The 45,821-nt window shown below is 72.2% G+C and carries 39 protein-coding genes and 1 pseudogene; 22 read left to right on the top strand and 18 right to left on the bottom strand.

Annotated elements, in window-relative coordinates; translation table 11 throughout:
* The 4 genes and pseudogenes from IF20_RS38695 to dusB all read right to left on the bottom strand — a co-directional run.
* The coding region (locus IF20_RS38695) for an alcohol dehydrogenase catalytic domain-containing protein (RefSeq protein WP_199896696.1) at positions 1-165 on the bottom strand (165 nt) is incomplete at its 3' end.
* A gap of 118 nt (positions 166-283) precedes the next feature.
* Positions 284-1,192: a LysR family transcriptional regulator gene (locus IF20_RS35500; RefSeq protein WP_052869577.1), complete on the bottom strand. Its 909-nt coding sequence runs from the start codon at positions 1,190-1,192 to the stop codon at positions 284-286.
* Positions 1,193-1,468: 276 nt separating this feature from the next.
* A pseudogene (locus IF20_RS35505) lies at positions 1,469-1,765 on the bottom strand (UTRA domain-containing protein); the annotation flags it as partial.
* 185 nt (positions 1,766-1,950) lie between these two features.
* The gene (dusB, locus tag IF20_RS35510; RefSeq protein ID WP_052869578.1) at positions 1,951-3,090 is read right to left on the bottom strand and encodes a tRNA dihydrouridine synthase DusB; all 1,140 of its coding nucleotides are present in this window, start codon (positions 3,088-3,090) and stop codon (positions 1,951-1,953) included.
* Positions 3,091-3,260: 170 nt separating this feature from the next.
* Here dusB and IF20_RS35515 point away from each other — a divergent pair, with 170 nt between their 5' ends.
* Positions 3,261-4,727, top strand: coding sequence for an MFS transporter (locus tag IF20_RS35515; RefSeq protein ID WP_052869579.1), 1,467 nt, complete (start codon positions 3,261-3,263; stop codon positions 4,725-4,727).
* Positions 4,728-4,847: 120 nt separating this feature from the next.
* Here the strand turns inward: IF20_RS35515 and IF20_RS35520 are convergent, their stop codons facing one another.
* Positions 4,848-5,753, bottom strand: coding sequence for a helix-turn-helix transcriptional regulator (locus IF20_RS35520; RefSeq protein ID WP_052869580.1), 906 nt, complete (start codon positions 5,751-5,753; stop codon positions 4,848-4,850).
* Between the two features lie 100 nt (positions 5,754-5,853).
* Between IF20_RS35520 and IF20_RS35525 the strand changes: the two genes are divergently transcribed.
* The 7 genes from IF20_RS35525 to IF20_RS39635 all read left to right on the top strand — a co-directional run bounded on the left by IF20_RS35525 (position 5,854) and on the right by IF20_RS39635 (position 19,693).
* The gene (locus IF20_RS35525) at positions 5,854-7,332 is read left to right on the top strand and encodes an MFS transporter (protein ID WP_052869581.1); all 1,479 of its coding nucleotides are present in this window, start codon (positions 5,854-5,856) and stop codon (positions 7,330-7,332) included.
* 105 nt (positions 7,333-7,437) lie between these two features.
* Positions 7,438-8,442 (top strand): aldo/keto reductase, encoded by a 1,005-nt coding sequence (locus IF20_RS35530; RefSeq protein WP_052869582.1) that lies wholly within the window; start codon positions 7,438-7,440, stop codon positions 8,440-8,442.
* An 87-nt stretch (positions 8,443-8,529) separates the two neighbouring features.
* Complete coding sequence (locus tag IF20_RS35535) at positions 8,530-9,159, top strand: TetR family transcriptional regulator (RefSeq protein ID WP_052869583.1); 630 nt, start codon at positions 8,530-8,532, stop codon at positions 9,157-9,159.
* A gap of 300 nt (positions 9,160-9,459) precedes the next feature.
* Positions 9,460-10,071 carry an EF-hand domain-containing protein gene (locus IF20_RS35540; RefSeq protein WP_052869584.1) on the top strand — a complete coding sequence of 204 codons (612 nt, stop codon included), beginning with the start codon at positions 9,460-9,462 and terminating at the stop codon, positions 10,069-10,071.
* Positions 10,072-10,187: 116 nt separating this feature from the next.
* Positions 10,188-15,635, top strand: coding sequence for a type I polyketide synthase (locus IF20_RS35545; RefSeq protein WP_052869585.1), 5,448 nt, complete (start codon positions 10,188-10,190; stop codon positions 15,633-15,635).
* A 15-nt stretch (positions 15,636-15,650) separates the two neighbouring features.
* A complete protein-coding gene (locus IF20_RS35550) occupies positions 15,651-17,048 on the top strand; it encodes a hypothetical protein (protein WP_052869586.1) in 1,398 nt (465 codons plus the stop codon).
* Positions 17,045-19,693 (top strand): cytochrome P450, encoded by a 2,649-nt coding sequence (locus IF20_RS39635; RefSeq protein WP_199896910.1) that lies wholly within the window; start codon positions 17,045-17,047, stop codon positions 19,691-19,693. Before IF20_RS35550 ends, IF20_RS39635 begins: the two co-directional genes overlap by 4 nt.
* Before the next feature lie 137 nt (positions 19,694-19,830).
* Here IF20_RS39635 and IF20_RS35560 read toward each other — a convergent pair whose 3' ends face one another.
* Positions 19,831-21,213, bottom strand: coding sequence for a glycine--tRNA ligase (locus IF20_RS35560; RefSeq protein ID WP_052869587.1), 1,383 nt, complete (start codon positions 21,211-21,213; stop codon positions 19,831-19,833).
* A 201-nt stretch (positions 21,214-21,414) separates the two neighbouring features.
* Between IF20_RS35560 and IF20_RS35565 the strand changes: the two genes are divergently transcribed.
* The 4 genes from IF20_RS35565 to IF20_RS35580 all read left to right on the top strand — a co-directional run bounded on the left by IF20_RS35565 (position 21,415) and on the right by IF20_RS35580 (position 24,660).
* Positions 21,415-22,398, top strand: coding sequence for a metal ABC transporter substrate-binding protein (locus IF20_RS35565; RefSeq protein WP_052869588.1), 984 nt, complete (start codon positions 21,415-21,417; stop codon positions 22,396-22,398).
* Positions 22,399-22,439: 41 nt separating this feature from the next.
* Positions 22,440-23,234 carry a metal ABC transporter ATP-binding protein gene (locus IF20_RS35570; RefSeq protein ID WP_052869589.1) on the top strand — a complete coding sequence of 265 codons (795 nt, stop codon included), beginning with the start codon at positions 22,440-22,442 and terminating at the stop codon, positions 23,232-23,234.
* Position 23,235: 1 nt separating this feature from the next.
* On the top strand, positions 23,236-24,135 hold the full coding sequence (locus IF20_RS35575; protein ID WP_052869590.1) for a metal ABC transporter permease: 900 nt from the start codon (positions 23,236-23,238) through the stop codon (positions 24,133-24,135).
* Positions 24,136-24,234: 99 nt separating this feature from the next.
* Positions 24,235-24,660, top strand: coding sequence for a Fur family transcriptional regulator (locus IF20_RS35580; RefSeq protein ID WP_110944864.1), 426 nt, complete (start codon positions 24,235-24,237; stop codon positions 24,658-24,660).
* A 67-nt stretch (positions 24,661-24,727) separates the two neighbouring features.
* Here the strand turns inward: IF20_RS35580 and IF20_RS35585 are convergent, their stop codons facing one another.
* On the bottom strand, positions 24,728-25,570 hold the full coding sequence (locus tag IF20_RS35585; protein WP_052869592.1) for an isoprenyl transferase: 843 nt from the start codon (positions 25,568-25,570) through the stop codon (positions 24,728-24,730).
* A gap of 64 nt (positions 25,571-25,634) precedes the next feature.
* Positions 25,635-26,384 carry a DNA repair protein RecO gene (recO, locus tag IF20_RS35590; RefSeq protein WP_052869593.1) on the bottom strand — a complete coding sequence of 250 codons (750 nt, stop codon included), beginning with the start codon at positions 26,382-26,384 and terminating at the stop codon, positions 25,635-25,637.
* Between the two features lie 83 nt (positions 26,385-26,467).
* Between recO and IF20_RS35595 the strand changes: the two genes are divergently transcribed.
* Positions 26,468-26,725, top strand: a complete 258-nt coding sequence (locus IF20_RS35595; protein WP_052869594.1) for a type II toxin-antitoxin system VapB family antitoxin — start codon at positions 26,468-26,470, stop codon at positions 26,723-26,725.
* A complete protein-coding gene (locus tag IF20_RS35600) occupies positions 26,726-27,139 on the top strand; it encodes a PIN domain nuclease (RefSeq protein ID WP_052869595.1) in 414 nt (137 codons plus the stop codon).
* 20 nt (positions 27,140-27,159) lie between these two features.
* Here IF20_RS35600 and IF20_RS35605 read toward each other — a convergent pair whose 3' ends face one another.
* Positions 27,160-27,378, bottom strand: coding sequence for a hypothetical protein (locus IF20_RS35605; RefSeq protein ID WP_052869596.1), 219 nt, complete (start codon positions 27,376-27,378; stop codon positions 27,160-27,162).
* 359 nt (positions 27,379-27,737) lie between these two features.
* Here IF20_RS35605 and IF20_RS35615 point away from each other — a divergent pair, with 359 nt between their 5' ends.
* A complete protein-coding gene (locus IF20_RS35615) occupies positions 27,738-28,592 on the top strand; it encodes a helix-turn-helix domain-containing protein (protein WP_234426979.1) in 855 nt (284 codons plus the stop codon).
* Positions 28,574-28,768 carry a DUF397 domain-containing protein gene (locus tag IF20_RS35620; RefSeq protein WP_052869598.1) on the top strand — a complete coding sequence of 65 codons (195 nt, stop codon included), beginning with the start codon at positions 28,574-28,576 and terminating at the stop codon, positions 28,766-28,768. The genes IF20_RS35615 and IF20_RS35620 overlap by 19 nt, the downstream gene beginning before the upstream one ends.
* Before the next feature lie 3 nt (positions 28,769-28,771).
* Here the strand turns inward: IF20_RS35620 and IF20_RS35625 are convergent, their stop codons facing one another.
* Complete coding sequence (locus tag IF20_RS35625; RefSeq protein ID WP_052869599.1) at positions 28,772-29,461, bottom strand: TerB family tellurite resistance protein; 690 nt, start codon at positions 29,459-29,461, stop codon at positions 28,772-28,774.
* 261 nt (positions 29,462-29,722) lie between these two features.
* Positions 29,723-31,489 (bottom strand): 2-isopropylmalate synthase, encoded by a 1,767-nt coding sequence (leuA, locus tag IF20_RS35630; RefSeq protein WP_052869600.1) that lies wholly within the window; start codon positions 31,487-31,489, stop codon positions 29,723-29,725.
* Between the two features lie 300 nt (positions 31,490-31,789).
* Between leuA and IF20_RS35635 the strand changes: the two genes are divergently transcribed.
* The 4 genes from IF20_RS35635 to IF20_RS35650 all read left to right on the top strand — a co-directional run bounded on the left by IF20_RS35635 (position 31,790) and on the right by IF20_RS35650 (position 35,926).
* Entirely contained in the window at positions 31,790-32,875 is a 1,086-nt protein-coding gene (locus IF20_RS35635; protein ID WP_110944865.1) for a M4 family metallopeptidase, read from the top strand.
* A gap of 53 nt (positions 32,876-32,928) precedes the next feature.
* The gene (locus IF20_RS35640) at positions 32,929-33,195 is read left to right on the top strand and encodes a protealysin inhibitor emfourin (RefSeq protein ID WP_052869601.1); all 267 of its coding nucleotides are present in this window, start codon (positions 32,929-32,931) and stop codon (positions 33,193-33,195) included.
* Between the two features lie 98 nt (positions 33,196-33,293).
* Positions 33,294-34,667 carry a GH1 family beta-glucosidase gene (locus IF20_RS35645; RefSeq protein ID WP_052869602.1) on the top strand — a complete coding sequence of 458 codons (1,374 nt, stop codon included), beginning with the start codon at positions 33,294-33,296 and terminating at the stop codon, positions 34,665-34,667.
* Positions 34,664-35,926, top strand: a complete 1,263-nt coding sequence (locus tag IF20_RS35650) for an MFS transporter (protein ID WP_052869603.1) — start codon at positions 34,664-34,666, stop codon at positions 35,924-35,926. The genes IF20_RS35645 and IF20_RS35650 overlap by 4 nt, the downstream gene beginning before the upstream one ends.
* Before the next feature lie 84 nt (positions 35,927-36,010).
* On the opposite strand, the gene era is transcribed toward IF20_RS35650, so the two are convergent.
* The 3 genes from era to IF20_RS35665 all read right to left on the bottom strand — a co-directional run bounded on the left by era (position 36,011) and on the right by IF20_RS35665 (position 38,311).
* A complete protein-coding gene (gene era / locus IF20_RS35655) occupies positions 36,011-36,949 on the bottom strand; it encodes a GTPase Era (RefSeq protein ID WP_052869611.1) in 939 nt (312 codons plus the stop codon).
* 119 nt (positions 36,950-37,068) lie between these two features.
* Positions 37,069-37,425 (bottom strand): cytidine deaminase, encoded by a 357-nt coding sequence (locus tag IF20_RS35660; protein ID WP_052869604.1) that lies wholly within the window; start codon positions 37,423-37,425, stop codon positions 37,069-37,071.
* Positions 37,426-37,435: 10 nt separating this feature from the next.
* Positions 37,436-38,311, bottom strand: coding sequence for a helix-turn-helix transcriptional regulator (locus IF20_RS35665; RefSeq protein ID WP_234426980.1), 876 nt, complete (start codon positions 38,309-38,311; stop codon positions 37,436-37,438).
* Between the two features lie 89 nt (positions 38,312-38,400).
* On the opposite strand from IF20_RS35665, the gene IF20_RS35670 reads away from it, so the two are divergent.
* Complete coding sequence (locus tag IF20_RS35670; protein WP_052869605.1) at positions 38,401-39,855, top strand: MFS transporter; 1,455 nt, start codon at positions 38,401-38,403, stop codon at positions 39,853-39,855.
* 32 nt (positions 39,856-39,887) lie between these two features.
* Here IF20_RS35670 and IF20_RS35675 read toward each other — a convergent pair whose 3' ends face one another.
* The 4 genes from IF20_RS35675 to IF20_RS35690 all read right to left on the bottom strand — a co-directional run bounded on the left by IF20_RS35675 (position 39,888) and on the right by IF20_RS35690 (position 44,176).
* On the bottom strand, positions 39,888-41,285 hold the full coding sequence (locus IF20_RS35675) for a hemolysin family protein (RefSeq protein ID WP_234426981.1): 1,398 nt from the start codon (positions 41,283-41,285) through the stop codon (positions 39,888-39,890).
* 4 nt (positions 41,286-41,289) lie between these two features.
* The gene (gene ybeY / locus IF20_RS35680) at positions 41,290-41,787 is read right to left on the bottom strand and encodes an rRNA maturation RNase YbeY (RefSeq protein ID WP_052869606.1); all 498 of its coding nucleotides are present in this window, start codon (positions 41,785-41,787) and stop codon (positions 41,290-41,292) included.
* A gap of 11 nt (positions 41,788-41,798) precedes the next feature.
* Positions 41,799-42,806: a PhoH family protein gene (locus tag IF20_RS35685; RefSeq protein ID WP_052869607.1), complete on the bottom strand. Its 1,008-nt coding sequence runs from the start codon at positions 42,804-42,806 to the stop codon at positions 41,799-41,801.
* Positions 42,807-43,003: 197 nt separating this feature from the next.
* The gene (locus tag IF20_RS35690) at positions 43,004-44,176 is read right to left on the bottom strand and encodes a carbohydrate kinase family protein (RefSeq protein WP_052869608.1); all 1,173 of its coding nucleotides are present in this window, start codon (positions 44,174-44,176) and stop codon (positions 43,004-43,006) included.
* Positions 44,177-44,401: 225 nt separating this feature from the next.
* Between IF20_RS35690 and IF20_RS35695 the strand changes: the two genes are divergently transcribed.
* The gene (locus IF20_RS35695) at positions 44,402-45,730 is read left to right on the top strand and encodes a family 4 glycosyl hydrolase (RefSeq protein ID WP_052869612.1); all 1,329 of its coding nucleotides are present in this window, start codon (positions 44,402-44,404) and stop codon (positions 45,728-45,730) included.
* The last annotated feature ends 91 nt before the right edge of the window (positions 45,731-45,821 follow it).

Here is a 45,821-nt window from a genome sequence, read left to right on the forward strand (position 1 = left end):
ATCACTGATACCACCCTGCTTGTAATGCAGGTCCGTATGACACACCCCGCACGCCTGCACCCGCACCACGGCCTCACCCGGACCCGGATCCGGCACCACAATCGTCTCCACCCGCACCGGCTCACCCTTCCCCGATGCGATGACTCCGCGTACTTCCTGCGCCATGGGAGCAGCCTTTCGCCATGTCGGTTCGCGGGGCGGTGCCCTGTCCTGCCCGCCCCCGCGTCCACCCTGGCGTTCCGGCCCTATGGCGTCCAACATCCAATGCTGATCGGATTCATCACTACTTGTGCTCAATCGCGGTCAGGCTCTCCAGGAGGGCCTGGGCCGCCGGTGAGAGGCGTCCGCTGCGGGGTACGGCGATGCCCACGCTCCACACCGTGTCGGCGGCGAGCGGCACGGCGGCGAGGCCGCGTGCCTGGTCCTTGTGGGTCACCGGGCGGGGCACCACCGCGACGCCCAGACCCCGTGCGACCAGGTCGAGGAGCGTGTAGACGTCGTTGACCTCCATGGCCACCGTGCGGCGCGTGCCCGAGGCGGCGAACAGCGCGTCGGCGGCCCGCCGTGCGCCCCAGTCGCGATGCAGGTCGACGAAGACCTCGCCGGCCAGCGCCTGCGCGGAGAGCGGCTCGCCGCCGTACGTGGTGAGCGGTTCACCGCTGAAGACGAGCGGGTGGTCCGGGCGGCAGAGCAGCATCATCGGCTCGGCCGCCAACGGGCGGATGCGCACGCCCTCTTCGTGCCCTTCGTAGACGACGAACGCCAGGTCCAGGGTGCCGCGGCGGACCTCCTCCAGCAGATGCGCGGACCCGGACTGGACCATGTGGACCTCGACGCCGGGATGACGTCCGCGCAGGTCGGCCAGGAGCGATACCGGGTCGACGATGCCCATGCACTGCTCGGTGCCGACCGCGAGCGTGCCGGTGAACAGGCCGCGTACGGCGGCGACCGCCTCCCGGGCCGCCGCCGCGCCCGCCAGCGTGCGGCGCGCCTCGACCAGGAACGCCCGTCCGGCGGCGGTGAGTTGCACGCGGCGGGTGGTGCGGGTGAAGAGGTCGGCACCCAGCTCCCGTTCCAGCGCCCGCACCGAAGCGGACAGGCCGGACTGGGCGATGTGCAGCCGTTCCGCGGCGCGCGTGAAGTGCTGCTCCTCGGAGACGGCGACGAAGTGTTCCAGGTGCCTGAGTTCCACGATTAAGCACTTTAAATGCTGGGACCGGCCTGCGATACGGGTCGGACGCACCTTCCGCGCGAGGCCGCACGAGACGTGCTCGCGGGAGCGTACGGCACGTCCGCCTGGTGACGGAACACCCCGCTCACCCTCTTGCGCCGCACCCCCACCCGAGGATCGAGTTCGAGCCCGAACGAACCGCTGCCGCACTCGTTCCGACCCGCCCCGAAAGCTCACCCGACCGCCTTCGACAGCGCCATCGTCCACGACACGCGCTGACCGGCGCCCCGACGCCCGTCACTCCGGCGTGAACTCGTACCGCAGCTCGTAGAGATGGCTGGCCTTGACCATGACGGTGACCTCGATGGGGAGGTCACCGTCGCTGTACACGGTGCGCAACGTACGGAGGACCGGCAGATCGCCCGGGAGCCGCAGGAGCGTGTACTGCTCCTGCGTGGGCACGCGAGCGGAGACGCTGTCGACACTGAGACGCGGCGGGAACCCCGCCTCGGCAAGCAGCGCAGGTGTACCACCCTTGATCTTGCGACGCTCCGTCATGGCCGTGCCGCGCGCGATACCGAGCGGGTAGTACGACACGCCTTCGAGAAGCCGCCGTGCCCGAACAGCCCCGGAAGCCCGTCTCCCGCCGCCGGCTGCTCGACGCGGCCGGCGGCCGACACGCTCGCCGGCGGAATCGCAGCGCCGGGCTCAGCCCCTGCCGCGTCGGCAGCAGGTATCGCTGCGGCGAAAGCAGCCACGGCCCCGGGTCTCAGCAGCCCTCAGCCACCCGACGTGTCCAGTTCCGCGTCCGCGCCGACGCCGGCGCAGTCGTACGGGTCGTCCAGCCAGCCGTCCGGGAGGACGACCCGGTCGCGGCCGGAGGTGCGGCCGCGCGGGCCGTCGGCGCCGGCCGGCCAGGGCTGGTCGAGGTCCAGCGCGGAGAGGTGGTCGGCCAGCTCGGCGAGCGAGGAGGAGACGGCGAGCTTGCGGCGCATCTCGGAGCCGACCGAGAAGCCCTTGGTGTACCAGGCCACGTGCTTGCGGAAGTCGATCACGCCGCGCGCCTCGTCGCCCAGCCACTCGCCGAGGAGGGTGGCGTGCCGGACCATGACGTCGGCGACCTCCTTCATGGTCGGCCGCGCGTAGTCCTCCTCGCGGCCCTCGAAGGCGGCCACCAGGTCGCCGAAGAGCCAGGGGCGGCCCAGGCAGCCGCGGCCCACGACGACGCCGTCGCAGCCGGTCGCGCGCATCATCCGCTTGGCGTCGTCGGCGGACCAGATGTCGCCGTTGCCGAGCACGGGGATCTCACTGATCGCGCCGACGTGCTCCTTCAGGCGGGCGATGGTGTCCCAGTCGGCGGTGCCGCTGTAGTGCTGGGCCGCGGTGCGGCCGTGCAGCGCGACGGCCGTGATGCCCTCCTCGACCGCGATCCGCCCGGCATCGAGGTAGGTGAGGTGGTCGTCGTCGATGCCCTTGCGCATCTTGATCGTGACCGGCAGCGAGCCGGCGTTGCCGACCGCCGCGCGCAGGATCGAGCGCAGCAGGTTGCGCTTGTACGGGAGGGCCGAGCCGCCGCCCTTGCGGGTCACCTTCGGGACGGGGCAGCCGAAGTTCAGGTCGATGTGGTCGGCCAGGTCCTCTTCCGCGATCATGCGGACGGCCTTGCCGACGGTGTCGGGGTCGACGCCGTACAGCTGGATCGAGCGCGGCTTCTCGGTCGCGTCGAAGTGGATCAGCTGCATGGTCTTCTCGTTGCGCTCGACCAGCGCCCGCGTGGTGATCATCTCGCTGACGAAGAGGCCCTTGCCGCCCGAGAACTCCCGGCACAGGGTCCGGAAGGGCGCGTTGGTGATCCCGGCCATCGGCGCGAGGACCACCGGGGGCTGCACAGTGTGCGGGCCGATCTGCAGCGACGACATACGGAGTGGGTTCCTTCGACGGGTACGGATGCGACGTACGGGGGCGGGTGCGGCCTCCCATTGTCCCGCACGTGGCGGGTGCGCCGTACGGGCGCTCCCCGGTGCCGGGCGCGGGCCGTGCCGCCGGGCTCCCGGGAGCCCGTCCCGGCTACTCGTTGTAACGTTCAAGTATGCCCGAGCTCACCCACCGGCGACGGATGCTGGTGCTGGCGATCTGCTGCATGAGCCTGCTGATCGTCAGCCTGGACAACACCGTCCTGAACGTCGCCCTGCCCTCCCTCCGCCAGGACCTGCACGCCTCCGTGTCCGGCATGCAGTGGACGATCGACGCCTACACCCTCGTCCTCGCGTCGCTGCTGATGCTGGCCGGTTCGACCGCCGACCGGCTCGGCCGCCGCCGGGTCTTCCAGGCCGGACTGATCGTCTTCACCCTGGGGTCGCTGCTGTGCAGCCTGGCGCCGAGCCTGCCGTGGCTGGTGGCGTTCCGGATGGTGCAGGCGGTGGGCGGCTCGATGCTCAACCCCGTGGCGATGTCGATCATCACCAACACCTTCACCGAGCCGCGCGAGCGGGCCCGCGCGATCGGCGTGTGGGGCGGCGTGGTCGGGCTCAGCATGGCCGCGGGGCCGGTGGTCGGCGGGCTGCTGGTGGAGGCCGTGGACTGGCGGGCGATCTTCTGGATCAACGTCCCCATCGGGCTGCTCGCGCTCTTCCTGACCATGCGCTACGTCCCGCACTCCCGGGCGCCCCACCCGCGCCGCCCCGACCCCGTGGGCCAGCTGCTGGTCATCCTGCTGCTCGGCTCCCTGACGTACGCGATCATCGAGGCGCCCGAGTCGGGCTGGGGCTCGCCGCTGATCATGAGCTGCACCGCGCTGGCCGTGCTGTCCCTCGTCGGGCTGATCGGCTACGAGCGGCGGCGCACCGAACCGCTGATCGAGCTGCGCTTCTTCCGCAGCGCGCCGTTCAGCGGCGCGACCGTGATCGCCGTGAGCGCGTTCGCGGCGCTCGGCGGCTTCCTCTTCGTCAACACCCTCTACCTCCAGGACGTCCGCGGCCTCTCGGCACTGCACGCGGGCCTGTACATGCTGCCGATGGCGGCGATGACGCTGGTCTTCGCGCCGCTGTCGGGGCGGCTGGTGGGCGCCCGCGGGCCGCGCCTGCCGCTGCTGCTGGCCGGTACGGGCATGGTGGTCAGCGGCGTCCTCTTCGCGGGCTTCGAGGCGGAGGGCAGCACGCCCCTGCTCTTCACCGGTTACGTGCTCTTCGGCATCGGCTTCGGCCTGGTCAACGCGCCGATCACGAACACCGCGGTGTCCGGGATGCCGCGTGCGCAGGCCGGAGTCGCGGCGGCGGTCGCCTCCACCAGCCGCCAGGTGGGCCAGTCGCTGGGCGTGGCCGTGATCGGGGCCGTGCTGGCGAGCGGCGGCGCCGCTGCCGCCGCCTCCGAGGGGTTCGCCGAGGCGAGCCGGCCGGCCTGGTGGGTGATCACCGGCTGCGGCGTGGCCGTGCTCCTCGTCGGCGCCCTCACCAGCGGCCGGTGGGCCCGCGAGACGGCCCGCCGCGCCGCCCGGCAGCTCGAAGGCGACCCGGCCCCGGCGGACGGCGCGCCCACCGGCAGCCGCCAGGGCGGCTGACCCGGCTGGTCCGGTTCCCCTGCCTCCCCGGCTGACCCGACTGATCCGGCTGATTCGGCTGATCCGGCTAGTCCGGGCCCCCTGCCTCCCCGGCTGACCCGGCTCAGCCGGGAAGGCCGCTCAGCCGGGAAGGCCGTTCGCCCGGTTCCGGGCGGCCTCCGCCGCCACCGCCAGTTCCTGGAGCCGCTCCAGCCGCTCCCGCGAGGTCTCGTCCTGCGGGGCGTACACCGTCACCCGGAAGCCCTCCCGGTCGCCGAGGTAGAGCGGGGTGTTGGTCACCCGCACCACGCCCACCTGCGCGTTGTGGAAGGTCTTGGTCTTCGCTCGGGCGCACAGCACCTCGTGCCGGTCCCAGATCTCCCGGAACTCCGGCGACGCCCGCTGCAACCGCTTGAGCAGCGCCTTCCACGCCGGCTCCGCGACGTGCTCGGCCATCGCGGCGCGGAAGCGCGCGGTCATCTGCCCCAGCGTCTTCTCCAGGTCGGGGACGGCCGCCCGCCACTCCGGGTGCATGAAGGTGAGCCACAGGCAGTTGCGGTCCTGCGGCTCCAGCGCGTCGAGGTCGGTCAGCAGCCGCCCGTACGTGCGGTTGTACGCGAGGATGTCGTAGCGGCGGTTCTGCACGCAGGCCGCGAACGGCTCCAGCTGCTCCAGCACCTGCCGCAGCTCCGGCGAGACCACCGCGCACTCGCCGCCGGGTGCCGGGTCGGCGGTGCCGGCCAGCGCGAAGAGGTGCGCGCGTTCGCTGGCGTCCATCAGCAGCGCCCGCGCGACCGCGTCCAGCACCTGCGCCGAGACGTGGATGTCCCGGGCCTGTTCGAGCCAGGTGTACCAGGTGACGCCGACCGCGGCGAGCTGCGCGACCTCCTCGCGGCGCAGCCCCGGGGTGCGCCGGCGCGCGCCGCGCGGCAGGCCGACCCGCTCGGGCGGGATGCGCTCGCGGCGGCTGCGCAGGAACGCGGCCAGTTCGTCGCGGCGGACGTCGGCGGCGCTGCGGGCGGGCGCGGGGGCTGCGGTGACGCTCATGGTTCCAGCGTGGCGCACGGCGGAGCCGGTTGCCAGGTAGTGCTGGTACCAGGATGACCACACTCTGGTACCCGGCTGAGCGCTGCCGGATCGTCGCAGTGTGAGCACCACGACGACACCCGAACCGACCACTCCGGGCCTGCCGGCGCCGGATCCGACGACACCGGCGGCGGCCGCGGCGGAGCAGGCGGCGCCGGCCGCCCGGCTGACCGCGCTCGGCCTGGCCACCCTGCTGCTGGGCGCCGCGCTGCCCATGACCGACTTCTTCATCGTGAACGTCGCCCTGCCGTCCATCGGCCGGGATTTGCGGGCCGGACCCGCGGTCCTGGAGATGGTCGCGGCGGCGTACGCCATGGCGTACGCGGTGCTGCTCGTCCTCGGCGGGCGGCTCGGCGACACCTACGGCCGGCGGCGGCTGTTCCTGTGGGGCGCGGCGGCCTTCGGCGTGACCTCGCTGGCCTGCGGGCTGGCGCCGGACGCCTGGTCGCTGGTGGCGGCGCGCGCGGCGCAGGGCGCGGCGTCCGCGGTGATGCTCCCGCAGGTGCTGGCCACCATCCACGCCACCACCTCCGGCGGGCGGCGCGGCCGGGCGCTCGGCCTGTACGGCGCGACGGGCGGCGTCGCCGGGGTGGCCGGGCAGCTGCTCGGCGGCCTGCTGGTCTCCGCCGACCTGCTGGGTACCGGCTGGCGCGCGATCTTCCTGGTGAACGTGCCGGTGGTGGCGGCGATCCTGCTGCTGGGCCGGTTCTCGGTGCCGGACAGCCGGGCGGTGCGGCCGGCCCGCAGCGACCGGGCCGGTACGGCGCTGTTCGCGCTCGCACTGGTCGCGCTGCTGCTGCCGCTGACCGAGGGCCGGGCGGCCGGCGGTCCGCTGTGGTCGTGGCTGCTGCTGGCCGCCGCACCCGTGCTGGCCTGGGCGTTCTACGTGGTCGAGCGGCGGGCCGAGCGCGGTGGCGGGGCGCCGCTGCTGCCGCCGTCGCTGCTGCGTGAGCCGGGGCTGCGGCGCGGGCTCGCGGTGGCGGTCCCGCTGTTCGCCGGGTTCGGCGGCTTCATGTTCGTGATCGCGGTCGCGCTCCAGCAGGGGCTGGGGCTGTCGCCCGTGCCGGCGGGCGCCGCGGTGGTGCCGATGAGCGTGACGTACCTGGTCACGTCCGTCTGGGGGCCGCGCCTCGCGCCGCGGCTGGGCAGCCGGGTGCTGACGGCCGGCGCGGTGGCGCACGCGGTGGGGCTGGCCCTGCTCGCGGCGACCGTGCTCGCCGGCTGGCCGGACCTGAACCCCGTCTCGCTGGCTCCCACGATGGCCGTCATCGGCGCCGGGCAGGGCTTCCAGCTCCCGACGTACTTCCGGGTGATGCTGGCGGCCGTGCCGCCGGAGCGGGCGGGCGCGGGCAGCGGTCTCTCGGTCACCGCGCAGCAGACCTGCCTGGCGCTCGGCGTCGCGACGATCGGCTCGGTGTTCCTGGGCCTCGTCCCGTCGGCCGGCGTGCGGAACGCGCTGCTCGTCGCGCTCGCCGTCCAGTTCGTGGGCCTGCTGGCCATGACGGGCCTGTCCTTGCGGCTGCCCCGGGCCCTGTCCTGAAGCCGACCGCCGCCCGGGCCGCCGTCCGGGCCACCGTGCGGCCGTATCCGACACGGACAAATGACAAGTATTGAAATCTGTCAGCTGTCATGCGACCGTGGATACATGCAGACGCGTACTCTCGGCACCACCGGCCCCCAGACCTCCGCCCTCGGCCTCGGCTGCATGGGCATGTCCGCGCTCTACGGAGACGCCGACCGCACCGAGTCCCTCGCCACCGTCCACGCGGCGCTGGACGCCGGGATCACCCTCCTGGACACCGGCGACTTCTACGGCATGGGCCACAACGAACTGCTCCTCAACGAAGCGCTGCGCACCGCCCCGCCGGCCGCCCGCGAAAACGCCCTGATCAGCGTCAAGTTCGGCGCCCTGCGGACGGTCGAGGGCGCGTTCAACGGCTACGACGGCCGGCCGGCCGCCGTGAAGAACTTCGCCGCGTACTCCCTCCAGCGCCTCGGCACCGACCACATCGACGTCTACCGCATCGCCCGCCTGGACCCGGACGTACCGATCGAGGAGACCGTCGGCGCCATCGCCGAGCTGATCGAGGCGGGGCACGTCCGCCACGTCGGCCTGTCCGAGGTCGGCGCGGAGACGCTGCGCCGGGCGGCGGCCGTGGCCCCCGTCTCCGACCTCCAGATCGAGTACTCCCTCATCTCGCGCGACATCGAGGAGGAGATCCTGCCCACGGCGCGCGAGCTGGGCATCGGGATCACCGCGTACGGCGTCCTCTCCCGCGGCCTGATCAGCGGGCACTTCAGCCGGGACCGCCGGCTCGCCGCGAACGACTTCCGCGGCCTGAGCCCGCGCTTCCAGGGCGCCAACCTCGACCACAACCTCGGCCTGGTCGAGGCGTTGCGCGGCATCGCCGACCGGAAGGGCGTCTCGGTCGCGCAGATCGCCATCGCCTGGGTGCTCGGCCGCGGCGAGGACATCGTCCCGCTGATCGGCGCCCGCACCCGCGAGCGGCTGACCGAGGCGCTCGGCGCGCTGGACGTCACACTGGACGCCGACGACCTGGCCGCCATCGAGCAGGCGGTACCGGCCGGCGCCGCGGCCGGCGACCGCTACCCGGCGAACCAGATGGCGCATCTGGACAGCGAGCGCTGACCCCGGCCGGCGGCGCGCGGGGCGTCGGATACCGTCCGTACGACGGCCCCGCCCGCCGCCCGACGACCAGGAAGGCCCGACCGCCCCATGCCGCCCGAGCCGCTGACCCGCGAACGCATCCTCCAGGCCACCGAGGAGGTGCTGCGCCGGCACGGCCAGGCCAAGGCCACGGTGGTCGACGTGGCGCGGATGCTGGGCGTCAGCCACGGCAGCGTCTACCGGCACTTCCCCACGAAGGCGGCGCTGCGCGAGGCGGTCACCGGGCGCTGGCTGGACCGTACGACCGGCGCGCTCTCCGACATCGCGCAGGACCCGGCCGCCCCGGCCGCCGAGCGGCTGACGCGGTGGCTGGACGCGCTCTTCGCGGCGAAGCGGCGGAAGGCGGGCGAGGACCCCGAGCTGTTCGCGACGTACCTGGTCCTGACCTCCGAGGCCGCCGAGGTGGTGGACGCGCACATCGCCGTACTGGTCGGACAGCTCACCCGGATCGTCGCGGACGGAATGGCGGCGGGCACGTTCACGCCCGGCGAGGACGCCGCGACCACCGCGCGCGCCGTCTTCGACGCCACCACCCGCTTTCACGACCCGTGCCACGCCGGGGAATGGCAGCACCCGGAAATCGAAGGGCAGTTCGCGGTGGTACGTGAACTCGTCCTTCGCGGGTTGTGCGCCCCGGCGCGGAATGCCGCGCCCTGGCCGAATGCGGCGGCGGAATAGTTCAATCGGTCAAGCAGGCCAGAGATTCACGCATCGCGTTCACCGCTGGCCGGACCGGCGGAACACTCCGTACCGCCACCACGCACGCCACGCGTTCGAATTCGCATTCCGCCTTTCCCGTTCCGCACCCACTGCACTTCTTGTTAATGGCTGCGCGGACCACTTAACTTGATCCCGCCGCAGCCCGATTCCGGCACTCGGCCGGGAAATCATCCGCGCCCATGATGCATCGACCGGACTTCGTGCTGCCGGCGCACGTTTCATGCCCCCAACTCCAACTTCGAGAAAAGGTGGTGTGCGATGCCGACTCCGCAGGACGTCCCCGCGAAGGATTTCCTCAACCGAAAGATCGACGTGTGCTTCAAGCACGGCGACCAGGACGGCGACGGCGTGATGACGGTGCGCGACATCTACGCGCTCGCCGTCCGGATCGTCGCCGAACTGGGCGAACCGCTCGACTCGCCGAAGTCGCAGGCGCTGCTCGCGGCGTTCGAGGGCTTCTGGCAGGACGTGAAGCAGGCCATGGACATCGACCGCGACGGCGTCATCACCCCGCTGGAGTGGCGTACCGCCCTGACCGAGTTCGCGCAGGAGCCCAAGAAGTTCGAGGGCGACTTCAACCCGCTGGCCAAGGCGCTGTTCGACCTGTGCGACAAGGACGGCAACGGCAAGGTCACCCAGCGGGAGTTCGCGCGGTTCCAGAAGGCTTTCGGGACCACGTCGGAGAACAGCGAGCGGGCGTTCCGCGAGCTCGACCGCAACGGCAACGGCTACCTCTCGGTCGACGAACTCACCGAGGCGTGGCGCGAGTACTACACGAGCGCCGACCCGAACGCCCGTGGCAACTGGCTCTACGGTGACATCTTCCAGCAGTCCATCTGGGAAGACGGCAAGGCGGCAGTGAAGGCCTGATCCGGCCGCGTGCAGGCCTGATCCAGCCGGAAAGACCCCTGGCGCGGGGATTTCCCTCCCCGCCCGGGGGTCTTTTCACCCGCGGTTTTCCTTTCGACCGGACAGGGAGACTCCTCGTGGCCACGTCCCTCGAACCCATCGCCGTCATCGGAACGGGCTGCCGTTTCGCCGCCGGCATCGACTCACCCGAAGCACTGTGGGAATTCCTCAACGAGCGGCGGGACGCGGTACGGGAAATCCCGCCGGAGCGCTGGTCGCCGTACAAGGGGAACGGAAGCGACGCGGCCGTGGTCAGAAACACGACGGCCCGCGGCGCCTACCTGGCCGACATCGCCGGCTTCGACGCGGAATTCTTCGGGATATCCCCGCGCGAGGCACAGCTGATGGACCCGCAACAGCGGCTGTGCCTGGAGGTGGCGTGGGAAGCCCTGGAACGCGCCGGCCTGCCGCCGCACACCCTGGCCGGCACCGACACCGGCGTCTTCATCGGCATCGGCAGCGACGACTACGGGCGCCGCCTGCTGGAGGACCTGCCGGGCATCGAGGCATGGACCGGCATCGGCGCCGCCCTGTGCGGCACCCCCAACCGGCTCTCGCACGCGCTCGACCTGCGCGGCCCGAGCATCGCCGTCGACACCGCCTGCTCGTCCTCGCTGGTCGCGGTCCACCAGGCGTGCCAGGCGCTGCGGACGGACGGGATCCCGCTCGCGCTGGCCGGCGGCGTCAGCCTGATCGCCGCCCCCGGACTCGCCGTCGTCCTGGACGCCGCGGGCGCGGTGGCCAAGGACGGCCGCTCGAAGGCGTTCGACGCCGCCGCCGACGGTTACGGGCGCGGCGAGGGGTGCGCCGTACTCGTCCTGAAACGGCTGGCCGACGCGGAGCGGGACGGCGACCACGTGCACGCGGTGATCGTGGGCAGCGCCGTGCACCAGGACGGCCGCACCGAAGGCATCATGGCCCCGAGCCGCGCCGCCCAGGAGCACCTGCTCCGTACCGCGTACCGCGTCGCCGGGATCGCCCCCGTCACCGTCGACTACGTGGAGGCGCACGGGACGGGCACCCCGGTCGGCGACCCGGCCGAGGCGGGGGCGCTCGCCGCGGTGCTCGGCGCGGGGCGGCCACCGCACCGCCGCTGCCTGATCGGCTCGCTCAAGCCCCACATCGGCCACCTGGAGGCCGCGGCGGGGGCGGCCGGCCTCCTGAAGGCCGTGCTCGCCGTCGAACGCGGCAAGATCCCGCCGACGTTGACGACGGACGGCCCCAACCCGGCCATCCCCTGGGCGGACTCGGGCCTGACGCTCGTCACCGGGCCGACCGTCTGGCCCGCCACCGGCGACCGCCCTCGCCGCGCGGGCGTGGCCAGTTACGGCTACGGCGGCACCATCGCGCACGCCGTGCTCCAGTCGGCCCCACGCCGCACGGCCCCATCGGAGGGCACCCGGGAAGCGGCCTTCTCGGGCAGCCGTCAGAAAACCGCCTTACCGGGCAGCCGCCGGGAAGGGACCCACGGCACGGCGGACGCCGTACTGCGCCCGCTGTCCCCGCTCTTCCCGCTGTCCGGCGCCACCGAAGCCGGCCTGCGGGCCACCGCCGGCCGGCTCGCCACGTGGCTGGACGCCCACCCGGACCCCGCCGGCCTCGCCGCTGTCGGCCGGACGCTCGCCCACCACCGGACCCACCTGCCCGTACGCGCCGTCGTCCGGGCCACGAGCCCCGGCACACTGGCCACCCACCTGCGCGCGCTGGCCGAAGGGCGTACCGACCACGAGACCGTGACGGGCCGCGCCACGCGCCCGGCCGCCGACCCCGCCGACCCGGTGTGGGTCTTCTCCGGGCACGGCGCGCAGTGGTCCGGCATGGGCCGCGGCCTGCTCGCGGACGAGCCCGCGTTCGCCGCCGCGCTGGACCGGCTGGACCCGGTGTTCCGCGAGGAGGCCGGATACTCCCCCCGCGACCTGCTGCTGGCCGGTGACGTCTCCGCCGCCGACCGGGTCCAGACGCTGACGTACGCCGTCCAGACCGGCCTCGCCGCCGTCTGGCGGTCCTACGGGGTACGGCCCGCCGCGGTCATCGGCCACTCGGTCGGCGAGTTCGCCGCCGCGGTCGCCGCGGGCGCGCTCACCGAGGCGGACGGCGCCCGCCTGGTCTGCCGCCGCTCGCTGCTGCTGCGGCCGCTCGCCGGTACGGGCGCGATGGCGCTGACCGGCCTGGGCTTCGAGGAGGCGGCGGCGCGCCTCGCCGGCCATCCCCTGCTGGCCGCCGCGGTACAGGCCGCGCCGGGCTCGACCGTGGTGTCCGGCGAGGCCGCCGCGGTGCGCCGGGTCACCGCACGCTGGGCGGCAGAAGGCGTCCCCGTTCGCCCGGTCGCCTCCGACCTGCCCTTCCACAGCCCGCTCATGGGCCCGCTGCGCGCCGAACTCGTCACGGCGCTCAAGGACATCGAGCCGGCGCCCGGCACCGCCGTGCCGCTCTACACCACCGCGCTGCCCGACCCGCGCGACCGCGCCCCGCGCGACGCCGAGTACTGGGCGGCCAACCTGTGCGGCCCGGTCCGGTTCGCCCAGGCGGTGGCGGCCGCCGTGGCGGACGGGCACCGCGCCTTCCTGGAGCTGTCCGCGCACCCGATCGTGACCCACTCCATCGAGGAGACCCTCGCGGACGCGGGCGTACGCGACACCTGCGTCGCCCACTCCGTGCGCCGCCGGTCCCACGAGCGGGCCACCGTGCGGGAGAACCTCGCCGCGCTGCACTGCCACGGCGTACGCCTCGACTGGTCCGCGCTGCACCGGCCCGCAGGACCGCGCGCCGAACTGCCCACCTACGCGTGGCAGCACCGCCGCCACTGGGCGGACCCGTCCCCCGCGCGTGCCGCGTCGGGCGCGGGCCACGACCCGGCCTCGCACACCCTCCTGGGCGACCGGCTGACCGTGGACGGCACGTCCCGCGCGCACGTCTGGCGCACCCGCCTGGATCACGCGAACCGGCCCTACCCCGGCGGCCACGCCGTGGCCGGCACCGAGATCGTCCCGGCGGCGGTGCTCCTGCACACCCTGCTGTCGGCGGCGGTGCTCACCGACGCGCGGCCCGCGCTGCGGGACGTGGCCCTGCGGGTGCCGGTCTCCACCGGCGTCACCCGGGACGTCCAGGTCGTCTGCCAGGACGGGGCGCTGCGCCTCTCCTCCCGTACCGCCGACCGCACGACCGACATCACCGCCACGACCGCCACGACCGACACCACCGCCACGACCGGCACCACCGCCACAAGTGCGGCGCGTCCCGAGGACGGCTGGCTCACCCACACCACGGCGTTCGTCGCCGCCCAGGAACCGGGCGGACATCCGGCCGAGGTAGCGGATGCGCAGGACGCGACGCCCGGCGCGGCCGGCGAGCCCTGCGACCCCGAGTTCGTCGTGACCACCCTCGCCGCCCTCGGCGTGGCATCCATGGGATTCCCCTGGCGTATACGTGAACTCCGGCGCGCGGAAGGGGCGTTGACGGCCTCCGTGGCAGTCGGGGCGGAGGGCGCGGACTCCTGGGCGCCCGTGCTGGACGCCGCGCTGTCCGCGGCCTCGCTCTGCTTCCCGGGGCCGCCCACCCTGCGCATGCCCGCCCGTATCGGCTCCGCCGTCCTCCTCGCCGGACGCGCGGCCCCGCCCGCGGAGACGCTGATCCACATCCGTCGCGACCCGGCGGCGGGCGACAGCGTGGACGTGGACATCGCCGACGCGGACGGCGTCCCGGCCGCGCGCCTGCGGGGCGTGCGCTTCGGCAGCCCCGAGCCCGACCCCGGCACCGCCGGCAGCCCCGCCGCGCTCCTCCACGACGTGGTGTGGCGCCCGTACGCGCCGGACGCGGCACGGGAGACCCCGCTGCGCCGCGTCGTCCTCGTCGGCGGCGACCGGGCCCTGGCGGCGGCCCTCGCCCCGCACCTCGACCGCGCGGACATCAGCCTGACCACCGTTCACGCCGCCGACCTCGCCTCCTCGAAGGGCGGCTCCCTGCGGCGCGGCCTCTCGCCCGCCGACGCGGTGGTCGTGGCCCCCTCGCCGCTGCCCCCGCCCGCCACCGTCGCCGAGGCCGCGGCACACCACACCGCCTCAGCGGTCCGGGTGGCCCGGCTCCTGAGCACGGCAGGCGCGGGCCGGCCGCCGGCACTGTGGTGGCTCACCCGCGGCGTCGGCCGCGCGCACACCGCCGCCGGACTGGCCCAGGCGCCCCTGTGGGGGCTGGGCCCGGTCGTCGCCGGCGAGCACCCGGAACTGGGCAGCACCACCGTCGACCTGCCCGGGGAACCGGCCGCAGCCGACCTCGCCGCCCTGACCCGCCTGTTGCGGTCCGCCTGCGACGAGGACGTCATCGCCGTCAGCGGCGGCGTGCCGACCACCGCGCGGCTGGCGCCCTCGACCGGGCTGCGGCCGGGTTCGGGACCCGTGTGCCGGGCCGACGGCACCTACCTGGTGACCGGCGGGCTCGGCGCGCTCGGCCTGCACGTGGCCCAGTGGCTCGCCGACCGCGGGGCGCGCCGCCTCGTCCTCACCGGCCGCAGCCCGCTGCCGCCCCGCACGGCCTGGGACGCGCCGCACGACCCCGCGACGGCCCGCCGCATCGAGACCCTCCGCGCCCTGGAGGCCGCCGGGGTCACCGTGCGCGCCCTCGCCGCCGACATCGCCGACCACGACCGCATCGCGCGCCTGCTGGCGCCCGACGCGCTGGGCCTGCCGCCCGTACGCGGCGTGGTGCACGCGGCGGGCGTCGCGGACAACGCGCTCCTGCGGGACCTGGACGAGGAGACGGTCCGGGCGGTGCTGCGCCCGAAGGTGGACGGCGCCCTCGTGCTGGACCGGCTGTTCCCGCCCGGCAGCGTGGACTTCTTCGTGCTGTTCTCCTCGGCCGGGCAGCTGCTGCGCATGCCGGGCCAGGCCGCGTACGCCGCCGCCAACGCCTTCCTCGACGCGCTGGCCCGGCACCGCAGGGCCGGCGGGCACCAGGACACGCTGGCGCCGGCCTGGACGAGCTGGCGCGGCCTGGGCCTCTCGACGTCCGCCGCCACCATCGACGCCGAACTGCGCGCCCGCGGCACGGCGGACATCACCGCCGCCCAGGCCCTGCGCGCCTGGGACAGTGCGGGGTCCCCGGCGGACGGCCGACGCGCCGTCCTCCGCGTCCTGCCCACCACCCCCGGCAGCCAACGGCCGCCCCTGTTACGTGAGTTGACGCCCGACGCGACGTCCGTCGAAGCACCGGAGGGGGCCGGTGCCTGGCGGGAGCTGACCGGGGCGACGCTCCGGGACCACCTGCTGACGGAGGTGCGGCAGGCCGCAGCGGAGACCCTGCGTACCGAACCCGAGGCGGTGGACCCGCATCGGCCGCTCGCGGAAGCGGGCCTGGACTCGCTGCTCTCGGTCACCCTCCGCGGCGCCCTCCAGGAGCGGCTGGGTGTCGCCCTCCCCGCGGCCCTCCTGTGGAACCGGCCCACCGTCACCGAGATCGCCGGCCACCTCGCCGAGCTGTCCGCACGCCCCCAGGGCCCCGCAGCGCCCTCCACCGGCACCAGCAAGCAGTGAGCGAAGGAGCACGTCATGCCCACCGACGCAGACATCCACAGCTTCGCGAGCGACCCCCTCACCTACTTCTCGTCCACACGGCTCGCCATGCACACGCTTCCGCCGCGGGAGCTGGCGCAGCTCCAGCTCGCGGCCCTGCACATGCGCTTCGCCCAGCTGCGCGACCGGCTCCCGGTGGTGCGGACGATGGCGGACGAGCAGGACGTGCGCGCGATACGGGAACTCGACGACGCGGCACCCCTGCTGTTCCCGCACACCGTCTACAAGTCCTATCCGCCGTCCCTCCTCACGGACTGCCGCTTCGACCAACTCACCACCTGGCTCTCCCGGTTGACGACGGTGGACCTGTCGGGCGTGGACGCCGCCGGCTGCGACTCCATCGACGGCTGGCTGGAGCTGCTGGACACCCACACCGCGCTGCGCCCCGCGCACTCCACCGGCACCTCGGGCACGATGTCCTTCGCGCCGCACTCCTACGACGACTTCGACAAGCTCTACGAGATCATGCGGCTGGACGTCTTCCCCGACCCCGCGCAGCGCGACGAGGCCATCGACTTCGTCTACCCGTACTTCCGCACCGGGCGCAGCGGCATCGCCCGGCACGGCGCCGCCATCATGGAGCGCATCGCCCGCGATCCGGACCGCGTCCACACCCTGCATCCGGGCCTGGCCAGCGCGGACGTGATGTTCCTCGCGGGGCGGCTGCGGGCGGCCGCGGCCCGCGGCGAGCGGGACCGGGTGGTGATCCCGGAGTCGATGCGCAAGCGCCGCGAGGAGTTCGAGGAGGCGCAGCGCGCGGCACGCACCGGCATGGGTGCCTTCGTCGAGCGGCTCGCGGACCGGCTGCGCGGCCGGCGGATCGTCAGCCTGGGCACCTGGGACGTCAACTACCGCATGGCGGCGGCCGGGTTGGAGCGCGGCATCGAGGGGCTGTTCGCGCCGGACTCGGTGTACTGCTGGGGCGGCGGCTCCAAGGACGGTTCGATGCCGGACGACTGGGAGGCCGCGGCCCGGCGTTTCGCCGGCGTGCCACGGCTGCACCACGTGTACGCGATGGCCGAGGTGACGGCCCTCAACCTCTTCTGCCCGCACGGCCGTTACCACATCGAGCCGTGGACGGTGCTGTACGTGCTGGACGCCGACACCGGACAGCCGCTGCCGCGCAACGGCGTACGCACGGGCCGGGCCGCGTTCTTCGACCTGCTCGCGGACTCCCACTGGGGCGGCTTCGTCTCCGGGGACCAGGTCACCGTCGACTGGTCCCCGTGCGCCTGCGGCCGCACCTCCCCGGGGCTCCATCAGTCCATCACCCGCTTCAGCGAGCGGCAGGGCGGCGACGACAAGATCACCTGTGCGGCGAGCGACGAGGCCCTGGGCGAGGCCCTGGAGTTCCTCAACGAGGAGCTGGCATGACCACCACATCCCCCGGGCGGTCCGCCGCCACCACGCTGACCGTACCGGCCTTCCTCCGCGGCGAGACCGTCGACGCCCACCTGCTGCCCTTCGCGGGACGCGGCCAGGACGCCGGCTTCCTCGCACCCGACCCGTTCACGGTCCTGGGCCGGCTGCCGCTGGGCGACCCGGACCGGATGCGCGACCTGTACGCGCTGACCACCGAGGACGTCATCGACTGCCTCGCCGCGCTCGGCCCCCGGCTGGCCCTGTCCGAGAACGCGCTCCTCCAAGAAGCGCTCGCGCACGCCGCCGACTGGTCCGATCTGACCCCGGACGTGCTGCGCGGCTGCTACGAGCGGCTGCCGGAGTTCTTCGCCGCCGACGCCGTCCGCGAGATCGCCGAACGGGCCGTCGGCACCGCGGCGCTGGACGGCTGGGCGCAGGTCCGCACGACGGACGGCTGGCGCGCCTCGGTACGGGCCATGGGCTCCCGCGCCGTCCACATCATCGCGGGCAACAGCCCGGAGATCGCCGCGCTCACGATCATCCGCAACGCCGTCACCCGCGGCGACGCGATCATCAAGAGCCCGTCCAACGACCCGCTCACCGCGCTCGCCATCGCCCGCACCCTGGCCGAAACGGCGCCGGACCACCCGCTCACCCGACACCTGGCCGTGGCGTACTGGAAGGGCGGCGACGAACGGATCGAGCGGGCCCTGTACCGGCCCGAGAACGTCGAGAAGATCGTCGCATGGGGCGGCTTCGCCTCCGTACGCCACGTGACCCGCTACATCCAGCCGGGCCTGGAACTCCTCTCGCTCGACCCGAAGCTCAGCGCGACCGTCATCGGCCCGGAGGCGTTCGCGAGCCCCGACGCCATGGCCCGCACGGCCCGCCTCGCCGCCGTCGACGTCGGCGCGCTCAACCAGCTCGGCTGCTTCAACGCCCGGGTGATCTACGCGGTGACCGGCCGTGACGAGGCGGGCCTGCGGCGCGCCGGCGAGTGGGCCGAGCTGCTGCACCAGGAGGTCCAGCGGCTGCCCGGACACCTCAGCAGCCGCGCCAAACGCTTCGACCCCGACCTGCGCGCCGGGCTGCTCGCGCTGCGCGCCGCACCCGACTGGTACCGGGTGATCGGCGGCCGCGCTGACGAGGGCGCGGTGATCGTCTCGCGGACCGGCGATCCGGTGGCCTTCCACACCTCGCTCTCCGGCCGGGTCGCCAACGTCGTCCCGGTCGACGCCCCCGAGGACGCGGTGCGGGCCATGACGTCCGCCACCCAGACCGTCGGCGTCTACCCCGACTCCCTCAAGGAGCGGCTGCGCGACCTCGTACCGCTCCACGGCGTCCAGCGCCTGGTCTCCCTCGGGCACGCCACCCGCTTCCGCCCGGAACTCCCCCAGGACGCGATGGAGCCGCTGCGCCGGATGGTCAAGTGGATCGTGGACGAGACGTACGACGAACCGGCGCACGGCGCGCCCTCGGCGTGCCCCGTCGCCCGCCTCACCGCCGCCTTCGACCACCACGATCCGGAGTTCACGCCCGAGGTCGCGCGCCAGGTGCACCAGGCGTTACGGGAGCAGGGGCGCGTCGCCCGCACCGAGGCGTACGGCGGCGCGTGGGTGCTCTCCCGCTACGCGGACGTGCTGCGGGCGCTGACGGAGGACAGCACGTTCAGCTCCGGCTCGGGGATCTTCTTCCCGCGCGCGGAGGGGACGCCGCGCTTCGCGCCGCTGGAGTACGACCCGCCGGAGCACACCTTCTTCCGCGCGCTCATGCGGCCCGCCTTCGTACGCGCCCAGGTCACACGGCTGGCGCCCCGGGTCCGCGAGGTGGTGTCGGGCCTCGTCGCACCACTCGTCTCCCGGGGCGGCGGCGACCTGGTCCGGGAGCTGTGCACCCCGCTCCCCCTCGTCGTCCTCGGCCTCGCGGTCGGCTTCACGGAGGAGGCGCAGCGGCGCCTGCGCGACCTGACCCGCAACATGTGGGCCCGGATGCCGAAGGACGGCTCGGCGGCGGGGTTCTGGCCGCAGATGGAGGAGCTGCTGCAGGAGGAGATCCGGCGGGCGCGGGAGCGGGACGGCGGGGACTTCCTCGCCCGGCTGGTACGGGCGGAGCGGGCCGGCCGCCCACTCACCGACGCCGAGCTGCGCGTCATGCTCGTCGGCTTCGCCGTCGGCGGCCACCAGACGACCCTGAACGCGCTGGCCCACCTGCTGTGGACGCTGGCCCGCGACCGGGAGCTGCAGCTCCGGCTGCGGCACCGGCCCGAGCTGATGCCCGCGGCGGCGGAGGAGGCGCTGCGGCTGTGGACCCCGGCGGATCACAGCACGCGCGTGACGACCAGGGAGGTGGAGATCGGCGGCGTGACGATCCCGGCCGGGGACCGGGTCATCCTGCTGACCGGCGCCGCGAACCGCGATCCCGCGGTCTTCCCGGCCCCGGAGGAGTTCCGCCTCGACCGGCCGCCGAACCTGCACCTGACCTTCGGCCGCGGCATCCACTTCTGCGTAGGCGCTCCGCTGGCCCGGCTCGAATTCCGCCTCGTCCTGGAGGAACTGGCCCGCCACGCGCCGTACGCCCTGACGGCCGACCCCACCCGCTTCTACGAAAACGGCCGCCACCTGGCCCTTGACGGGCTGGAGGTCCGCTTCGGCTCATGAGGGGCGCGGGGAACTGCGCGAGCAACCACCGCGGTGCCGCACTCCGCCACTGCGCGGAGCGCGCACACGCCGCCGGCCGGCCCCGCACCCGCGGGAACCGGCCGGCAGTCGGAAATCAGCGCGCGCAGCGCGCAGGGTCAGCAGCCGAGGAGTCGGCCACCCAGGTAGGACTGGATCTGGTCCAGAGACACCCGCTCCTGCTTCATCGTGTCGCGCTCACGCACCGTCACCGCGTTGTCGTCGAGCGTGTCGAAGTCGACCGTGACGCAGAACGGCGTGCCGATCTCGTCCTGGCGGCGGTAGCGGCGCCCGATCGCGCCCGCGTCGTCGAACTCGATGTTCCAGTTCTTGCGCAGGTCCGCCGCGAGGCCCTTGGCCTTCGGGGACAGCTGCGGGTTCCGGGACAGCGGGAGGACGGCGACCTTCACCGGCGACAGGCGCGGGTCGAGGCGCATGACCGTGCGCTTCTCCATCTTCCCCTTGGCGTTGGGCGCCTCGTCCTCGAAGTACGCGTCGAGCATGAAGGCGAGCATCGCCCGGCCGACACCGGCCGCGGGCTCGATGACGAACGGGGTGTAGCGCTCGCCGGCCTCCTGGTCGAAGTAGGACAGGTCCTGGCCGGACGCCTTGGAGTGCGAGGCGAGGTCGTAGTCCGTACGGTTCGCGACGCCCTCCAGCTCGCCCCACTCCGAGCCGCCGAACTGGAAGCGGTACTCGATGTCAGCGGTGCGCTTGGAGTAGTGGGAGAGCTTCTCCTTGGGGTGCTCGTACCACCGGATGTTCTCCTCGCGCAGGCCCAGGTCGCGGTACCAGTTCCAGCGCTGCTCCATCCAGTACTCGTGCCACGTCTCGTCCTCGCCCGGCTTGACGAAGAACTCCATCTCCATCTGCTCGAACTCGCGGGTACGGAAGATGAAGTTGCCCGGCGTGATCTCGTTCCGGAACGACTTGCCCATCTGGGCGATGCCGAACGGGGGCTTCTTGCGGGAGGTCTGCTGCACCTGGGCGAAGTTGGTGAAGATGCCCTGGGCGGTCTCGGGGCGGAGGTACGCCACCGCGCCGGAGTCCTGGGTGGGGCCGAGGTGCGTGGAGAGCAGGCCGGAGAACTGCTTGGGCTCGGTGAAGCTGCCCTTGTTGCCGCAGTGCGGGCAGTTGACGTCGGCGAGACCGTTCTCGGGCAGCCGCCCGTGCTTGGCCTCGTAGGCCTCTTCGAGGTGGTCGGCGCGGAACCGCTTGTGGCAGGAGGTGCACTCGGTCAGCGGGTCCGTGAAGGTCGCGACGTGCCCGGACGCCACCCAGACCTCCGGGGCCAGGATGACCGACGAGTCGAGACCGACCACGTCGTCGCGGGAGGTGACCATGTTGCGCCACCACTGACGCTTGATGTTCTCCTTGAGCTCCACACCGAGCGGACCGTAGTCCCAGGCGGCGCGCTGGCCGCCGTAGATCTCACTGCACGGGTATACGAAGCCACGGCGCTTGCTCAGGCTGACGATGGTGTCGATCTTGTCGGCGGCCACGGTGCTCTCTTCATTGCGACGACGAACGATTGATAGGAGCGGCGCCCTGGCGCCTCCTTGGCGGTGGTGGTCGGGAGACGTCCGGGCGAATAGCTCAGGGTACCGGCGGCCATGCCCCCCGGATCAAATCGGTTCCCGCCGCTGTCCCCCTCTCACCTGGTTTGTTGACAATCGTTTCCAGCCTAGTTGAAAATGACTGTCATGAACGTACGCCGTCGAATATCCGCCGTGGCCCTCGCCGGCTCCGCCGTGCTGGGCCTCCTCGCCGTCTCCGCCTGCTCCACCTCCGGTGCCGCGGGCAAGGAGGACGGCAAGCTCGCCGTGACGGCGTCCTTCTACCCGATGCAGTTCCTCGCCGAGAAGATCGGCGGCGAGCACGTCTCCGTCACCAGCCTGACCTCCCCCGGCACCGAGCCGCACGACCTGGAGCTCAGCCCGAAGCAGACGGCGCAGCTCGGCGAGTCCGACGCCATCGTCTACCTCAAGGGCGTCCAGCCGGCCGTGGACGAGGCCGTCAAGCAGTCCGGGGTGAAGCACACCGCCGATGCCGCCTCCTTCACCACCCTGGAGAGCCACGGCGCCGAGGTCGGCGGCCACGACCACGGTGACGAGCACGGCCACGAAGAGAGCCACGCGGGCCACGACCACGGCGACGAGTCCGGTCTCGACCCGCACATCTGGCTGGACCCCGTGAAGTACGCCGAGGCCGCCAAGGGCGTGGGCAAGACCCTCGCCGCGGCCGACCCGAAGCACGAGGCGGACTACGAGAAGAACACCGCGGCCCTGGTGAAGCAGCTGGACAAGCTGAACCAGGACTACAAGGACGGGCTGAAGAACCGGAAGTCCGACACCTTCATCACCACCCACGCCGCCTTCGGCTACCTCGCCGAGCGCTACGGCCTCACCGAGGAGGCCATCAGCGGCCTGGACCCGGAGGCCACCGACGTCAGCGGCAGCCGCGTGAAGGACCTCCAGGCGCTGGCCAGGAAGCACGACGTGCACACCGTCTTCTTCGAGACACTGACCAGCCCCGACATGGCCAAGACGCTGGCCAAGGACGTGCACGCCAAGACGGACGTCCTCGACCCCATCGAGGGCATCACCAAGAAGTCGCGCGGCGACGACTACCTCTCCGTCATGGAGTCCAACCTCAAGGCCCTCCAGAAGGCCCTGGGCGCCAAGTGACCCGCGACGGAACGACCGGCGACGCGATCGAAGGAGCTGCCATGAGCGGTACGGACCGCGGTCCGGGCGAGGCGCCGGCCGTCGTCTCGCTGCGCGGCGCGAACGCCGCGCTGGGTGCACGCGCCGTGCTGCGCGGCATCGACCTGACCGTGCGGCGCGGCGAGGTCGTCGCGCTGCTCGGCGCCAACGGCTCCGGCAAGTCCACGGCCGTGCGCGCCGTGGTCGGCCAGGTGCCGCTCAGTGCCGGAGAGCTGGAGCTGTTCGGTACGCCCGCGCGCCGCTTCAAGGACTGGGCGCGCATCGGGTACGTACCGCAGCGCACCACCGCGGCCGGCGGGGTGCCCGCCACGGTCCGCGAGGTCGTGGCGGCGGGCCGGCTGGCCCGTACGAAGCTGAAGTGGCCGGGGAAGGCCGACCGCGCGGCCGTCATGGACGCGCTGGAGCAGGTCGGGATGGCCGACCGCGCCAAGGACTCGGTCGGCGCGCTCTCCGGCGGCCAGCACCAGCGCGTGCTCATAGCCCGCGCGCTGGTCGCCGAGCCCGAGCTGCTGATCATGGACGAGCCGATGGCCGGCGTGGACCTCGCCAGCCAGGAGGTGCTGGCGCGCACGCTGCGCGCCCAGGTCGAAGCCGGCGCCACGGTCCTCCTCGTCCTCCACGAGCTCGGTCCCCTGGAGCCGCTCATCGACCGTGCCGTGGTGCTGCGGGACGGCTGCGTCGTCCACGACGGGCCCCCGCCCGAGGCCGTCGGCCAGCACGCGCTGCCCGGCCACGACCACGTACACCCCCATGCGGACGCGGCGAACGAGCCCGTCCGGACAGGACTGCTGACCTGAGATGGACATCCTCACCTACGCCTTCATGCAGCGGGCGCTGATCGCCGCCGCACTGGTCGGCATCACCGCGCCCGCCGTCGGCATCTATCTCGTGCAGCGCCGCCAGGCGATCATGGGCGACGGCATCGGCCACGTCGCGCTGACCGGCGTCGCGCTCGGCGTCCTGCTCAACACCTCGCCCGTATGGATGGCCGTCCTGGTCGCCACGATCGGCGCGGTGATCATGGAGCTGGTCCGCTCGTACGGCAAGACCCGCGGCGACATCGCACTCGCCATGCTCTTCTACGGCGGCATGGCCGGCGGCGTACTGATCATCAACCTCGCCCCGGGCGGCTCCACCGCGAACCTCACGAGCTACCTCTTCGGCTCCATCACCAGCGTCTCCCCCGAGGACGTCACGGTCACCGCGATCCTGGCCGCCTTCGTCCTGGTGATCACGCTCGGGCTGCGCCGCCAGCTCTTCGCGATCTGCCAGGACGAGGAGTTCGCGCGCGTCACCGGCCTGCCGGTCCGCGTCCTGAACCTCCTCCTCGCGGTCACCGCCGCGGTCACCGTCACCGTCGCCATGCGCGCCGTCGGCCTGCTGCTGGTGAGCGCCCTGCTGGTGGTGCCCGTCGCGGCCGCCCAGCAGGCCACCCGCGGCTTCGCCGCGACCCTCGCCATCTCGGTGGCGATCGGTGTGATCGTCACCCTCTCCGGTACGGCCGTGTCGTTCTACGTGGACGTGCCGCCGGGTGCGAGCATCGTGCTGCTGGCCATCGCGGTGTTCGCCGTCTTCTCGCTGATCGCCGCGCCGCTGGCGAAAAGGCGCGCGCGGGCGGCCGTGCGGGACGATCAGGGGTGCACCCTGGAGGTGCCGGGGGCGCGGACTCCCGCCGACGACGTCGGCGTGCGGGTCTAGCCGGCGGGCGTGTAAGCGTCCCACCCGGCTTCCGGTCATCACCTGGCACAATGGCCGGACGTTCCGCAGGGGGATGTTCTACGCCTAAGGGAGGCAACGGTGGCGACGAGCGCGGGATCTCCGGTGCGCGGCCGGTCGACACGGCAGCGAGCCGCCGTGGCCGCGGCTCTCGACGAGGTCGACGAGTTCCGCAGCGCGCAGGAACTGCACGACATGCTCAAGCACCGGGGCGACTCGGTGGGGCTCACCACGGTCTACCGCACGCTCCAGTCGCTGGCCGACGCCGGCGAGGTGGACGTGTTGCGCACCAGCGAGGGCGAGGCCGTCTACCGCCGGTGCAGCACCGACGACCACCATCACCACCTGGTCTGCCGCTCCTGCGGCAAGGCCGTGGAGGTCGAGGGCCCCGCGGTGGAGCGGTGGGCCGATCAGATCGCGGCGGAGCACGGCTTCCGTGACGTCGGGCACACGATCGAGATCTTCGGCACGTGCGGCGACTGCGCGAAGGCCGCAGGGGCGTCCTGAGGGACGCCGAAACGCGCGAAGGGCCCGGGAAATCGCAGCGGCGACTCCCGGGCCCTTCTGCGTCCGCTCAGCCCTGCTGCGGGGCGCCGTCCCGCGCCGGAGCCGCGACCTCGTTCGGCAGCGCGCCGCCGAAGCGCCGGTCCCGCTTGGCGTACTCCATGCACGCGTCCCACAGGTTCCGCCGGTCGAAGTCCGGCCACAGCACGTCCTGGAAGACCATCTCGGCGTACGCGCTCTGCCAGATCAGGTAGTTCGAGGTGCGCTGCTCGCCCGAGGGCCGCAGGAACATGTCCACGTCCGGCATGTCCGGGTAGTACATGTACTTCGCGAAGGTCTTCTCGCTGACCTTCGACGGGTCGAGGCGGCCCGCCTTCACGTCCTCGGCCATCGCCTGCGCCGCGTCCGCGATCTCCGCGCGCCCGCCGTAGTTCATGCAGAAGTACAGCGTGAGGCCGTCGTTGTCCTTCGTCTGCTCCTGCGCGACCTGGAGCTCCTTGGCCACCGACTTCCACAGCTTGGGCATCCGCCCCACCCAGCGCACCCGGATCCCGAGCGCGTCCAGCTGGTCCCGGGTCTTACGGATGAAATCCCGGTTGAAGTTCATCAGGAAGCGCACCTCGTCGGGCGACCGCTTCCAGTTCTCGGTGGAGAAGGCGTACAGCGAGATGGCCTTCACGCCCATCTCGATGGCGCCCTGCAGCACGTCCAGCACCTGCTCGGCGCCGACCTTGTGCCCCTCGGTGCGCGGCAGCCCGCGCTCCTTGGCCCAGCGCCCGTTGCCGTCCATCACGATGGCCACGTGCTCGGGAACCAGCTCACCGGGGATCTTCGGCGGCCGCGCACCGGACGGGTGCGGCTCCGGCGCCTGGTACTCCCGCCGCGAACGGCCCAGAATCCCACGTCGTGCCATGCGTGCCACGTCTCCTAGCTCTCGGTTCAGCTCTCGGGGAGCTTCGGGTTCAGCTCTCGGATGGTTACTTCTCTACGTAGCGGAGCGAGCGCAGTCCCCGCTCCAGGTGCCACTGCAGATACGCCGCGACCAGCCCGCTGCCCTCCCGGACGTGCCTGGCCTCGGCCGCGTCCGCCGTCCGCCAGTCCCCCGTCAGCAACGCGCTGAGCAGCGCGATCGACTCAGAGGAGGGTACGACGCTGCCGGGCACACGGCACTCCCCGCATATCACTCCGCCCGCGCCGACCGAGAAGAACCGGTTCGGACCGGGCATTCCGCACCGTGCGCAGTCGTCAAAACTGGGTGCGTAGCCGTTCACGGCGAGCGACCGCAGCAGAAAGGCGTCGAGCACGAGATGCGGCGTGTGCTCCCCGTTGGCGAGCGTCCGCAGCCCGCCCACGAGGAGGAGGTACTGCTGCACCGCCGGCTCGCCCTCGTGATCGGTGAACCGCTCCGCCGTCTCCAGCATCGCGGTCCCCGCGGTGTACCGGTCGTAGTCCCGGACGATGCCGCCGCCGTACGCGGCGATCGTCTCGCTCTGCGTGCACAGCGGCAGCCCGCGCCCGATCAGGTCGCCGCCGCCCCGCGCGAAGAACTGCACGTCCACATGGGAGAACGGCTCCAGCCGCGCCCCGAACTTCGACTTCGTCCGCCGCACGCCGCGGGCCACGGCCCGCACCCGGCCGTGCCCGCGGGTCAGCAGCGTGATGATCCGGTCCGCCTCGCCCAGCTTCTGGGTACGCAGCACGACACCGTCATCACGGAACAGACTCATGGCGCCATTGTCGCGCACCCCGTTATATATACTGGAGAGCGCCATGGTATATACACCTCTTCCGCCAAACCGAAGGAGCACCCATGAGCCGCACAGTCATCGACGTCGACGACGAGGCGCTGGAGGCCGCCGCGAAGGAGCTCGGGACGACCACGAAGCGCGATACGGTCAACGCAGCGTTGCGCGAAGTGACCGACCGTTACCGACGGTTGCGGTCGCTTGAGAACGCCCGCAAGCTCGTCGCCGAGGGCGGCGTGGACATCGACATCCTTCTGGACAAGCGCAAGTACCGGGGCAGCCTGCGGGATGACGAACCAACCGAATCACGCAGGAGCGCGTAGTTGAACGTCGCCGACTACCTCATCGACACCTCGGCGCTGGCCCGTGTCCTACTCGGCAAGGCAGCAGCCGAGTGGGACGCCAAGATCAGCGCCGGCCTCGTCGCAATCTGCGACTACACGGAGCTGGAAGTTTGCTATTCAGCCCGGTCGTCCGCAGACCGCGAGACGCTGCAGCGCGAGATCAGAACTCACTACACCTGGTGCCCGCTCCCGGAAGGCATCTACCGACGCGCGCGCGTCGTGCAGGAGAAGCTCACCGCCAAGGGTGAGCACCGCAGCGCCGGCCCCATCGATCTCCTGGTGGCCGCGGTCGCCGAGCAGTCGGACCTCACCCTGCTTCACTACGACCGCGACTTCGACACCATCGCCCGCACCACGGGCCAGCCGGTCCGGATAATCGATCTGGAGACCTGAGGCGCCTCTCCGGCTGCCCCTCAGCCCACCTCGCCCCGGCTGCGGGCGTTCACGTATGCCGTGGCCGCGCTCAGTCGCTCCGAGGCGGTGGCGTCCCGCACCGCCTCGGGATCGCAGTCCCACTCCCGCCCGCCGCCCACGGGCCGCAGCTGGAGGTACGGCCCCTCGCTGCCCATCACCAGTCCCACCCTGCCCGTCCGGGTGTCCACGACGTACGAACCCACCGCGGCGCCGCTCATCGTTCCTCGCTCGCTTTCTTCTCTCGTTCCTGCAGCACGGCGGTCAACTTCCGTGCCGTACCGACCGTGCAGCGCCCGAATTCGACCAGCGGCCGAGGCGTCTCGTACGCGCACGAAATGAGGTCGAGGCGGAGTGAAGGCAGTACGACACCGGCCCGCGTGAGCGCTTCCCGCAATTCCCGCACCGCCGCCTCTGCCTCCTCGATACTTTCCACCGCCGACCGCCTGTCCCACTTTCCCGCCACGCCATTTCCCTCCGGGAGACTTTCGCTGTTCACCCCCTTAGCGTGCGGGCGCCGACCTAAAATCGGCAGCGGTGCGCGCGCTACAACTGCGCGGCAGGGCGAGGGGGTTAGGCCATGGCCATGACCGGCAAGGGGCGCCATGGCGGCCCACGACAGGCAGCCTGGGAATTCTTCGGCGCGGAACTGAAGCGACGCCGGGAGGCCGCGGGCTTCACCCAGGACGAGCTGGGCAGGCGGGTATTCGTATCCGGCGGCTACATCGGCCAGTTCGAACAGGCGATCCGAAAGCCGCAGCTGGATGTAGCGGAAAGGATCGACGAAACCCTACAGACGGACGGCTTTTTCGCCCGCATGTGCGAGAAGTTGATTAACGGCTCGCCTTACGAGACGTACTTCGCGCCCGCGGCCGAACTGGAGGCCCTCGCCACCGAAATCTGCGACTTCGAGCCCACTTTCGTGCCCGGCCTTCTGCAGACGGCCGCCTACGCGCGAGCAATCATGTTGGCCGACAGCCCTGCCGAGCCACGCGAGGCCGTCGAGGAGCGGGTCGTCGCGCGACTGGAGCGGGCGCGCATCCTCCAGGACCCGCGCACCCCTCAGTACTGGGCGATCCTGCATGAGGTGGCAACTCGTATCCCGGTCGGCGGCCCGCTCGTCATGGCCGAGCAGCTGGACCACATCGCCGACACGCTCCGGAGGCAGCGTGTGGTGCTGCAGGTGCTCCCCTTCGCAGCAGGGGCGCATTCCGGCATGGGCAAGCCACTGCGACTCATGGAGTTCGAGGACGCTCCGCCAACTGCCTATACAGAGGGCCTGCTTACGGGCAACTTGCTGGACGACCCGGCCATGGTGAAGCGCGCCAACCGGACTTACGATCTGCTCAGGGCCGTCGCACTGTCGCCGGAGGCGTCCCTGGCCCTCATCGAGTCGGCGGCGGAGGACTGGAGACAATGCGCGAGCATGACTTGAGCACCGCCCAGTGGCGCAAGAGCTCATACAGCAGCGGTGCCAGCGACAACTGCATCGAGGTCGCCGACAACCTCGGTCCCGTCGTCCCCGTCCGGGACAGCAAGAACCCCGACGGCCCCGCAGTCATCTTCTCCGCCGACGCGTGGGCGGCGTTCCTCGCGACCCTCAAGGCGTAAGCCTCAGGACGGCGTACGCGCCGCGGCGAGCAGCCGCTCCGTGTCGGCCTCGTCCAGCGACAGCGCACCGCCCACCGTCGTGAGGACCTCGCGTTCCGGGCCCGTGTAGGGGCCGTCCGCCAGCGCGATGCGTGCGCCCTGGAGCAGCAGGGATTCCCGCCCCGCAGGGGCAAGATGCGGGGCGAGCGGCTCCAGCGCCTCATGGAGCTCTATCGCGAGAGCGGTACCGCAGGGGTCGAGCCCGTCGCGGCCGTCGTGGTACGTGCCGGGGAGCCGGCCCGTGTCCGCGGCGAGTGCGGCGAGCAGGGAGAGCAGCTGCTCCTCCGTGCACTCGGTGAAGCCGGAGGACCGTACGACGGAGACCGCCTGTTCGCGGACCGGGCGCGCGGACGTGCCGCCCGCCGCCAGGACCGCGAGCGCGATCGTGTGCACGGCGTCGCGGAGCATCGCGGAGAAGCGGGTGGTGGTCGGGTGGTCCAGGGCGTCGAGGCCGAAGTGGCTGCCGCAGGAGGAGCACTCCAGGACGGGGCCCACCTCGCCGCGCGGGAGGACGGGGACGCCGAGCAGGGCCAGTCGGCGCTTGCCCGTGCGGCGGCGGTAGTTACGGTCGCCACCGCACTCGGGACAGAAGAACTCGCCGTCGGCGATCGTGCGCCATGACGTGCGCACGCCCACCAGACCCAGCTTGTGCATCACGTCGAACCTCCGTAACGCCCCCGAAGCCCTGACGGGCACGGGCTGTGCCCAGCGCGGCAACGCTGCCGCGCTGACGTGATGTTAGCCACATACAACGCGTCGCGTCAGCATGTCGTACCGGGAGATGCGGAAGGCCCCGCCCCTCCGTTTCGGGAGCGGCGGGGCCTTCCGTGCGGCCTCACCACGGGCCGGTAAACCGGCCCTTCGGTACGGTCCGGGACCCGGCCAGCGGGTTTATCGGACTTACCCGTACGAGTGTCAGCGGCTCGCGCGGTTGACGGCGGAGACGACGGCCTTGATCGAGGCGCGGACGATGTTCGCGTCGATGCCTACGCCCCACAGAACCTTGTCGCCGATGGCGCATTCGATGTACGCGGCCGCCTGCGCTCCGGCGCCCTCGCTCATCGTGTGCTCGACGTAGTCCAGCAGACGGACGTCGACGTCGATGGCGTGCAGCGCATCGAAGAACGCGGCCAGCGGGCCGTTGCCGCTGCCGGTCAGCACCGTGTCCTCGCCGTCCACGACGGCCTCGACGGTCAGCGCGTCCGTGCCCTCGGTGGTCGTGGAGGTCTGCGCGGAGCGCAGCGAGATGCGGCCCCAGGGGTTCTCGGGGGTGGGCAGGTACTCGTCCTGGAAGGTGGACCAGATGTCCGCCGGGGTGACCTCGCCGCCCTCGGAGTCGGTCTTCTCCTGGATGGTCCGGGAGAACTCGATCTGCATGCGGCGGGGCAGGTCCAGCTTGTGGTCGTTCTTCAGGACGTAGGAGATGCCGCCCTTGCCGGACTGGGAGTTGACGCGGATGACGGCCTCGTAGGAGCGGCCGACGTCCATGGGGTCGATGGGCAGGTACGGGACCGCCCACTCGAACTCGTCCGCGCTCTTGCCCGCGGCGGCCGCTTCGGCCTCCCGGGCGTCGAAGCCCTTCTTGATGGCGTCCTGGTGGGAGCCGGAGAAGGCGGTGTAGACCAGATCGCCCGCGTAGGGGTGGCGCGGGTGGATCTCCATCTGGTTGCAGTACTCGGAGGTGCGGCGGATCTCGTCGATCTGCGAGAAGTCGATCATCGGGTCGACGCCCTGGCTGAACAGGTTCATGCCCAGGGTGACCAGGTCGACGTTGCCGGTGCGCTCGCCCTGGCCGAACAGGCAGCCCTCGACGCGGTCGGCGCCGGCCATGACCGCCAGCTCGGCGGCGGCGACGGCGGTGCCGCGGTCGTTGTGCGGGTGGGTGGACAGGCAGACGTACTCGCGGCGGGACAGGTTGCGGGACATCCACTCGAAGCGGTCCGCGTGGGTGGACGGCGTGGAGCGCTCGACCGTGGCGGGCAGGTTCAGGATGATCTCGCGGCCCTCCTCGGGCTGCCAGACGTCCATGACCGCCTCGCAGACCTCCAGGGCGAAGTCCAGCTCGGTGTCGGTGAAGATCTCGGGGCTGTACTGGTAGCCGAAGATCGTCTCGTCGCCCAGGATCTTCTCGGCGTACTCCATGACCAGCCGGGTGCCGTCCACGGCGATCTGCTTGACCTCTTCCTTGGAGCCGCGGAAGACGACCCGGCGGAAGGTGGGCGCGGTGGCGTTGTACAGGTGCACCGTCGCGCGGTGGGCACCGCGCAGCGACTCGACGGTCTTCTCGATCAGCTCTTCGCGGGCCTGCGTCAGGACGGAGATCGTCACGTCCTCGGGAATCGCGCCCTCTTCGATGATGGAGCGTACGAAATTGAAGTCGGTCTCACCGGAGGAGGGGAAACCGACCTCGATCTCCTTGTAGCCCATCTTGACCAGCAGGTCGAACATCTCGCGCTTGCGGGCCGGCGACATCGGGTCGATCAGCGCCTGGTTGCCGTCGCGCAGGTCGGTCGACAGCCAGCGCGGAGCCTTGGTGATGCGCTGGTCCGGCCACGTGCGGTCAGGAATGTTCACCGCTTCGTACTCGCCGTACTTGTGCACCGGCATGCCGGACGGCTTCTGCTGGACGGTGGCGGCGGTGATGGGGGTCGGGCGACCGATGGCGTTCTCGGACTTCGACATGATGCGTAGGGCTCCTCGTAGGTCCATGAGGGACGGCCGACGGGCTTGGGAAACCGCAACACCGAACTCCGCGGGGAGGGGGTCGGCCTACGACTACAGGCCCTCGCCGCGGCAGCTAAGAAGAAGCAGCCCGAAACGCATGATGCTCAGCACCTTAGCCGAGACCGAAAGCGAATGGACGTCCCGTATCAGTATGCGGGACAGAAGATCCGTTGTGGCCTTTTGGCGAGCAAGCACACATTCCAGGGAATCTCGGCAGCAGGGAGTGACATGGCACACACGCGGTGCCACGCTCGCCGCATGGACGCCACTTCCTCGAACATGAGCCATCCGTTCTGCGGGATCGTCCCCCCGCACATCCTCGACCACCTCTCCCGTGCGCAGAGCTCCACGATCTCCGGCCGAGCCCGCCGGACCCTGGAGCACGACGCCCTGCAGCGCACCCGCCGCCGCCTCACCACCGTCCGCGGCATGTCCGCGCCGGCCACCGCCCGGGCCGGCAGCGACAAGCCGCAACGCACCATCTACGACGCGGAACACAAGGAGACCCTGCCCGGCAAGAAGGTCCGGGACGAGACCGACGAGGCCGGTTCCGACGCCTCGGTGAACCGCGCCTTCGCGGGCCTCGGCGCCACCTTCGAGCTGTACTACAAGGCGTACGGCCGGCACTCCATCGACGGCGCCGGCCTGCCGCTGGACGCCAGCGTCCACTACGGCAAGGACTACGACAACGCCTTCTGGGACGGCGAGCGCATGGTCTTCGGGGACGGCGACGGCGAGCTGTTCCGGGACTTCACCACCGCCCTGGACGTGATCGGCCACGAGCTGACCCACGGTGTCACGCAGTACACCGCCAACCTGGAGTACCTCGGCCAGTCCGGCGCGCTCAACGAGTCCATCTCGGACGTCTTCGGCTCGCTGATCAAGCAGTACTCCCTGAAGCAGACCGCCGACCAGGCGGACTGGCTCATCGGTGACGGGCTCCTCGGCCCGGACGTCGACAAGGGCACGGCGCTGCGCTCCATGAAGGCGCCGGGCACCGCGTACGACGACGACGTCCTCGGCAAGGACCCGCAACCCGCCACGATGGACGGGTACGTGACCACCTCGCAGGACAACGGCGGGGTGCACATCAACTCCGGCATCCCCAACCACGCCTTCTACCTCGCGGCGGTGTCGCTCGGCGGCAACGCCTGGGAACGCGCGGGGCAGCTCTGGTACGACGTGCTGACCGGCGGCGAGCTCGCCAAGGACGCCCAGTTCGCGGATTTCGCCAAGTTGACGATCGACGCGGCCAAGGGGCGCTACGGCGACCACGGTGAGGAGCACGAGGCGCTGGTCAAGGCCTGGTCCCAGGTGGGCGTCACCAACAACCAGGGGCATTGACCCGGGCAACCGGAGTCATTGACCCGGGGCACCCCGAGGAGAAGGCTGCCGTCATGCGGATTCAGGTGAGGCGCACCGGCGGTTTCGCCGGCATCGAGAAGTACGCCGAGATCGACACCGCCGGCAGGGCCGATGCCGCGCGTTGGGACGACCTGGCCGAGCGGGCCCTGGCCGAGGGCCGCAGTGAGCCGCCGGTGGGAGTGCCGGACGGCTTCACGTACCAGATCACCATCGGCGACCGGACGGTGTACTGCGCCGACCCCCGGCTGACCGATCCCCAGCGCAAGCTCATCACCCAGGTCCTCAAAGAAGGCGCATGACGGCGCGTGCCAGGGGTGCGGACCGGCGGCTCCGCCCGCACCCCTGACACGTCACGGCCCCCTTGACTTGTTACTGAAGGGTCAAGAAGATCCCGGTCATGACGCTGCCGCCCCCGCACTCGTCGCCCGGCCCGCTCCCCCGCTTCCCCGCGGACTTCCTGTGGGGCGTGTCCACCTCGGCACAGCAGATCGAGGGGGCGGTCGACGAGGACGGGCGCGGCCGCTCGGCCTGGGACGCGTTCACGGCCGTGCCGGGCCGGGTGAAGGACGGCACCGACTCCGCCGTCGCCACCGACCACTACCACCGCTACCGCGAGGACGTGGCCCTGCTCGCCGAGCTGGGCGCCGGCGCCTACCGCTTCTCGGTCTCCTGGCCGCGCGTCCTCCCCGACGGCACGGGCCGGGTCAACGCCGCGGGCCTGGACTTCTACGACCGGCTGGTCGACGAGCTGCTGGCCGCCGGGGTGCAGCCGCTCCCCACCCTCTACCACTGGGACACCCCGCAGCCGCTGGAAGAGGCGGGCGGCTGGCTCGTACGGGACACCGCGCACGCCTTCGCCGCGTACGCCGACGTGGTCGCGGCCCGCCTCGGGGACCGCGTACCGCGCTGGATCACGCTGAACGAACCGGCCGAGGTCACCCTCCTCGGCTACGGCCTGGGCGTGCACGCACCGGGCCGGCAGCTGCTCTTCGACGCGCTGCCCGCGGCCCACCACCAGCTCCTCGGCCACGGCCTCGCGCTCCAGGCGCTCCGGGCCCGCGGCGCGGACAGCGTCGGCATCGCCAACTCCCACGGCCCCACCTGGCCGGCCTCGGAGACACCGGCCGACCAGGACGCGGCCGACCTCTACGACCTCCTCCTCAACCGCCTCTTCGCCGACCCCCTGCTGCTCGGCCGCTACCCCGACGAGGAGCTGGCCGCCCTGCTCCCCGGACCCGTCGCGGACGACCTGAAGCTGATCTCCCAGCCCCTGGACTGGTACGGCGTCAACTACTACCAACCGACCCGCGTGGGAGCACCGGACCCGGCGACTCCCACCACCGACTTCGGGGGCATCCCCCTCCCGCCCGAGCTGCCCTTCGCGCCGCGCGAGATCACCGGCCGCCCCCGCACCGCCTTCGGCTGGCCGGTCGTCCCCGAGGCCCTGACCGAGCTGCTCACCGCCTTCCGCGACCGCTACGGCGCGGCCCTCCCGCCGATCGTGATCACCGAGAACGGCTGCTCGTACGACGGCGTCGAGGACCCCGAACGGATCGCGTTCCTGGACGCCCACCTGCGGGCCCTGCACGACGCCATGGCCGCCGGGGTCGACGTCCGCGGCTACTTCGTCTGGTCGCTGCTCGACAACTTCGAATGGGCGGAGGGCTACGCGCAGCGCTTCGGCCTGGTCCACGTCGACCACGAAACCCTGACCCGTACCCCGAAGGCGTCCTTCCACTGGCTGCGGGACGCACTGCGGGCCCAGCGGTGAGACCGTCGGCGGGCCCGGCGACGGCCGCGCACGCCCTGGCCGAGCCCGTCGAACGGGTCGGTGGCGGCTGGACGGCCGCCCTCTCCCTCGCGAACGGCGCGCTGTGGGTCGGCTGGTTCGGCCCGCTGCAGATCCTGCTGGCCCTCCAGGCCGCCGAGCTGGCACCGCCGGGCACCGCCAAGGAATCGGTACTGGCCTGGGTGACGGGCGCGGGCGCCGCCGTCGCCCTGGTCGCCACGCCCCTCTTCGGTGCGGTCTCGGACCGTACGGCCGCCCGCTTCGGCCGCCGGCGGCCCTGGATCGTGAGCGGCGTCACCGGGGGCGCAGCCGGCCTGGCCCTGCTGTCGGCGGCCGGCACCTGGCCCGTCATGCTGCTGGGCTGGGGCCTGGTGCAGCTCGCGCTGAGCGCCGCGTTCGCCGCGCTGACCGCCGCGGTGCCGGACCGGGTGCCGCGCCGGCAGCGCGGCGCGGTCGGCGGCTGGCTGGGCGTCGCCCAGATCCTCGGCGTCCTCGCCGGTACCGGCCTCGCGACCGCCGCCGGCGGGATCACCGCGGGCTACCTCGCCTGCGCCGCGTTCACGCTCCTCGCGCCGCTCCCGTACGTCCTGCTGCACCGCGACGCGGTACTGCCCGCCGACCGCCGCCCGCCCTTCTCCTGGCGCGCGTTCCTGCACGGCTTCCGGCTGAGCCCGCGCCGCCACCCGGACCTGGCCTGGGCCTGGCTGACCCGGTTCCTGATCAACCTCGGCAACTCGCTCGTACTGCTCTACCTGCTCTACTACCTGCGCGACGCGCTGCACCACCCGGCCCCGGAGCGCGGCGTACTGATCCTCACCGCGGTCAACGGCGCCCTGCTGCTCGCGACGGTCGTGGTCGCCGGCCACTGGTCGGACCGGATCGGCCGCCGCAAGCCGTTCGTCCTGTGGGCGGGGGTGCTGATGACGGCGGCCACCGCGCTGCTCGCCGGCTGGCAGACGTGGCCGGGCGCGCTGGCGGCGGCCGCGCTGCTGGGCATCGGCTTCGGCGTCTTCACCTCGGTCGACTTCGCCCTCATGACCGACGTCCTGCCGACCGCGGCGGACCGCGGCAAGGACCTCGGCATCATCAACATCGCCAACTCGCTGCCGCAGGTCATCGCCCCCGCGCTGGCCGCGCCGGTGGTCCGCCACCTGGGCGGCTACCCGGCGCTGTACGTGACGGCCGCGGTGGTCGGCCTGGCCGGCGCGCTCTTCGTACGGCGCATCCGGAGCGTGGCCTGAGGCGTCCCGGGCGAGGCGTGGTGCGACGTCCCGCAGGCGTGACGTGCTTCGACGCGCCTCAACCGTGGCGTGCTTCGACGCGCCTCAGAAGCCGAGCTTGCGCAGCTGCTTCGGGTCGCGCTGCCAGTCCTTGGCGACCTTCACGTGCAGGTCCAGGTAGACGGGCGTGCCGAGCAGCGCCTCGATGTGCTTGCGCGACTTCATCCCGACCTCCTTGAGGCGCTTGCCCTTGGGGCCGATGATGATGCCCTTCTGGCTGGGCCGCTCGATGTACACGATCGCGTGCACGTCCAGCATCGGCTTGTCGGCCGGCCGGTCCTCGCGCGGCAGCATCTCCTCCACCACCACCGCGATCGAGTGCGGCAGCTCGTCGCGTACGCCCTCCAGCGCCGCCTCACGGATCAGCTCGGCGACCATGACCTGCTCGGGCTCGTCGGTGAGGTCGCCCTCCGGGTACAGCGGCGGGCTCTCGGGCAGCATCGGCGCGAGCAGATCGGCGAGCAGCCCCACCTGGCTGTCGCCCACCGCGGAGACCGGAATGATCTCGGCCCACTCGATCCCGAGCTCCTGCCCGAGCCTGTCGACGGCGAGCAGCTGCTCGGCCAGCGTCTTGGAGTCCACCAGGTCGGTCTTGGTCACGATGGCGACCTTCGGGGTCTTCTTGATCCCGGCCAGCTCACCCGCGATGAACCGGTCACCCGGCCCGAGCTTCTGGTCGGCGGGCAGGCAGAAGCCGATCACGTCGACCTCGGCCCACGTCGTCCGCACGACGTCGTTCAGCCGCTCGCCCAGCAGCGTGCGCGGCTTGTGCAGCCCGGGAGTGTCGACCAGCACCAGCTGCGCGTCCGGCCGGTGCACGATGCCGCGGACGGTGTGCCGGGTGGTCTGCGGCCGGTTCGAGGTGATGGCCACCTTCTTGCCGACGAGAGCGTTCGTCAGGGTGGACTTGCCCGCGTTCGGGCGGCCGACGAAGCACGCGAAGCCGGCGCGGTACGGGGCGGAGGAGTCTGTACGAACGCTCATGGCGCCCATTCTCCCCGATCGCGGGCATGACACCGACCACCGGGCCGGTCCGGTCGGATCGACCGGACCGGTGCGGCTTGCGGGCGGGGTGCCGCGCCGGTGGACGGTGGGCGCGGTGGTCAGCCCGCCTCGACCGTCTCGCGGAGGGTCCCATCAGGTCCCGCGACCAGTACGGGCGTCTCCGCGCCGCCCAGGTCGCGCACGGCTGCGCGGTCCGCGTCCGCCGCGGTCGCCGCCTCGGTGACCACGGCGGCGGCCTCCAGGGACTGCGCGCCGCTGGCGACGGCCATCGCGACGGCGGTCTGCAGGGCGGTCAGCTTCAGGGAGTCGAGGGAGACGGTGCCCGCGACGTACGTCCGCCCGGTCTCGTCCCGCACGGCGGCACCCTCGGCGACACCGTTCCTGGCCCGGGCCGACCGGGCCAGGGTGATGATCTTGCGGTCTTCGGCATTCAGCGGCTGTTCGCTTGCGCTCATGCCGCCGACCCTATCGCTGCGCTCGGCTGTGACCGACGGGCGGCCCTGGGGTCCGGGGGCGTCTGATTTTTGCCGGGTGCGGCGCCGTTTCGCCTGCGGCGGGCGGAGTCCGCTGCGCGGGGCTTGGCGTCACGGGGTCGGTCCTCCGCGGCAGGGGGTCCGGACTGCAGCGCAAGGTGCCTACCAGCGGGTGGTCCATCTCCTTCGGCAGTTGGCCGCCCACCGTGATGTCCTGCCGTGCCCACAGGCGCCTGAAATCCTCGCTGACCGCCGACGCCTGCTCCACCACCTCGGCGTAGCCCTCGTCGCCGGGGCGTTCCGAGCAGGCGGCGCGGTACTGGGCGACCACCTGGGGTGCGATCGTCTCCCAGCTCTTCGCGCGGGAGCGGTAGACCGGGTCGGTGAAGTACGCGATCACGCAGTTCGGCGAGACGCCGGGCTGTCCGTGGCCCATCACCAGGCGCGACGCCTCGTTGTACGCGACGGTGTTCCAGTACGGGTCCATGATGTGCGCCGGGAACGGCAGCCAGGCGTCGATCATCCGCTGGAGCCCCTCGCAGATGGGATCGCCGTCGTACTCGGAGCGCGGCAGCGGCGGGTTGAGCCCGGCCAGCACGTACAGGTGGCGCCGCTCCGCGTCCCGCAGTTTCAGCACGCGCGCCACGGCGTCCAGCACCTGCGGCGAGACGCTGATGTCGCGGCCCTGCTCCAGCCACTGGTACCAGGAGGCGCCGACCCCCGCGAGCACCGCGACCTCCTCACGGCGCAGCCCCGGCGTCCGCCGCCGCCCCCCGCCCGGCAGCCCCGCCTCGGCCGGGCTGACCCGCGCTCGACGTGCCCGCAGGAACTCACGCAATTCGTCGCGCCGCCGCGGTTTGTCCGACACGCCATTCCCCCTGATCCCTGGCTGGTGGTGCGAACACCACGATAAGTCGCCGCTCCCCACGGGTTATTCCGCACGGAGAAGGTCGGTGCATGCCCACCGAGACCTCCGCACCGCCGGCCCCCGAGGCCGTATCCGCGCCCGCCCCGCCCACCGGCATGTCCGGCCGGGACCGGCTCGTCCTCCTCGTCCTTTGCGCCGCGCAGTTCATCATCGCCCTGGACTTCTCGATCCTGAACGTCGCACTGCCCGTACTCGGCAAGGACCTGGGGATGGTCCAGGCCGACCTGCAGTGGGCGGTCACCGCCTTCGCCCTTCCCTCCGGCGGCTTCCTGCTCCTCGCCGGCCGGATCGCCGACCTCTACGGCCGCCGCCGGCTCTTCCTCACCGGCCTCGCGCTCTTCACCGCGGCCTCCGTCCTGACGGCCCTGGCCGGATCGCCTGCCGTGTTCCTCGCCGGGCGCGCACTGCAGGGCGTGGGCGCTGCCGTCATCGTGCCGACCGGCATGGCCCTGCTCACCACCACCTTCGCCGAGGGCCCGCAGCGCGAGCGCGCCCTGGGCATCAGCGGCACCCTGCTGTCCCTGGGCTTCACCGTCGGCATGCTCCTCGGCGGCGTCCTCACCGACTCCCTCGGCTGGCGCTCGACGATGGGCCTGCTGGCCGTGGCCGGTGCGGGCATCCTCGCCCTCGCTCCTCCGCTCCTGACCGAGAGCCGGCGTCCGGACCGCCCCCGGATCGACGTCCCCGGCGCGGTCACCGTGACCGGCGGTCTCCTGGCCCTGATCTACGCCCTCTCCACCGCGGCGACGGACGGCTTCGCCCGCACGGATGTCCTGATCGGCCTGGTGGTCGGGGCGGCGCTCCTGGTGGCCTTCGTGCTGGTCGAAGCGCGCTCTTCCGAACCGTTGGTGTCCCTGCCCTTGCTCCGCCGCCCGACGGTGGCGTTCGGCAACCTCGCCGGGCTCACCACCGTCTCCATGATGACGACCGTCGTCTTCCTCCTGACCCTGTACCTCCAGGAGGTGCTGCACCTCTCGCCGTTCCGTACCGGCCTGATCTTCGGCGTCCAGGGCGTCGTCTCCGCCCTCGCCGGCATCGTGGCCCCGCGCCTGATCGGCCGCTTCAGCGCGCGAACCGTGCTGGTGGCCGGCCTGCTCGTGCAGGCCGCGCTGACCGCCTCCCTCCTGGGCCTGGGCACGGGCGCGGCTTCCGCCTGGCTGGCCACGGCAGGCGTGACCATCGCGTCCCTGGGCCACCTCTGGGTGATCGTCTCCTACGGCGTCACCGCCACGTCCGGCCTCCGCAACGAGGAACAGGGCCAGGCCACGGCCCTGGTGACAAGCGCCCAGCAGATCGGCATGACGGTGGGGATACCGCTGTTGAGCGCGATGGCGTCGGCACGGGTGGCCGCGTCGCACGCCGATGGAGCCGACATCGCGACGGCCACCCTGTCCGGGGTCCGGCTGGGCCTGGCGGCCGACGCGCTCATCCTGCTGACAGTGGCCGTACTGGTGGGGTTCGGCCTGCGTCGGCGCGCTTCCTGACAGCCGGGGCGCCGCCACAGGGGCTGCTTTTCCTATTTTCCTACCCACCACCGGCGGGAGGGGGCGGGCCGCAGCGGTAGGGGGTCCGGACGTAAAGCGAAGCAGTCCGGACCCCCTGCCGCGGAGGACCGACCCCGTGACGCCAAAGGCGCCTCCGCGGTGAGGCGAAGCGCCTTGAGGGCGGAGGCAGAGGCAGACGCAGAGGCGGACGCAGACGCAGACCCGGACGCCGAGTCCACCGCATCCCCCGTCAGATCGACCTCCGCCTGCGCCCCAGCGATCGGCACGCGCCCCAGCCGCTTGGCGAGCAGCCCGCCGACCGTTTCGACGTCCTCGTCGTCCAGCTCCAGGCCGTACAGCTCACCGAGATCACCGATGTCCAGCCGAGCAGTGACCCGGTACCGGCCGTCGCCCAGCTCCTGCACCGGCGGCAGCTCCCGGTCGTACTCGTCCGTGATCTCGCCGACGATCTCCTCAAGGATGTCCTCGATGGTGACGATGCCGGCCGTACCCCCGTACTCGTCGATGACGACCGCAACGTGGTTGCGGTCGCGCTGCATCTCCCGCAGCAGGTCACCGGCGTTCTTCGTGTCCGGCACGAACACCGCGGGGCGCATCGCCGTCGAGACGAGCTCCGTCTCCGCGTCGCGGCTGATGTGCACCTTGCGGGCGAGGTCCTTCACGTAGACCACGCCCACCACGTCGTCCTCGCTCTCGCCCGTGACGGGGATCCGCGAGAACCCGGAGCGCAGCGCGAGCGTGAGCGCCTGCCGGATGGTCTTGAAGCGCTCGACGGACACCAGGTCCGTACGCGGCACCATGACTTCCCTGACGAGCGTGTCGCCGAGCTGGAAGACGGAGTGCACCATGCGGCGCTCCTCGTCCTCGATCAGCGACTCCTGCTCCGCTAGGTCGACCATCGCGCGCAGCTCGGCCTCGGAGGCGAACGGGCCCTTACGGAAGCCCTTGCCGGGGGTGAGGGCGTTACCCAGCAGGATGAGCAGCTGGGGGATCGGGCCCATGACGCGGGCCAGCGGCAGCAGGACGTACGCCGCGGCCGTCGCCGTGTTCAGCGGGTGCTGCCGCCCGATCGTGCGCGGCGAGACGCCGACCGCGACGTACGAGACGAGCACCATCACCGCGATGGCGACGGTCACCGCCTCCCACGTCTCGTCGAACCGTCGCACGCACCAGAAGGTGACGACCACGGCGGCGGCCATCTCGCAGCCGACGCGCACCAGCAGCGCGACGTTGAGATAGCGCGTCGGATCGGCGGCGACAGCCGCAAGCTTCGCGCTGCCGCGCCGGCCGGACCGGACGGCCTCCTCGGCGCGGAAGCTGGTCGTACGGGCGAGGCCCGCCTCCGCGCAGGCGGCGAGCCAGGCGACCACGACGAGGAGGACCGCGACGGAGATCAGCTGGACGGACACCGCGTCACCGGGTGGTGGGCGCCGGGGACGGGCCCTCGATGCCCCGCTCGGCCCGCCAGCCGTCGACGATCGCCGCCTGCAGGCCGAACATCTCGGCCTTCTCGTCCGGCTCCTCGTGGTCGTACCCGAGGAGGTGGAGGACGCCGTGGACGGTGAGCAGCTGGAGCTCCTCGTCCATGGAGTGCCCGGTCGGCGCGTCCTCGCCCTGCTTCTTGGCGACCTCCGGGCAGAGGACGATGTCGCCGAGCAGCCCCTGCGGGGGCTCCTCCTCGTCCTTGGCCGGCGGCCGCAGCTCGTCCATCGGGAAGGACATCACGTCGGTCGGGCCCGGGAGGTCCATCCACTGGATGTGGAGCTGCTCCATGGCCTCGGCATCGACGACGATGACCGACAGCTCGGACAGCGGGTGGATGCGCATCCGGGCGAGCGCGTAGCGGGCGACGTCGAGGACGGCCTGCTCGTCGATGTCCGTACCGGACTCGTTGTTGACGTCGATTGCCATCGTTGCTCTGCTCAGTGCTTTCCGTTGCGGCTGTCGTACTGCTCGTACGCGTCGACAATACGGCCCACGAGCTTGTGCCGGACGACGTCGGTGCTGGTGAGGCGCGAGAAATGGACGTCCTCGACGCCGTCGAGGATCTCCTGGACCTGACGCAGGCCGCTCTTCGTGCCGCCGGGCAGGTCGATCTGCGTCACGTCACCCGTGATCACGATCTTCGAATCGAAGCCGAGCCGGGTGAGGAACATCTTCATCTGCTCGGGGTTCGTGTTCTGCGCCTCGTCCAGGATGATGAACGCGTCGTTCAGCGTCCGGCCGCGCATGTACGCCAGCGGCGCGACCTCGATCGTCCCGGCGGCCATCAGGCGCGGGATGGAGTCGGGGTCGAGCATGTCGTGCAGCGCGTCGTAGAGCGGGCGCAGATACGGGTCGATCTTCTCGTAGAGCGTGCCGGGCAGGAAGCCCAGGCGCTCGCCCGCCTCGACCGCGGGCCGGGTCAGGATGATGCGGTTGACCTGCTTGGACTGCAGGGCCTGCACCGCCTTGGCCATGGCGAGGTAGGTCTTGCCCGTACCGGCGGGGCCGATACCGAAGACGACGGTGTGCTGGTCGATGGCGTCGACGTACCGCTTCTGGTTCAGCGTCTTCGGGCGGATCGTGCGACCGCGGTTGGAGAGGATGTTCTGCGTGAGCACCTCTGCGGGGGTCTCGCTCGTCCCGCCCTCACCGTCCTCGGCCGAACGCAGCATGGCGATCGAGCGCTCCACTGCGTCCTCCGTCATCGGCTGTCCGGTGCGGAGCACCAGCATCATCTCGTCGAACAGGCGCTGGATCAGCGCGACGTCCTCGGGGTTTCCGACCGCGCTGACCTCGTTGCCACGGACGTGGATGTCGGCCGCCGGAAAGGCGTTCTCGATCACGCGCAGCAAGGAGTCCCCCGACCCCAGGACCGTGACCATGGGGTGCTTGGGCGGGACGGTGAACTGGGCGCGCGCCTGCTGATTGGTGGGTGTCTGCGTCATGGGCCGGCTCTGTGGCCTGCTGATCCCCATTTCTACGTAGCGATGCCTGCGGCTCTCCTGAGCACATCCAGGGTACGACGCGGCACCGACATCGACGGAGAACTTTTAGGGGCGGACCGATGGCGGTCAGGAGGAGGCCGCCCGGGGCCGGCGCGGGCCGCGGCCGCCGGCCGGCCACCGGCCGGCCACCGGTGGCGTCACCTCGTGCGGCGGAAGCCGATCGTGGGGACGGCGCGGGCCAGGGGCCACTGGCGGTAGGCGGCCGGGAGGACGCCCTCCAGGAACGCGTACCGCTCGCGGAGCGGGAGGACGCCGCAGGCGCCGTTCGCCGTCCCCTCCAGCGCCTCCGCGCGGTGATCGCGGACCTGCTGCCACCACGTGGCGATCTCCGACCAGCCCGGCGCGGACAGCGACCCGCCGAACTCCTGCACCGACAGCGCCGCCGTCAGCCCCGCGAACGCCAGCCGGTCGGCCAGCGGCCACCCCGCGAGCGTGCCCGTCACGAAACCCGCCACGAAGACGTCACCGGCGCCCGTCGGGTCCAGCGCCTCCACCGCGATCGCCGGTACCTCGGCGCTCTCGCCGGTCCGCGCGTCCACCGCGCAGGCGCCCCGCGCGCCCATGGTGACCACCGCGACCGGCACCAGGTCGGCGAGCTTGCGGGCGGCCGCCTGCGGCGAGTCCGTACGCGTGTACCGCATCGCCTCTTCGGCGTTGGGCAGGAACGCCTCGCAGTGTTCGAGGTCGGCGAGGTCGGCCGGGTCCCAGCGCCCGGTGTCGTCCCAGCCCACGTCCGCGAAGATCCGGGCGCCGCGGCCGGCCGCGCAGCCCAGCCAGCCCTCCCGCCGCCCCGGTACCAGCGAGGCCACGCAGGCGCGCGAGGCGGGCGGGCAGCCGGGCGCGTGCTCGCCGTCGAACGCGGATTCCGGGGGCGGCGCCTCGTGCCCGTGCGAAACCATCGTGCGCTCGCCCTCGTACGCCATGGAGACGGTCACCGGCGAGTGCCACCCGGGCACCTTCCGCGACATCGACAGATCGATGCCTTCGCCCCGGCGCAGCGCGTCCCAGCAGTACTCGCCGTACATGTCGTCCCCGAAGGCCGCCGCCAGCGAGGTGTGCAGGCCCAGCCGGGCCAGCGCCGTGGCCATGTTGGCGACCCCGCCCGGGCTCGAACCCATGCCGCGCGCCCAGGACTCGGTGCCGCGGACGGGCGCCGAGTCCAGTCCGGTGAAGATGATGTCGAGGAACACCGTGCCGGTGAGGTAGACATCCGTGGTCGGGTCCTGTGGCCCGCGGACGGCGGCGAGCGGATCGAGCACCGCCGGCGCGGGACTCGTGGGAGCGAACCGTTCTCCGTCTTGAGCGCTCACCTTGCCTGCCCCTTTCGTCCGTGCACGTCACGCCAGTGTGCCGGATACCGGAGCCGCACGACCGACGGCGGGCGGGTTCGGGGACGACTTCGTGCAGTTCGTCGCGGCGCATTCGTGCGGCACCTCGCGCGCTTCCTTTCGTGCGGTACGTCGTGCCCTTTCGCGCGGTACGTCGCGTTCTTCCGCGCGGTACGCCGCGCCCTTTCGTGCGGTACGTTCCGGATCATGAGGCTCACGATTCTCGGTGGCGGTGGTTTCCGGGTACCGCTGGTCCACCGCGCGCTGCTCGACGACCCCACGCGCGCCGTGACGGAGGTGACGCTGTACGACACCGACCCGAACCGGCTGCGGGTGATCGCGGCCGTCCTGGAGCAGCAGGCGGCGGGGCGTGCGAAGCCGGTGGCGGTACGGCTCGCGACGGACCTCGACGACGCCCTGCGCGGCGCGGACTTCGTGTTCTCCGCGATCCGCGTCGGCGGTACGGCGGGCCGCGTCGCCGACGAGCGGATCCCGCTCTCCGAAGGCGTGCTCGGCCAGGAGACGGTGGGCGCGGGCGGCGTGCTCTACGGGCTGCGCACGATCCCCGTGGCGCTGCGCATCGCCGAGCGGGCCGCGGCGCTGGCGCCGGACGCCTGGATCATCAACTTCACCAACCCGGCGGGCATGGTCACCGAAGCGATGGCGGAGGTGCTGGGCGACCGGGTCATCGGCATCTGCGACTCGCCGGTCGGCCTGGTGCGGCGCGCCGCACGCGCGGCGGGCGCCGATCCGGACGCGGTGCGGTACGACTACGTGGGGCTCAACCACCTCGGCTGGCTCCGGTCGTTGACCGCCGCCGACGGCCGCGATCTGCTTCCGGGGCTGCTCGCCGACCCCGAAGCACTCGGGTCGTTCGAGGAGGGTCGCCTCTTCGGGGCCGAGTGGCTGCACGCCCTCGGGGCGCTGCCCAACGAGTACCTGCACTACTACTACTTCCGCCGCGAGACGCTGGCCTCCGTGGCGGAGAGCGACGAGCCCCGCGGCGCCTTCCTCGACCGGCAGCAGGGCGGCTTCTTCAAGGCGGCGGCGGACCGCCCGGAGGATGCGTACGGGCTGTGGGAGCGCACGCGCCTGGAGCGCGAGGAGACGTACATGGCCGAGAGCCGGGAGGCCAGCGGCGGCTGGCAGCGCGACAGCTGCGACCTGGAGGGCGGCGGGTACGACCGGGTGGCGCTGGCCCTGATGCACGCGATCGCGAACGACCGGCGGGCGCGCCTGATCCTGAACGTGCGCAACCGTGGGACCGTCCCGGCGCTCGCCCCCGAGGCGATCATCGAGACGGTGTGCGAGGTGGGCGCGGGCGGCGCCACGCCGCTGCCGTGCGCTCCGCTGCGCGAGGACCAGTTGGGGCTGATGCTCCAGCTGAAGGCGGTCGAGCGGGCGGCCGTGGAGGCGGCCGTCTTCAAGGACCGCGAAGCGGCGCTACGGGCCCTCGCGCTGCACCCGCTGGTGGATTCCCCCGCCGTGGCCGCCCGCATCCTGGAGCGGGCGACGGGGCACGCCGGCACCTACTGACCTTTCCGGAGGGTTGTCGGGTGCGGGTCACACCGGATCAAGTGGTAGGCCGGTGCCGGTTAGGCAGCCGTCGATCAGGTGTGGAGCCTGC

Source organism: Streptomyces niger, assembly GCF_000718305.1.
Lineage (GTDB): Bacteria > Actinomycetota > Actinomycetes > Streptomycetales > Streptomycetaceae > Streptomyces > Streptomyces niger.

Coding starts and splice junctions, on each gene's coding strand:
- IF20_RS35550 (WP_052869586.1), top strand. CDS start 15,651: ATGCCCACCGACGCAGACATCCACAGCTTCGCGAGCGACCCCCTCACC.
- IF20_RS35570 (WP_052869589.1), top strand. CDS start 22,440: ATGAGCGGTACGGACCGCGGTCCGGGCGAGGCGCCGGCCGTCGTCTCG.
- era (WP_052869611.1), bottom strand. CDS start 36,949: ATGAGCGTTCGTACAGACTCCTCCGCCCCGTACCGCGCCGGCTTCGCG.
- IF20_RS35515 (WP_052869579.1), top strand. CDS start 3,261: ATGCCCGAGCTCACCCACCGGCGACGGATGCTGGTGCTGGCGATCTGC.
- IF20_RS35635 (WP_110944865.1), top strand. CDS start 31,790: ATGGACGCCACTTCCTCGAACATGAGCCATCCGTTCTGCGGGATCGTC.
- recO (WP_052869593.1), bottom strand. CDS start 26,384: ATGAGTCTGTTCCGTGATGACGGTGTCGTGCTGCGTACCCAGAAGCTG.
- leuA (WP_052869600.1), bottom strand. CDS start 31,489: ATGTCGAAGTCCGAGAACGCCATCGGTCGCCCGACCCCCATCACCGCC.
- IF20_RS35575 (WP_052869590.1), top strand. CDS start 23,236: ATGGACATCCTCACCTACGCCTTCATGCAGCGGGCGCTGATCGCCGCC.
- IF20_RS35620 (WP_052869598.1), top strand. CDS start 28,574: ATGCGCGAGCATGACTTGAGCACCGCCCAGTGGCGCAAGAGCTCATAC.
- IF20_RS35585 (WP_052869592.1), bottom strand. CDS start 25,570: ATGGCACGACGTGGGATTCTGGGCCGTTCGCGGCGGGAGTACCAGGCG.
- IF20_RS39635 (WP_199896910.1), top strand. CDS start 17,045: ATGACCACCACATCCCCCGGGCGGTCCGCCGCCACCACGCTGACCGTA.
- IF20_RS35640 (WP_052869601.1), top strand. CDS start 32,929: ATGCGGATTCAGGTGAGGCGCACCGGCGGTTTCGCCGGCATCGAGAAG.
- dusB (WP_052869578.1), bottom strand. CDS start 3,090: ATGTCGTCGCTGCAGATCGGCCCGCACACTGTGCAGCCCCCGGTGGTC.
- IF20_RS35645 (WP_052869602.1), top strand. CDS start 33,294: ATGACGCTGCCGCCCCCGCACTCGTCGCCCGGCCCGCTCCCCCGCTTC.
- IF20_RS35670 (WP_052869605.1), top strand. CDS start 38,401: ATGCCCACCGAGACCTCCGCACCGCCGGCCCCCGAGGCCGTATCCGCG.
- IF20_RS35695 (WP_052869612.1), top strand. CDS start 44,402: ATGAGGCTCACGATTCTCGGTGGCGGTGGTTTCCGGGTACCGCTGGTC.
- IF20_RS35565 (WP_052869588.1), top strand. CDS start 21,415: ATGAACGTACGCCGTCGAATATCCGCCGTGGCCCTCGCCGGCTCCGCC.
- IF20_RS35605 (WP_052869596.1), bottom strand. CDS start 27,378: ATGAGCGGCGCCGCGGTGGGTTCGTACGTCGTGGACACCCGGACGGGC.
- IF20_RS35625 (WP_052869599.1), bottom strand. CDS start 29,461: ATGCACAAGCTGGGTCTGGTGGGCGTGCGCACGTCATGGCGCACGATC.
- IF20_RS35595 (WP_052869594.1), top strand. CDS start 26,468: ATGAGCCGCACAGTCATCGACGTCGACGACGAGGCGCTGGAGGCCGCC.
- IF20_RS35540 (WP_052869584.1), top strand. CDS start 9,460: ATGCCGACTCCGCAGGACGTCCCCGCGAAGGATTTCCTCAACCGAAAG.
- IF20_RS35530 (WP_052869582.1), top strand. CDS start 7,438: ATGCAGACGCGTACTCTCGGCACCACCGGCCCCCAGACCTCCGCCCTC.
- IF20_RS35660 (WP_052869604.1), bottom strand. CDS start 37,425: ATGAGCGCAAGCGAACAGCCGCTGAATGCCGAAGACCGCAAGATCATC.
- IF20_RS35520 (WP_052869580.1), bottom strand. CDS start 5,753: ATGAGCGTCACCGCAGCCCCCGCGCCCGCCCGCAGCGCCGCCGACGTC.
- IF20_RS35535 (WP_052869583.1), top strand. CDS start 8,530: ATGCCGCCCGAGCCGCTGACCCGCGAACGCATCCTCCAGGCCACCGAG.
- ybeY (WP_052869606.1), bottom strand. CDS start 41,787: ATGGCAATCGACGTCAACAACGAGTCCGGTACGGACATCGACGAGCAG.
- IF20_RS35685 (WP_052869607.1), bottom strand. CDS start 42,806: ATGACGCAGACACCCACCAATCAGCAGGCGCGCGCCCAGTTCACCGTC.
- IF20_RS35615 (WP_234426979.1), top strand. CDS start 27,738: ATGGCCATGACCGGCAAGGGGCGCCATGGCGGCCCACGACAGGCAGCC.